This is a genomic window from Leyella stercorea (assembly GCF_021531355.1).
In the GTDB taxonomy this organism is placed as follows: Bacteria; Bacteroidota; Bacteroidia; order Bacteroidales; family Bacteroidaceae; genus Prevotella.
The window spans coordinates 1-57671 of sequence record NZ_JADYTS010000002.1 but is presented as its reverse complement, the minus strand read 5'-3'; the positions used below and the strand labels follow the sequence as shown (position 1 = coordinate 57671).

The following is a 57671-nucleotide window of genomic DNA, read 5'->3' as shown; positions in this document are numbered from 1 at the left end:
GACGCACATCCTGAAAAGGGAGAAATTGCTGCCAAGGACTTGGAGATGATAGAGACGATGAAGAAGATACCTGGCATACCTCAAGAGGCTATTGATGCGGCTATGATTGGAATACAATCAAAAGTGCCCAACGACCCGCATCCGGAGCGCACTCAGACATATCAGTATCTGCCTTATCGCTTTGACAGCAGTCTTGAGCTGGAGTATTTCACTAAGGCTCTGCTTGTGATGATGAAAGACCGCAACCTTGAATACTATTTCAATGGCGACGACACGCTGACAGAGTTCAAGATACGCACATACCGCAAGACGGCAAGTGGCCATTGGCAATACGACGGACTGTATGTGCCCGACTTCCTAATGGTGAGCCGTACGGCAGAAGGTGGAATCGACCGTATCTGTATCATTGAGACCAAGGGCGAAGGCTATGCGCCAAAGTTCAAGGATAGGTTGAAGTTCATGCAAGACACCTTTGTGCCTAAGAACAACGAACAGTATGGACGAAACCGTTTTCGTTTCCTCTATCTTAAGGACACTGATGGTCATGAGGAGCGAGTAAAGAAAACAATAGAAATGATAAACGAATTTTTCAAATAAGCAATACAATGGCAATAAGATATATACCATATTATCCTGACACTCTGCAAGGACAAGCTCGTCTTGACAACTTTGTACGCACCAACCGTATGCTCTTTTACAAGGACAACGACCAGGTTAAGACTCGCGTGCAGCGAGGTATGCCTCTATACGAGGTGAGCGCGAAAGAAACTGTAGGCACGAACGACAAAGGCAATATAGTGATGCACGGCGAGTGTCTCTCTACCTGTGCCTACTTGAAAGACAAAGGCATAGAGGTGGACCTTGTTTATATTGACCCTCCTTTTGCTTCGGGTGCCGATTATGCCAAGAAAATCTACATACGCCGCAATCCTTTGGTGCAAAAGGCTATAGCTGAGGCTGAACTGCAACTCGACAATAGCGATATGCTCGCATTTGAGGAGAAAATGTATGGCGACATCTGGGATAAGGAACGTTACCTCAACTGGATGTATGAGAATCTTATGGCGATAAAGGCGGTAATGAGCGATACGGCAAGCATTTATGTGCATCTGGACTATCATATAGGACATTACGTCAAGATTCTTATGGATGAGATTTTCGGAGAGGAGAATTTTAGAAATGAGATAATTTGGAAAAGAAGTACAGCGCATAGTGATTCAGAATATTATGGTAATAACTTTGATATGATTTTCTTCTATACCAAATCATCTTCTTCAGTTTTTAATACTGTATATCAGGACTATGAAGATGAATATTTGGCACGCTTTAGCCAAAGCGATTCTGACGGAAGGAAATGGGACAGTGGAAACCTAACAGCAAAAGGATTGCAAGGTGGTGGATATGACTATGAGTACAAAGGTTGTCGTTCGCTTTGGCGTATGCCATTAGAAACAATGAAAAGACTTGATGCTGAAGGACGCTTACACTTTACAAAAAATGGTGGTATTCGTTCTAAAGTTTATATGGATGAATTACCTGGTATGCCTGCTCAAGCTTTATGGACTAATATCAACCCCGTCAACTCTCAAGCCGATGAGCGTGTCGACTATTCCACTCAAAAGCCCGAATCCCTCCTTGAGCGTATCATAAAAGCCTCAAGCAACGAAGAAATGCTCGTGGCCGATTTCTTTGGAGGAAGTGGTGTGACCGCTGCTGTGGCTCATAAACTTGGTCGTAGGTTTATTCACAACGACGTCAACATTAATAGCATTCAGACAACGCGCGACCGTTTGGTAGGTGTTGGAGCTGAATTCACAATGATGGAGATTAGGGATGGCGTGAGTCTTTTCCGTAATCCCGTGCAGACAATGGACAAACTCGTAAAGCTTATTCCAGGGCTTAATACGGATGCTAATCTCGATAAGCGTTTTTGGGCTGGTAGTATATATAGTAGTCAAAACGGACAAATGCCTGTTTATCTGCCCAACTTGCTGGACAGCAGCTGTAGGGTGATGGACACTACTGAGATGAATCATATAATACGCGAGGCTTTGCCCGACCTCAGCAACGATGTAAAACATGTCATTGTATATTACATTGATGTGGAAGACATGGAGGCTCTTAATCAGTTTATACACGACGAGAACACTCGGACTGATATAGAGATAGAACTGCGCGACCTGAAACAGATACTTGATGAAGTTGTTATGGAGGATGAGGCTACATGGACGCTCTCAGAAGTACAGGTGGAGCTGTTCACTAAATGGCAAGTGAAGATGCTCACATTCCATAGCGATTACGTAATGAAGAAGATAGAGGCTTTCAATCTGAAGGCCAACCAACAGCACACCAAGAAAGTGGCTGACGGCAAGAAATCTACATTCAAGCCTATCGAGATAAGCGACGAGGGACTGGAATGTATAGAGTGGCTTTCTGTAGACTGCACCTCGGCACAAAAAGATGCGCCTTGGCATAGCGACGCAGAGGTGAAGATAGAGAAGAATGGTACTGTGACTATAAACGGTAACAAGACCCGCGACCTTTGGGATGCCACTATTATTTCGGAAGATAAGCCTTTGCGCCTAAAGGTGCGCAATATTTGCGGTGACGAGACAGTCTTTATCTTATAGACAGTATCTTATGAAGAAAACAGCTTATTCGTTGGTTTGATAGCGCAGATACGTCATATACAAATGTGTCGCGTGAGGTAAATGGCAACAAAACTATCAATCTGAAAATGCAGTAAAATAAAAAAGAGGACGTGTCAAAATAGGAGTTAGAGGAAGTTAAGAAGAAGTTAATCCATCTACGATGGATGGAAGTTAACAGACAAATGCTTTATTTTCAGCATTTTATACATATGTCCGCTAACTTCTGTTAACTTCGGGCGAAGCCCAAACTTCTTTTAACTTCTATTTTGACACACCCTCTTTTTTCCTTAATGTATCTACAACATCACAACACGTCAACTGAGACGTAGCTGTTCAACCCGAACTACTATTCCAGCGGCTCTGTCTTCAGCTCCACCACTCCACCCGTAGCTGGGTCGAGGATGATGTGCGATGTAAACTTCTTGCCGAACAAGGCACCATTGAGGCGCTCTACTGTGCCGAACTGTGCAGCATCGGTCTCGTAATAACCTAAGGGCTTGCCTTCGGCTGTAGCAAGAGTGAGACGGATGTGTCCAGGACGGGCTACGCTGAGATTGAATTCATCCTTAATCTTTGCTACTTCAGCAGGAGTTTCTGGCAACTCTTTAGACACGCCGGTGTCCTCAACATTAGCGTAAATAGGTTCGCCCGAGTAGTCGTCGGCAGCACAAAGTCCGAAGCTCTTAGAGAAGCGGAACACAACGGGACGCAAATTGTCCTTGGTGGGGACGAAGCTGATGACTGTAGCAGTAGTGTCGACAACGGTAGTGCCCTGGAAGAGCTGCATCAGTGCAGCCTCTTGAGTGGCAAGCTGGCTGTACATGAGGCGCAGCTGCTCGCCATCCTTCGGCATGAAGTCAGCCTCGCCACGCGACAGCAGCGAGCGCGAATCGCGTATGTCGTAAATCTCCTGAGCTACGAGCTGAGCCATCTTTGGCATATTGCCGGCTGAGAGAATGTCCTGACTCATATAGTCGCGCGGATTGAGCGGAGCCTTGCGTGGAGCTGCAACGAAAGCAGCGGGACCCTTGGCACGAGGTGCCTTGGTATTGATGGCAAGCAACGAACCGTCAGGAGCACAATCTACCGAGAACACGCTGCGCTTCTTGTCGATAGCCACCGTATACTGACGGTCGGCATCAGCACGACCCTCCGAACTGAACGACACGCCTACAATACGATAGGATGTTTGACGAGTGTTGACGCCTGCCTTACCGAAATACAACTGCGAGAAACCAGCAAGCTGTCCCGGCTCGGTGACTGTCTTCTCGACGAGCACCTGCATACGCACTGCTGTCTTGGGCAGCGAATACGACAAACCGTCAACAGGCTTGTCGCCACCAGCCATAGCCGACGTTGCGGCTAAGGCCGAGAGTAATAGTGTTGATAATATCTTCATATCTACTTGTATCTTGTTAACTTGTATCTTGTATACTCGTATCTTGTCAATACAATGCCTTGAAAGCATCGGGCAGCGCAACGATGATGTCGCTTGCCACGAGCGACTCCTTGCCTACACGCTGCGCGGCTATGTCGCCAGCCAGTCCGTGCAGATACATACCCACGACGCAGGCATTCTTGCGCGAATAGCCACGTGCCAGAAGTCCGGTGATGATGCCCGTAAGCACATCGCCGCTACCAGCTGTAGCCATGCCCGAATTGCCAGTGGTATTAAACATTACGCTTCCATCGGGCATGCACAATGCTGTATAATGGCCCTTGAGCATAATGTATGCTCGCAGATTCTCAGCCATGTCGCGTGCAACCGCCAGACGCTCACCCTCACTGTGGCTTGCTGTACCAGCCAAGCGGTCGAGCTCGCGCGGATGCGGAGTCATAATCATATTGTCGGGCAACTGGCTTATCCACATGCCGTGCGAGCCGAGCATGTTGAGGGCATCGGCATCAAGCACTACAGGACACTGCGTCTGCTGCAACTGCGACATCAACGCAAGTGCCGAACCTTCGTCGCGACCCAGTCCCGGACCTATTCCTACGGCGTTGTATTCCTCAGTTGATATAGCCTCAGAATAATAGTTCTCGCTGTCGGGATGAACTATCGCCTCTGGCACCGACATCTGCATTATGGCGTAGTTGCAACGCGGTGTAAGCGTAGTCACCTTGCCCACCCCACTGCGTATACATGCACGTGTGGCAAGTACAGCGGCACCAGCCATGCCTTCGCTTCCAGCTATGAGCAGCGCACTGCCCATCATGCCTTTATGGGCGAAGTCGTCACGATGAAGCATCATCTGGCGCACAAGGTCAGCCTCAACAGTAGAGTAGGCTGAGGGGATGCTCTTGATATATTCTTTCGACAGACGTATGTCAAGCACACGCACCACACCAAGATACTGCTGGCAGTCGGCAAAGAACATGACAAGCTTCTTCATTTGCAGGGTCAGCGTCACGTCGGCACGTACCACTGCCTTGTGCGATACGCCGATGTTATCCTCAGTCATAAGACCCGACGGAACGTCTATGCTCACAACACGTGCCGGCGACTGATTGATGTATTTCACAAGCGAAGCAAAGCCTCCCTCCAATGGTTTGTTAAGTCCAGAACCGAAGAGTCCGTCGATGATAAGTGTCTGTTCGGTGAGCTTGGGCGGATCGAAATTGGTTGACACCTCGGTGAAATGGTGTATCAAGCCATCGTTGATAAGACGGTCGCGATTCTTGGCACACTCGTCCGATAGATGTCCATGCACGTTAAACAGATAAACGTCAACAGTATAGCCTTTCTCGACAAGCATGCGCGACACAGCCAATGCGTCGCCGCCGTTGTTGCCGGGACCGGCAAACACCACAACGGGAGTGCCCTGAGGCCACTGCTGCTGGATGGCTGCAGTGATGGCACGCGCAGCACGCTCCATAAGGTCGATTGACGCTATGGGTTCATGCTCGATTGTGTACTTGTCGAGCTCGCGTATCTGCGCTCCAGTAAGTATCTTCATATCTATACAGTATTATTTTTACATTTTGTGATTGTGCAAAAATACAAAAATAAAAGGAAATAGTAGCCATAACAACAGGAAAATGGCCATAAAATGACGTATTATGAAACGTAAGGGCACAAAAAAAGGGGCTCCGCTGAGTCCCAACCTTTGTTAACCTTAAATCTAATACCATGAAAAACATTGCAAAGATACACTCATTTTACAATACCGCAAAATTTTCAATACATTTTTTTGTTAACGAGCACATTTTGAATGTATTTTATTGATTTGTATCAACGTATTTACAATATTTGTAGTATATTTGCAAAAAGAAAAAGCAAAACAATAAAATGACAAAAACAAACAGTTATATAAACAAACTGCTTAAGATTACACTAATTGGATGCCTTGCGATTATTGCCATTGCCATACAATCCTGTACATCAAAGCAAAGAAACGAAGGCACAGCATACGACAACAGCATGCGATGGCTCGATGACTCGATTGCGGCACTGGCTCCGTCGGCTCCGCAAGCTATCGAACATGGTATGCGCGAGGCTAACGACAGCATTACTTATTATGAATATAAACTGCGAATGGCTATGTACTACAGTCTGACCGACCACCCCGAACGCGCCGACACACTGATTAAAAATGTCAAAGCATTCGCGGCACGTCAGGATGATGGCTTTTACGCAGTAAACGGAACCTGTGCATCACCTCGACTCAACTCGCTTATGGCAGGTGCCAAGGCTTGTGAAGCAGCACGCGACATGAGCATACACCGCGACCCACGACATATTGTAGAACTATACAACAAGACATACAAGCTGTTGCTCAACAGCGACAGCAAGCACAACCTGCCAAAGACATGCGCCAACATGGCTGACGCTTACATGCTCTGCAACGATCTGCCCAACGCCGCAAAATGGTATCGACGTGCGCTTTTTCTCGTTGACTCGCTCGAATTGCCACAAAAGGAGAACATAACGCTGTACATGGGACTGGCGCAGATTTACGTTACGCTGCACAACTACGGCAAAGCCAAGTTCTACAACGACCAGACCGAACCTCACGTCAAGGAAATGTCGCCCTCGATGCAGGCTTATTATGTCAATAATCTGGGCAACTACTACTACTTCCAAGGCGACTACAAGAATGCGCTGCTTACCTTCATGCGCATGAAGAAGATGCTGGAAGAACACGGTATGGTGCGCACGTTCGACATGTATCTGTGCAAGCTCAATCAAGCTGACGTATACCTGAACCTTAACCTGCTGAACGAGGCTACCAAGATGCTTGACGAGGTAGAACCCTACTTCCACTCAAAAGGTGACAAAACATCCATCTATTACTGTTATACCATACGGTTCGGCATTGCCGTAAGGGCAGGCAAAATGGATGAAGCAAGACGAATAATGGTGAACAAGGCAGACGAGTCGCTGATACCATACTCACTGGTGAACATCCGCAACAAATACAAGCGCCAATACTACGAACTCACAGGCAACTACAGCAAGGCATATACATTGCTGCAAGAGTCAATAGAATATAACGACTCAATAGAGCATAACCTCTCGAACATGCGCTCGGCTGAAATCATGTCGCGATTCACCACCGACACATTACAGCTCCATCATGAACTGATACTGGAGCACAAGAACGCCGAAATACAACGCGTGAAGTTTACAAGCACCCTGGCTATTTCGGCAACTCTAACATTGGCGTTCATGCTAATAATGTGGTATCTGTATCTGCGCAAGCGACGATTTAAGGTACAACTGCGCATAATGAACCTCAAGCTCGACAACGTACGCAACCGCATCTCGCCCCACTTCATGTTCAATGTGCTAAACAACAGAATCATAAAATCGGACACCAAGGAGACCAACGAGCTTACCGAACTGGCACAACTGATTCGTGCCAACCTCGACATGTCGAGCACTTTGGGTGTAGAACTGCAAAAGGAACTGGAATTCGTGCAACAATACATTCGTGTAGAAAGCTATCTAATGGGCGACGACTTCCACTTCAACATAGACATTGCGCCCGATGTGGATGCCAGCAGCGTCAGGATTCCGTCAATGTTCATACAGATATTGACTGAAAACGCAATAAAACACGGCCTAAGAAATAAGGAGGGCGACAAGCGACTGTGTATCAACGTGACACGCGACAGCAACTGCACTGTTATAAAGGTGAGCGACAACGGCCCCGGATTCAACCCCAATGTGTTGCGACGTAAAACGGGAATGAACATCATTTCACAAACAATTGCCGTAATAAATGTAAGAAACAAAGACAAAATAAGATTCTCTATAAGGAATATCTATAGTGACGACAGCAAACAACCCAACGGATGCGAAGCCACACTCAGAGTGCCCGACGGAGTGAAAATAGAATGAGAAAACAATATACCAACATTAAAAAACAGACTGACATTATGAACATTATTATTGTTGACGACGACCGACAGGCTGCTGAGGTCTTGAAAAAGAAACTGACAGAATACCACGAGATGAACGTCGTGGGTATGGCACACGATGGAAAAGAAGGATTGCAACTGTTCAAAGAAGCGATGCCCGACCTGCTGTTTCTCGACATCGACATGCCCGATATTTCAGGCATTGACTTTCTGGAACGCGTCGAATCGCGTCCCGGCAACCGCTGCCGCGTAATAATGTATACTGCACACAGCCGATATATGCTATCGGCGTTTCGCAACAAGGCTTTCGACTATCTGATGAAACCTATCAACGACGCAGAGCTACGCACCATCATCCGCCGTGTGTGCTTGGACAACAACGAACAACAGCACATACAGTCTGCCGCAAGCACTCCTATCGCTCCGACAATAATCGGCGACGGTATATCACGACGCAATGACGGCAAATACATTGTATATACAAATGCTGTAGACTTCCGCCTGGTAGACATAAACGACGTAGGATTATTTGCCTACAACAGCGACTTGCGCGTGTGGGAATTGACACTGGCAGGCGAGAAAGAAACAATAAAACTGAAACGTAGTGTCAATAGCGATACGCTTCTGACTCTCAACGACACACTTGTGCGTGTGAGTCAGAAGCATATCATCAATATAAGTTATCTGATGGAAGTAACCGACAATACGTGCCACTTCTATCCGCCTTTCAACAAACTTCAAAACGTGAAGGTGGGACGATTCTTCCGCAAGAAACTTATTGACCGTTTCAGCAGTTTATAATCCTTCACTTAAGTATTGGGGTCACTCTGAAGCGGCGACTCGGTTATTATACAAGAGCTATACCGTTGTCGGTGATATTTATCAGTCGGCGGCGGTATAGGTCGCCTACGGCACGCTTGTACACCTTCTTGCTCACCTGAAAGCGACGCTTTATGTCCTCAGCATCGCTGCGGTCGCCGAGGTCGCACACACCGCCATTGTCCTTAAGATATTGCAGCAGGGTCTCTGAGAAGTCGAGTGTCTGCTGACGACCTGTGGGCTGAAGCGTTACGTCTATCTTGCCGTCGGGACGCACCGTGTTGATATATCCCTTTACACGGTCGCCGGTGTGCAGATAGCTGAACACCTGGTCTTCGTAAACGAGTCCAGGATAGCAGTTGTCGATTATCACTTTGAATCCCATTTCGGTCTTCTGCCACACCAGCAGGTCCACCTCCTGACCGTGGTTGTAGAAGGGATGGCGCTCGGCAAAATAACGCTCCACCTTGGCAGAAGCCACAATGCGGTAGCTCTCCTCGTCGATATGCACATGCACGATGTAGCTCTCGCCCTTCTGCATGCGCTTCTTCTGCTCGCGGAACGGACAGAAGAGGTCTTTCATCAGTCCCCAGTTGAGGAATGCGCCATACTCATTGACCCACGAAACCTCCAAATAAGCGAAGTCGCCTACTTTGCATAGCGGATGCTCGGTAGTGGCAACAGGGCGCTCCTCCTGATCGAGATAGACAAACACTTCAAGTTCGTCGCCAGGTTTTGTACCCTCAGGCACATATCGCTTGGGCAATAATATCTCGCCCTCATTGCCGCCGTCGAGGTACAATCCAAAGTCCACCTCCTTCACAACGGTCATCTTATTGTAATCGCCAAGTTTTATCATAAAGTCCTTTTTTTGTTAATCATTAAACGGTTGCGCTGTCTTCAATGTCTTCAGCGCCCTTTATCACTCCGTCCTCAATGTGTATGGTACGGTCGGTGATGCTTGCCAGATGCTCGTCGTGTGTCACGATGACGAAGGTTTGACCGAAGCGGTCGCGCAGGTCGAAGAACAGCTGGTGGAGTTCGGCCTTGTTCTTTGAGTCAAGCGAGCCCGACGGTTCGTCAGCGAAGACTACAGCGGGATTGTTGACAAGAGCTCGTGCCACTGCCACACGCTGCTTCTCGCCACCCGACAGTTCGGCAGGCTTGTGCGAGGCGCGGTCGGCAAGTCCCATGAACTCAAGCAGTTCCATGGCGCGCTGCTTAGCCTCCGACTGACTCTTGCCACCAATGAAGGCAGGTATCATCACGTTCTCAAGAGCTGTGAACTCGGGCAAAAGCTGATGAAACTGAAACACAAATCCTATATGACGGTTGCGGAAATCGCTCAACTTCTTTGTAGACAGACTGCGCACATCTACCCCATCGACAACTATCTCGCCGCTGTCGGGGCTGTCGAGCGTACCCATTATCTGCAACAATGTCGTCTTGCCGGCACCACTCGGGCCGACGATGCTCACCACCTCTCCCTTGTTGATGTGGAGGTCGATGCCCTTAAGCACCTGAAGCGAGCCGAAACTCTTGGTTATTTCTTTAATGTCAATCATGTTGAATTTTGAATTTTGAGTTTTGAATGTTGAATTGTTCTCGGCTACGCCTGCGATTTTGAATTATTCAATTTTGAATTTTGAGTTTTGAATTATTCTATTTCCAATTACAACTTCTTCTTAATCCATTTGCCAATGGTCTCGTATGCACTCTGATCCTCGGTGTGCTGCGGCTGGGCAAACGTCATCTCGTCCATAGCATCGCCGTGCTGGTCGGGGAATATAATCATGATGTTGGTGCCCGAGAAGTGGCGTGTTATCTCGTCGGGCAGGAACTCCAGTGCGTTCTTGTACGACACGGTGCCCTTGCGCGCGGTGACTACCACAAACAGATTGTCGGGCGATATCGAAGCCGCCAGATTAGGCATCTCCGCCCAGTGCGCCATCTTCGTGTACGACACACGCATGTCGTGGTGACGGCTGAGCACATAGTTCTCTATCAGCGGCAGCACATCCTCACGACCGAAGAACTCGGTGTGGCACTCAAGATTAGAACCAAGTCGGCACAGACGCTCAAGCCAGCGGTAGAAGCCCGGCTCAAACTGTGCTCGCGAAGGCACTGCCACCTGTATGCGGCGTATCGTAGTGAGGGGCTGGGTGAGTCGCGCCATGATAATCTGACTGTTGAGTCCGTTGAACAGACTCTGATGGAACTCGCCCCAGAACTTCTGCGACACCTCAGGGTGCATGTGCATACCGATGAGAATCTCAGTGGCACGGAATTCCTTGTAGGCATGGCGTATGCCGTTGGCTATGTTGGCAGCCACACGCACCTGGGTCTGCATGTGTATGTCGGTGGCAGCCGAATACTGTGCCATGCGCTCCAGCAATCGCTGTCCTTGCTCCTGATTGCGCAGCATATCATCGTCGTCGTACACCACGTTGAGTCCTACAAACTGTGTATTGTTCTTAGGATTGCGCATCATCATGGCAAGATTTACCAGACGCTGGGCATATTCGGGATACTTCATTGGTATGAGCACCTTCTCCTCACTGTTGGACGCTGTGCTGTCTTCAGGCATCTCCTTGTCGCGCAGCGTTATCTGCTGGGCAGAACGCTCGGTGACTATGGTGGAGATGATGCACGTGAAGAGTATCATTATTACCACACCGTTGAGCATATCGTCGGTGACGAGCGGAACGCCTGGCGCCACCTCCATCTTCATTCCAACCATCAGCATGGCAATGGCGCCGGCTGCGTGGGCTGACGTGAGGCCGAACATCATATTGCCCGACGACAGGGGCAGACGAAACAGCCAACTGGCGAGATAGGCGGCTACAGCCTTGCCCACCGTTCCGAACACTACAATCATTATCACTACGCCCAATATACCGCCTCCGGCAAAGAGCAGCTGGAGATTGATGAGCATGCCCACTCCTATAAGGAAGTAAGGAATGAAGAGCGCATTGCCTATAAACTCAATGCGATTCATCAATGGCGACACGTGTGGTATGAAGCGGTTGAGAATGAGTCCGGCAACGAAGGCTCCGAAGATGCCCTCCAGTCCTACTGCCTCACTAAGGGCGGCACTCATAAAGAGCATAGACATGACGAAGATGAACTGCATCACGGCATCGCTATAACGACGCAGAAACCATCGCGCCAAGCGTGGGATGAGCAGCGCCATCAGAACGCAATAGCCGACAAACTTGCCCACAAACAACAACCAGAACATCACGCCGGTATTGCCGCCGTACGATGCCACGATAGCTGCCAGCGACACAAGAGCCATCAACAGCGATATCATCGACGAGCCTACCGACAGCGTGACACTGGGCTTGCGCTGCAATCCGTAGCGTCCCACGATGGGATAGGCTATCAACGTGTTGGAAGCCATGATACATCCCAACAACAGCGAGGCAAGCACTGAATAGTGCAGCACCGTGATGCACGCCACGTATGTCATGACCGACGGCACGGCAAAGGTGAGCAGTCCGAACACGCCGAAACGCCCCTTGTTGCGCCTTACACCCTCGATGTCCATCTCAAGCGACGCAAGGAACATGATATAGTAGAGTCCCACCTTGCCAAACAGCTCGAACGAGTCGTCGCGCACCAGTATGTTAAGACCATACTGCCCCACTGCCACTCCTGCCAACACCATTCCGATGATGTGCGGAATGCGAAGCTTGCCCATCACAATCGGGGCAAAAAGGATTATGAGCATCACCACAAAGAAGATGAGGGTGGGGTCGGTTATTGGGAAACAACTGGCTATATCGGTCATATCGGCTTGTGTTTGAGTTTATATCATGGGGTGCTTTTGTTTTTAATACTGTAATTATATCTCTTGCAAAGTTACGGAAAATCCATCTAAAACATTTATAAAGCACATTAAACTTGACGTATGGACATTAAAAAAGCGGACAAGTATAAAACTTGTCCGCTTTGTCGGTGTGGGCGTTGACGGATTCGAACCGCCGACCCTCTGCTTGTAAGGCAGATGCTCTAAACCAGCTGAGCTAAACGCCCGATTGCTTTATCCATTGCTCTTAGCAGTATTGCTTAGTTCTTTAAAGCGAGTGCAAAGGTATAGCATTTTTCTGAAACCTCCAAATGTTTTTCCAACTTTTTTCAAGAAAAATGAAAAAAAAATGAAGAATAGAGATTTTTTAAGGATAAAAGCGGGTGAAAACAGTGTAAAATTCCCCAAATTCCACAATAATTATATAAAAGGGGCGTTATACGAATGTGTTTAAACGCGTACATATATATATAATAGCCACAATGGCGCTTACGCTTGTCTCCCAACGGAGCCATGCGCAGTACGACGTGGCATTCAGTCATTACTTCGATATGGAACCGTCGTTCAATGCTGCCTCGGTTGGCAAGCAGTCGAAACTGAACGTATCGGCGGCTTACGCAATGGACTTTGCCGGATTCAAGCACAACCCTCGCACAATGTACGTCGGAGCGGATATGCCTCTGTATTTCCTCAAAACGTATCACGGCGTGGGACTGCAGTTCATGAACGACAAAATCGGACTGTTCACCCATCAGCGACTCGCCATGCAGTACGCCTTCCGCCTGAAGATGTTCGGCGGACAACTGGCGGCTGGCATCTCTGCCGGATTGCTGAGCGAAACGTTCGACGGAACCAAGGTGGACCTTGAGGACACAAGCGACCCAGCTTTCTCCTCGTCGAAACTCGACGGCAACTCGATTGACCTCGGTGCGGCGCTATACTATACTCACAAAAACTGGTATGCCGGACTGTCGGTGCAGCACCTAAACTCACCACTAATCAATTTGGGCGACAAGAATGAATTGCAGGTAGATGCCACATATTATCTCACGGGTGGATGCGACATACGATTGCGCAACCCGTTTGTAACAATCAAGCCCTCATTGCTCGTCCGCACCGACGGAACAGCATGGCGCGGCGACATCACAGGGCGTGTGGTTTACACCAACGACCGCAAGATGATGTACGGAGGCATAGGCTACTCGCCTACCAACTCGGTGACCTTCCTCGTAGGCGGACGTGTTCACGGCGTTGTTCTGGGCTACTCGTACGAGATGTATACATCGGGCGTAAATCCCGGCAACGGCAGCCACGAACTGTACGTGGGCTATCAGGTAGACCTCAACCTCAGTAAGAAAGGACGCAACCTGCATAAGAGCGTAAGGACGCTGTAGGAATGTTGAATGTTGAGTTTTGAATTTTGAATTGGTCGGCTTCGCCGATTAGGAATTGTTCAATTTTGAATTTGCAAAGTCCCAGTAACGCCCACCAAGGCTCAAAAAAAAGGCTCAGTAAGGCCCAGCAATGCCCAGTAAGGCTTAAAAAGGCTCAGTAAAAAAGATTAATAACACAATATAGATGAATACAAGAAAAAGCATATTGTTTACGGGCGTCATGGTGTTCACCATGATACTCAGCGGTTGCTTCGGCGGCAAGATGGCTGCGTCGGGCGGTCGCGGAGGCGAAGTTGTAGGCATAAGTGGCCGCAGCTTTGCCGAACCTACACCGTACGGCATGGTGAAGGTGCCACGCGGATATCTGCACATGGGCATCGACGCCCAGGACTCGCTGTGGGGCAAACAGACACCGGTGAAGGACATTTCGGTAGACGGATTTTGGATGGACGAGACCGAAGTGACCAACTCTAAGTATAAGCAGTTTATCACTTGGGTACGCGACAGCATCATACGCACACGACTTGCCGACCCGCAGTATGGCGGCGACGAGACATACATGATTACTGAAGACCGCTACGGCGAACCCGTCACTCCACACCTCAACTGGAAGAAGCCCCTGCCACGCAAACCCAACGAGGATGAGCTGCGCGCCATTGAGAGCGTGTACACCCATAACCCTATCACGGGTGAGAAGATGCTCGACTATCGTCAGCTTAACTATCGCTACGAAGTGTACGACTATACTGCGGCTGCTCTGCGTCGCAACCGTCTGCGCCCTGAAGAGCGTGTGCTCAACACCGACATTCAGGTTGACCCGAACGAGGTGGTGATGATTTCGAAGGACACGGCTTACATCGACGACGAGGGCAGAGTGGTGCGCGAGACTATCAACCGAGAACTCAGCGGACCGTGGGACTTCCTCAATACATATATCGTAAACGTATATCCCGACACCACCTGTTGGGTCAACGACTTCCAGAACGCCGACAACGAGACCTATCTGCGCAACTACTTCTCTAATCCTGCCTATAACGACTATCCCGTTGTTGGCGTGACATGGGAGCAGGCCAACGCATTCTGCGCATGGCGCACAGAATATCTGCTGAAGGGTCTGGGTCCAGAGGCTCGCTACGTGCAGCGCTATCGTCTGCCTACCGAGGCTGAATGGGAGTATGCTGCTCGCGGAAAGTCGGGCTCTGAATTCCCGTGGGAAGACAAGAGCGTGAAGAGCGGCGACGGATGCTTCTTTGCCAACTTCAAGCCCGACCGCGGCAACTATACCAAGGACGGCAACCTCATCACTTCGAAAGTGGGCATATATCAGGCCAACAGCAACGGACTATTCGATATGGCAGGCAACGTGGCTGAATGGACAAGCACCATATACACCGAGGCTGGCGTAGAGGCAATGAACGACCTCAACCCTACCCTCGTATACAACGCTGCCAAGGAAGACCCCTACAGACTGAAGAAGAAGAGCGTGCGCGGCGGTTCGTGGAAAGACCCGGAGTCGTTCATACGCTCGGCATGGCGCACTTGGGAATATCAGAACCAACCGCGCAGCTATATCGGATTCAGATGTGTGCGCAGCCTTGCCACAACGTCAAGCGCCAAGGAGAAGGTGAAGGGTAAAAAAGTAAAAAGGTAAAAGAGTAAAAGGGATAGTTTAATAATAACTTAAGGCTATGACAGTTTACAGCAAATACAATATCGTGTATCATCTGCAGAAGTGGATGGACAGCGTTCCCGGACAGACATTCCTCAACTATGCCTATAGCTGGGGCGCATCAATCGTTATTCTCGGTACCCTATTCAAACTGACTCACCTGCCGGGTGCCAACATAATGATGTTCTTGGGTATGGGCACTGAGGTTATCGTGTTCTTTCTTTCGGCATTCGACCGCCCGTTTGACAAGACTCAAGACGGACGCGAACTGCCTACCCACTACGACATGGAGGCGGAAGAGTATGGCGGAGAACATACCGCACAGCAAGCCCCGGCTGCTGACGGACATATTATAATAGGTGGAACACAAGGCGCTACTCCGGCAGCAGCTACTACAACTGCAGCTACAGCAAACGGAACAGCTGTGGCTGGTGGCACAGTAATAATAGGCGCTGCTCCAGCATCTGATATGGGCACTACTCCCGAGATGGCATCGCAGTTGGCAGATGCCCAGACTGGTTATCTCGAAGAGCTGAAGCGCCTCACCGAAACTCTGCAGAAGGTATCCGAGCAGAGCGTACGTCTCACTCGCGACAGCGAAGAGATGGAGAACCTCAACCGCACTCTCACCGGCATTTGCAAGGTTTACGAAATGCAGCTCAAGGGCGCAAGCAAGCAGATTGGCACTATCGACGAGATAAACGAGCAGAGCCGACGCATGGCACAAAACATCGAACAGCTCAACAGCATCTATGCACGCATGATTGAAGCTATGACAGTGAACATGCAGTTGAAGGTAAAAGAGTAAAAAGGTAAACCCCCAAATTGCCACTGGCTGCAATTCAAAATTGAATAATTCAAAATCGCAGGCGTAGCCGAGAACAATTCAAAACTCAAAACTCAAAATTCAAAACTCAAATTAATGGCAATCAAGAAACGACCTATATCTCCTCGCCAAAAGATGATCAACCTGATGTATCTGGTGCTTATGGCGATGCTCGCATTGAACATTTCGACCGAAGTGCTCAACGGGTTCTCTATTGTCGAGGAGAGTCTGAACCGTACAACAGCCAACTCATCGAAGGAAAACGAGATGCTGTATGCCGACTTTGCCGACCAGATGAAGGCAAATCCGCAGAAGGTGAAGGAGTGGTTTGACAAGGCTACAGCAGTCAAGCGCATGAGCGACTCGCTATACAACTACGCACAGCAGCTCAAGATTGAAATCGTGCGCGAGGCTGACGGCAAGGAGGCCAACGTAGCCGACATCAAGAACAAGGACGACCTTGAGGCTGCAAGCCACGTGATGCTGGCACCCGGTACTGGTCATGGCGGACGACTGTTTCGCGCTATCAATTCGTTCCGCGAGCGCATACTCACTATGGTCACCGACCCTCATCAGCGCTCAATCATCGAGAGCAACCTCACCACCAAACTCCCAGCCAAAGCCCACACCATGGGCAAGAACTGGCAGGAGTATATGTTTGAGGACATGCCTGTAGCCGGTGCCGTGACGCTTCTGTCAAAGTTGCAGAGCGATGTGCGCTACGCCGAAGGCGAAGTGCTGCACTCACTCGTGTCGAATATCGACATGAAGGACATACGCGTAAACCGCCTCAGTGCCTTCGTCATTCCCGAATCGCGCACCGTAATCAGCGGCGACCAGTTTGCAGCACAGATAGTAATGGCAGCTGTCGACACCACCCAGCAACCCGAAATATACGTTGGCGGACGACGCATCAGCAACGGACTCTACCGATTCACAGCCAGTGGCGTGGGCGAGCATTCGTTTGGCGGATATATCACCATGCGCGACGGAGCCGGAAATACAATACGCCGCGACTTCACACAGAAGTATACCGTTGTGGCACCGAGCGCCACAGTCTCTGCCGACCTTATGAACGTGCTCTACGCAGGCTACGACAATCCTATCAGCGTGAGCATCCCAGGCGTACCGCTCAGCGCCGTGCAGGCTTCGATGTCGGGCGGCGCACTGCGCAGCATAGGCATGGGACGCTACATAGCACGCCCCACAACCGTAGGCAGCGACGTCACCATCAATGTGGCAAGCAACAACGACGGACGCTCACGACAGATGGGCAAGTTCACATTCCATGTGCGCAAGTTGCCCGATCCAGCAGCTTATATACAGATAGGTACCGACCGTTTCCGTGGCGGCTCTATGGCTAAGGCTTCGCTCATGGGCGCCAACGGCATCAAAGCTGCCATCGACGACGGAATACTCGACATTCAGTTCCGCGTGACGGGATTCGAAACCGTATTCTTCGACAATATGGGCAATGCCGTGCCAATGGCTTCCAACGGTGCCAACTTCACCGACCGACAGCGCGAGACATTCCGCAAGCTGTCGCGTGGCAAGCGCTTCTACATCTCGCGCATTACGGCTGTAGGTCCCGACGGCATCACACGCAAGCTCAACGGTGCGATGGAAGTTATCGTGAAATAGAAGAATGAATTATCGTAGATAAAGAAATAACAGTAAACAAAGCACAATGAAAAGACTACTCTCTATAATGTTCATTGCTCTGCTCTGCACCGATATGGTGTCGGCGCAGCCCGCTGCACGCCTGCGCGAACAGGCTCAGAAGAAACAGCAGCAGACACAGGGACTGAGTCTGCGCGCTCAGATTTCGTTCCCCACGCAGAAGGCGACAGACGAAGACGTAGCTTGGCGACGCGACATATATCGCGAGATCGACCTCACCAACGAGGCCAACGCCGGACTGTACTATCCCGTTGAGCCGATAGGCCAGCAGATGAACCTCTTCACCTACATCTTCAAGCTCGTGTTGCGACGCGCTGTACCAGCCTACGAGTATCGTCTCGACGGCAACGAAGTGTTTGACGAGGCTTCGAAGATAAACCTGAAGTCGTTTCTTGACAACTACCACATCTACTACGAGCGCACCGACCGTGGCACGCATATCGACGACAGCGACATTCCGTCGCGCGAGGTAACGGCTTATTACATCAAGGAGTCGACCTACTACGACGACCATAACGCCATGTTCCATACCAAGGTATTGGCTCTGTGTCCTATACTCAAGCGCGAAGACGACTTCGGCGATGCCGCCACAAGCTATCCGCTCTTCTGGGTGCGCTACGACGACCTGGCACCGTATCTTACCAAGCAGACCATCATGACGAGCAATCTCAACAATGCCGCTACGATGTCGATTGACGACTTCTTCACCAAGAACATGTATCGTGGCAAGATATACAAGACCACCAATATGCTCGGCAAGACCATTGCACAGTACTGCCCTACCGACTCGGCTGTTGCCAAGGAGCAACGCAAGATTGAGAAGCAACTGAAGGATGTGGAGCAGAGCGTATGGGGAAAGCCCGAACCTAAGGACTCGCTCGACAGCATTGCCCAACTGGACAAGAAGGCAGCCAAGAGCATAGCCAAGCGCAACCGTCGCGCCTCAGGAGGCAAGACCACCAAGGTGAAGACGTCGCGCCCGTCAAGAACCACATCGGTATCATCCGGTTCGGCAGCACGCGTCACCGTGCGACGCCAACGCCACTAATACACCTTATATATAATATACTACAACAACAATAATATATTATATAACAACAACAATAATAAAAAACTATTAGAGTATGAAAAGAATCTTTACATCGGCAGCCATTGCTATCGTAATGCTGCTCGCAGCCACAAGTGCTCAGGCACAGATCAAGTTCGGATTGAAGGGTGGTCTTAACGTCACAGACATGAGCCTCAGCAGAAAAGTATTTGATGCCGACAATCAGGCTGGCTTCTTCATTGGTCCTACCGTGAAGTTCACATTGCCTGTTATGGGTCTGGGCATCGATGCAGCAGCACTCTACGACCAGCGTCAGGCAAAGGTAAAGGGCGAAGTAGGCTACGAACAGATTTATATCGAAGAGCGTTCGCTTGACTCGAAATACATCAACATACCCATCAACCTACGCTATGGCATCGGACTGGGTTCGCTTGCCAGCCTCAACTTTTTTGCTGGTCCGCAGTTCGGATTCAATGTGGGCAGAAAGCACCAGGAACTTGCCGACCAGAAGACATGGAATCTTAAGTCATCTGCATTCAGTGTTAATGTAGGTGCAGGCTTTACTATAGCCAGCCACTTCGAGCTGTCTGCCAACTACAACATTGCTTGCGGACGCACTGGAGACGTAACCTTCTCAGAAGCCGTCGACAAGGTATTCAGCAAGGAACGCGGTCGTGCCAACGCATGGCAGATTGGACTGGCTTACTATTTCTAAATCTCAATATCGAAACTATTATCCATATGACAATAAAGAAACTTGCGGCTGCCGGCATCTGCATGATGCAGGCAGCCCTTGTCTTTTCACAGACAACATTCAATCCAGACGAACACCGTACAGTAACAACAAATCGCACTGACGGAAGGTTTATGAGCACTTATGGCGTAGCGCAATACATGCTCAAGCACACCAAGCCTACATGCGCATTCAATCCGACATTCAGCAAGAAGCAGTTTGCAGCATGGCAGAAGCGTGTGCGCGATGCCATAAACGACATAATGTGCCACCCCACACCATCCGTCAAACAGCCTCAACCCAAACGCCTTAGTTCAGAGCAGAAAGACGGCTACCGTCTGGAGAAGTGGGAATTCTATCCGCTTGAAGGCTGTGTAGCCACATTTGCAGTACTCATCCCCGACGGCATTAAGCAACCGTCGCCAGCTGTGCTGTGCATACCAGGTTCGGGAATGACAATGGACCACCTCACCGGCGAACGCCCTATAGCCAACAAGCGCAATGCCATGGCGCTCAATATGGCACGCCAAGGCTACATAGCCGTGGCTGTTGACAACGCCTGTGCCGGCGACGCTGCCGACCTTGAGCATATAGCAGGTACGGGCTACGACTACGATACGTCGTCACGCCTGCTGCTCGAAATGGGCTGGAGCTGGCTGGGCTACACATCCTATCTCGACAAGCAGGTGCTTGAATGGATGAAACAGCAGAAGATGATACGTCGCGACCGCATTGTGCTGAGCGGATTCTCATTGGGTACCGAGCCACTGATGGTGCTGGGCGTGATGGACCCGTCGATATACGCCTTTGTATACAACGACTTCCTGTGTCAGACACAGGAGCGTGCCATTGTGATGACAGCCCCCGACAAGCGAGGACGCCGCCCCTTCCCCAACTCCATTCGTCATCTCATACCGCGTTTCTGGCACTACTTCAACTTCCCAGACATAGTGGCATCGCTGGCTCCACGTCCTGTGATACTCACAGAGGGCGGACTCGACCGCGACTTCCAGCTCATACACCGGGCATACGAAATAAGCGGACATCCCGAGAATGTAGAGACTCACCACTATCCAAAGTTTGCCTCGCCAGACAAACGCAATCCCAACACAACACTGCCTGAGGGACTGACACGCGACGAATACTTCAATCTTGTCAACGTCGACCCGCCAAACCATTACTTCAAAACCGATCTTGTAATGCCGTGGCTTGAGCGTATACTGAAAGAATAAGATTGAGCGTATACTGAAAGAATAAGGAAAAAGCTACAAAAAAAGCGCCCTGAAAAGTCAAAAGCTATAGATGCTTCAGCCTTTTCAGGGCGCTTTAGTATTTATGAAATAAAGATTACTTCATCATTTCGTTGAACTCCTCAAGAGTAACCTCCTTGTTGTTCAATGAAACAGTTGACTTGAGAGCTGCAGCGAGCTTAACGTCGATAGCGCGCTCTACGAAGTTGTCAACAGCCTCACGCTTCTTCAGAAGCTCGTTAGCGTAGTTGTCAACGTACTCCTCAGGAACGTTTGACATACCGTACTGAGCGAACTGCATGCGAGCCATTTCCTTGGCAGCGTTCTTGATGTCAGCGTCCTCTACCTTGATGTCGTTAGCCTTAACAAGCTGCTCCTTGATGAGGTGCCACTCGAGCTGCTTGATGCTCTCAGCGTAGTTCTTCTCAACGAAGTCCTCACCCTTGTCCTTGTTGTTGGCAAGCATAATGCGCTTGAGCAGTGCGTCCGGCCAAGTGATTTCACCAACCTTCTGCTCGCAGTATGTGCGAACGTCGATCATGAACTTGTAGTCAGAGTTAGCTTCAAGCTGCGGTTGGAGGCTCTCAGCGATCTTAGCGCGGAATTCCTCTTCAGTCTTAACAGTACCCTTCTCGAATACCTGGTCGAAGAGCTCCTCGTTGAGGTCAGCCTTCTTGAAGCGCTGAATCTCTGTAATCTGGAAGCTGAAGTCAGACTCAAGGTTCTCTACAGCGTCCTTCTCAATCTTGAGGAGTGAAGAAACCTCGGCTGTGCCTTCCGGATAAGCCTTGCGCGGGTTGAATGTGATGATATCGCCGAGCTTAGCATCGTTGAAGAGGTTCTTCTGCTCCTCAACCTTGATGTATGAAGGCATGAGCACAGCAGCCTCTACAGTGATGCCACCCTCCTTGGTATTGCCCTCAGCGTCAAGCTCGCGGATGTCGCCCTTCAGCAGGTCGTTCTGAGCCGGGTCGTAAACCTCAGCCTTCTCGTACTTGCCAGCGCGGCCCTGGTACATCTCGATCTGCTCGTTGATGAGCTTGTCGTCAGCCTTGATTGTGTAGTAGTCAATCTTGTTGCGGCCGTCGAGAGTGATGTTGAGCTCAGGAGCAACAGCGATGTCGAACACGAATGTGTAAGGAGCCGGCTGCTCGATGTCAGCGGGAGTCTCCTGCTTGTCAGAAGGCATAGGCTCGCCGAGCATCTGGATATTGTTTTCCTGGATATATTTGTAGAGCTGCTCGCCTACAAACTTGTTAACTGCGTCGTAGCGCACTGAAGCACCAAACTGACGCTTGATAAGACCCATAGGAGCCTGACCCGGACGGAAACCGGGGATGTTGGCCTTCTTACGATAGTCCTTGAGAGTCTTCTCGACAGAGTCCTGGAAGTCTGCCTCTTCGACTGTGATAGTCAACAGACCATTCACTTTGTCGGGATTTTCAAATGAAATGTTCATTTTGTTCAGTCTAAAAATTATATTTGTTATTATTGTAGTTCACCCACGGAAGTGCAAAATTACTCATTATTAATGTAAAATCCGAATATATATGGTGAAAATTTGTTTTTTTACCATTTCTTACGCACAAAGTGACTTGTAAACAATAGGTTAAAAGAATACGTAACGTTGGCTAAACGGGTATTTTTCATTAACTTTGTGCGACATACTAAAGCAAATAAAAACAGATATGATAACCCGATGCTATCTTGAAATAACCAATGTCTGCAATCTCAATTGTGTGTTCTGCCCCAAGACATCACGAGCGAAACATACGCTGACGCTTGACGAATTCGACACACTCACCTCCCGACTCATGGGCGAGGTGAAATTTCTGTATTTCCATCTTATGGGCGAACCATTCCTCCATCCTCTGCTGCCGCAGTTCATTCTAATGGCACGTCAGAAGGGCTTCATCCCCATACTCACCACCAACGGCACCCTGCTGGCACAACGCACCGACCTGCTCGATGCCCTGCCCCACAAGATACAGATTTCGCTTCACTCGCACGAGGGCAACGCCAAGGAGAATCTGGAGCAATACATTGACGAGGTGATGGCGTTTGCCATGGAGTCAGCCCACCGCGGATGTATCATCGTGCTGCGCCTGTGGAACGAGGGCGGACACAACCGTATGAACCAAACCATCCTGAATCTGATAGCCGCTCATCAGCCACAGCCTTGGGTGGAACGCAACGACGGATGGCGTATAGCCGAGAATCTGTACGTCGAGAACGACAACATGTTCGAATGGCCCGACCTGCAACACGACCCCACAGCTGAAGACGAAGTTTTCTGCTACGCCCTGCGCAATCAGATTGGCGTGCTCGTAGACGGCACGGTAGTACCCTGCTGTCTCGACCACAACGGCGACATGCCTCTGGGCAACCTCTACGAGCACAGCCTCAACCAAATCCTCACGTCACCCCGCGCCAACGCCATCTACCAAGGTTTTACCAACCACACCGCCGTAGAACCGCTGTGCCAACGCTGCGGATACTCAGCCGTGTCGAAAAGATTCAGAAAGTAATTCAATAATGTTATTGAACCATAGCAAGTTCTGTAATGTTACCGATGTCTTCATTTTCCACCTCTCGCTTCAAGTCTCTTCTCCCTTCCAAGAGTTTCCGGGAAAGTATATTTTCCCCAGCCTTTCTCTCTCCAGTTCTTGTTGATGCGTTCGTCAAACCACCAGTCGTAGTGTTCACGCGAAATCATACGGATATCCCATGCGGCATGTACTTGTGCAGCTATCGAGACACCATACGCTTCTTTGAGGTCAATCATTTCTTCGAGAACGAGACTGTCACGATGCAAGGCTCCCATTTCTTCTATGAATGTCTGTTTGGGGAAGAGGAAGAAATTGGCGAACTTGTTGCACATCTTTTCCACGTTGCAGCCTTCAGAAAAACGCAGCAGCAGATGGGCCAGTTCGTGACATGCAGTGAAACGCAATCGTTCTACTGTAGTCTTTAGCGGATGCATGTCGAGGACTATCAAAGGATGACATCCGTCAATAAGAGTACTGAGTCCCCATATACCGACAGGCAGTGGCATGGAGACAATCTTTATGCCCTTTCGTTCTATGAGTCGAAGCACAGCCGGCAGAGGTCCAAAGCCACAGTTCCACACCTCACGCAAACGGTTGGCTGCCATGATAGCATCGTCGAGAGTAGAAACAGTAATGTGAGACATCGGATTGTAGAATTCAGGCATAACGTCTGCCTTCTCCTCCGTAAGCATATAGCGTTCTGCCAGGAAACACACCTTGGTTTCCAGCTCATACAACTCTTCCTCCGTCAGCAAGCCATCGCTACCCGAACGAAGCATAGGTACATCAACCGTTGTTGACGTACCATAGAAGTAGAACTCACTTACACCGAATGTGTCTGCAAAGATCTTCACCGTGGCTGGTTTAGGTTGCATCACACCTCGTTCGTAATTGAAAATGCTTTGTCGAGTGACTTGCAGTTTGGCTTTGTCCACCAATTGTCCAAGACTCAAACCTGACACCTTACGTGCCGCTCTTAATCGTATAGGAATAAACAATTTGTCCATTAGGCTTTTTATTTACAAAGGTAATAAATTATTGACACACGTAAATTAGAATGAATGTGATTAATATATATTTAACAAAAACAAGGCGTACAACCTGAATCTATAAGATTTCAGTTGTACGCCTTATTCGTATCTACGATTATTCGTCCTTGCCAACCTTCTTTGGTCCGCGCACACGTTCGTTCATGCGCAGTCCGCTCTTTATTTCGATGTTGAGTCCGTCGGACAGACCGGTCACTACCTTACGGCGCTCGTAGGTTTTGTCCTTGTCGGTGCCTTTGACAATGTAGACGAAGGTGTTGTCGCCTTCAAACTCGATGGCACTCTCGGGCACTGACATTACGTGGCGTGCCTCAGCAAGCACAATCTCGGCATTGGCACTATAGCCGCTGCGAATCTGCTCACCGCTGGTGGGGAGATTCACAGCGGCTTTTATTTCAAACTGGTTGGCACCGTTCTGGTCGGTTGCCTTCGGCGATATATACTCCAGTCGGGCGTCGAACTTAAGGTTCTGCAGCGCACCGATGGTTATCTTCATCGACATTCCTGTGTTGAGTCGTCCCACCTCTGTCTCGTCGATGTTGCCACGGAAGATGAGGTCGTTCATGTTGGCTACGGTTGCAATAGTGGTACCGTCGTTGAAGGTGTTTGAGAGAATCACCGAGTTGCCCACCTTAACTGGAACGTCAAGTATCAGTCCTGTCACCGTAGAGCGTATCAGCGTTGACGACTCCGAAGCATTGGAGCGTGACACACCGTCGCGCACCACCTCAAGATTGTCTTGTGCAGCAGCAACTTCCTCACGAGCCTGTCGCCAAACCTGGGCAATCTTGTCGTATTCGTCGGCAGAGACGAGTCCCTTGTCATACAAGGTCTTCTCGCGTTCGTAATCGGTGCGTGCCTGACGCTCGTTGATATTAGCCAATCGTACACGCGACTGAGCCGAACTGAGCTGTCCCATTTCCGGAATCACCTTCACCTTGGCTATCACCTCACCTACCGTTACGGTCTGTCCTGCCTCCTTCAGTATCTCGCTTATGATGCCCGAAATCTGCGGTTTGATATTCACCTCATTACGCGGTTCTATCTTTCCCGTGATAACGGTGGTCTTGCGTATGTCCATCTGCTTAGGCACAAACTCGTCGTACACCACCGGTTGCGGACGCGACTTGATATAAAGGAACACAAACGTTCCGACAAAGACAATGGCCACAAGAGCCAATAAGACAATCTTGAAATATCTTTTCATTACAATTATATTTAATTCAAAATTCAACATTCCTCATTCCACACTCAACACTCCACATTCAACATTCAACATTCCGGCTCCGCCGGCTACTCATCTCGCATAGCATCTACAGGTTTAATGTGCATAGCACGCAGCGCAGGAGCCAAACCAGCAAGCATACCGAGCACCGACAGCAGCACCACAGCCCCTATTGCTGTCCAGAAGTCTATTTGGAAATGAGCCGACGTTATGCCGTCTGTAGTATTTGCCATCTCAAGCCCTTGCAGCACGAGCACCACAAAGAGGATGCCGCTCATACCAGCCACCGAAGTAAGCAGAATACTCTCCTGCATGATTTGCGACAGAATATCGCGTGGCGTGGCTCCTATGGCACGACGTATGCCTATCTCCACCGTTCGTTCGCGCACAGTCACCATCATGATGTTCGACACACCGATAGCACCAGCCAGTAGCGTACCGATGCCCACAAGCCATATCAGCATGTTGATGCCCCGGAACATATTGTCCACCATCGAGAACATCATCTCCGTATTGAACACCATCACGCCCTTCTCGTCCTTCGGACTGACATCGTGAGCCTTAGCCACAACCATACGCATACGGTCGGTTATGTCGCTCATAGTCACTCCCGGCTTACCCGTCACACACAGCATATCGATGCTTTCGCCACGATTGTATATCTGTTGCACAAGCGAGAGGGGCATGAACACCGCCTGCTGATCGTTACCGTTGATGTTCATATTGCCGTCGGCATAGTTTACGCCAACAATACTGAAGTATACCGAGTCGATGCGTATCACGTCGCCACACGGATTGCCACCCTTCGGAAATAGGTTCTTGTACACCTCCTTGCCAAGCACGCACACCTTGCGACACTGCTGGATATCCATTTGGTTGATGTATCTGCCATAGCGCATCTTAGGTTCTGCTACACGCTGCATATCCGGCAACACACCCTTAACTACTCCACTTGACGAGTATTCGTCGTGCGTAACAGTTGTGCCCCATCGTGTAATGGTAGGCGTAACCACATCGAGTTCGGGTATGTGAGCACGCAGTCGCTGCACGTCTGCCTGCGTCATATACCACTGACGTCCCTTGCGGAATCCGTGATAAGGCTTGGTGGTAGGCTGCGCCCATACAATGGCTGAGTTGGTGGCAAAACCCGCAAGGTTGTTGTTGAGCAACTCCTTCAGTCCGTCGCCCCCGCCTATCAGTCCCACGAGCATGAACACGCCCCAGAACACACCGAATCCCGTAAGAAACGTGCGCGACTTGTTGCGCGACAGTACGTCGAGTATTTCGGTAAGAGTGTCAGTATCCAAAAGCCTCACCCCCTTACCCCTCCCCCGTAGGGAGGGGAGTGGTATGTGACGATGAACTATATGTATAGCCTTTAAAACTAACCTTTTCATTTTATAATTATTTTATTTATATCTTTACCGATACAAAGCACATCACTCCCCTCCCTACGGGGGAGGGGTTGGGGGTGGGGCCTTTACTCCGCCCTCAACGCTTCAATCGGTCTAATCTTTGCAGCCTTGCGTGCCGGTATGAGTCCTGCTATTGTTCCCGCTACAATCATCAGCACCGTGGCTTGCACACACGTGGCTATGCTTACGGTCGGGTCTACGAAAATCTGGGCAGAGAACAATCCGTTGTCCACTTTGGTCTGTCCTATAGTGGCGTTCATATATTGTGTCGCTGCTATGCCGAGCACCATACCTATATATCCGAAGAAGGTTGTGATGACGATGCTCTCCACGATGATGAGCCTCAGTATCGACCAAGGCGAGGCACCGATGGCTTTGCGTATGCCAAACTCACGTGTTCGCTCACGTACGGTGATAAGCATGATGTTCGACACGCCTACTATGCCCGACAGCAGCGTGAATAGTCCCACTATCCACAGCGCAGTGCTAATCAGTCCTGTAGCAGTGTTGAGCTGCAAGTCCTGCGTGAATCGGTTCCATATCCATATGGTGCGCTCGTCGTCGGTAGCGGCACGGTGCTGGCGGTTGATACGTGCACGATAAGCTTTCTCAAACGCCTCGTTTTCAGCCTCAGTCTTTAGTCCGTGAAACGAGAATACGATGTTGCCCGTCTTGTCACCACTATTATATATAGAGCGGAATGTGGTGAACGGTATGAATGCGTCGTTGCTCACACGACTTTGGTCGCTGTCATATATGCCCACAACCTTAAACGCCATGTCCGATGCCTTTATCATGCGTCCGTTTAGATTGAGCGGAGCCTCGGGCATGAGTTCCTTGGCAATGTTGAGCGACAGCACTATCGACTTGCGTCGCTCGTTGAGGTCGATGGGGTTGATGAATCGTCCTACAAGCAAGTCGCGCTTGTTTATGTCGATATCGTTGGGATACACTCCACTCACATTGATGTCTGTAGTATAATTGTCAGCATATACCAGTGTCTGTCCTCCCTTGTCGAGTTCGGCTCCAACATCGTCGACATTGGCAGCAAATCCATCGCGCGTCAAGTCCAGATCCTTGTCGTTCAATTCAATGCTTCGTCCCTTGCCGAGTCCGTCGTGAGGCTTCGACGTTTCGCCTCCAAAGATAGTCATCGAATTGGTGAGCACCTTCATGCGATTGCCCATTATGCCGTGAATGAGTCCGTTGCCGGCTCCGAGTAGCACAATAAGTATGAAGATGCCCCACGCCACAGAGAATCCGGTTAGCGCCGTGCGCAACCGGTTGTGGGTTATAGTGGTCCATATCTCTTTGAAAATGTCGTGCATTATCGAATTAGGAATTTTGAGTTTTGAATTTTGAATTGGTTGCCTACGGCAATTTTGAATTTTTGAATTTTGAATTAGACAGCTTTGTATTTTCAAATTCTGAAATTCCAAATCGCAGGCGAAGCCGAGAACAATTCAAAATTCAAAACTCCTAATTCAACATTCATGAAATAGTGGCGCGCCACTATTTCATTATTCCATTGATGCCAAACGGACTGGCTTTGTGGTCGAGGTTCTCCTCAATGCTTCCGATGAGTCCGTCCTTTATATGTACTATCTTGTTGGTCTCGTTAGCCACACCGCTCTCGTGTGTCACGACAATGGTGGTGACTCCCTCCTCAGCGTTGAGCTGCTTGAGTAGAGCCATCACCTCAACGCTCGTCTTTGAGTCCAAGGCTCCCGTTGGTTCGTCAGCCAGGATTATTTGTGGTTTGGTGATTAGTGCACGTGCTATGGCTACACGCTGCTTCTGTCCGCCCGACATCTCGTTGGGATAGTGGTCAGCCCATTGCGTCAGCCCCAGACGTTCGAGATATTCCATGGCGAGACGGTGGCGTGTGCGACGGTTGACACCTTGATAATATAGTGGCAGTTCGACGTTCTCCACAGCAGTCTTGAACCCTATAAGATTGAACGATTGGAAAATGAAGCCAATCATACGGTTGCGATATTCAGCGGCACGTGTCTCCGAGAGGTCCTTGATGAGCGTGCCTGCCAGACGGTATTCTCCCGAATCATAATTGTCGAGAATACCAAGAATGTTTAGCAATGTCGACTTGCCCGAGCCCGACGCACCCATTATGGATACGAACTCGCCATCGGCAATGTCGAGATTTATTCCTTTCAGCACGTGCAACGGCTGTGCACCCTGATAGGTCTTGTTGATGTCTTGTAAGTGAATCATATTGCTTGTTTGACTGCAAATGTAATAAAAAAGTTGCAAGCAATATCTTTTTTTAGTTGAAAGTTGAGAGTTGAGAGTTATGATTACCTTTAAAGCTTGATATTTAAACCAAAACATTTACCATAAAGCATTAGCTGCAAAACATATCATAACTCTCAACTTTCAACTCTCAACTCTCAATTCTCAACTCTCAACTCTCAATTCTCAACTCTCAACTAACTTCTACGACTTCCATCGCCATGTCTTTGTCAGTTTGCGCCCGAGTTTTCCGAGCACCATTGTCACCTTGTGTGGCGACAGATCCTTGCCGCAGATGATAAGCAATACGGCAGTAAGGATGAGGATGATGCCCAGTGCGAGGCGCGACGTGAAGTACTCGCCAAAGCACAGAACACCAATGGCTACTGCCGTCATCGGCTCCAGCGCACCCATGATGGCAGTCGGGGTAGAACCGATGTCGTGCACAGCCACCACCATCAATACAAGCGAGAGCACCGTTGGCAGCAGCGCAAGCTGTGTGGCGTAAAACCACTGGCGCGGAGTGTCAATCAGCTGTACCGTCTCGCCCATGGCAAAGGTGTAGCACAATATAGTACACAGGCCGAACACCAGAGTGTAGAACGTCAGCTTGACCGACGACATACGCAGCGACGACTTGTTGACAACGACTATATACACAGCATATGTCAGCGACGAAATCATCACGAGCGTCACACCCAGCGTGCTGAGCGAGGCTCCTCCCTCAGTATGATTGAGCAGTGCAATGCCTCCGAGCGACAGCACTATGGCGAGGACAGTGGCTGCCGTCACCTTCTCCTTGAACAGGGCAGCCATGATTATAGCCACCATTACGGGATAGACAAACAGCAGTGTCGACGCGATGCCCACATCCATGTGGTTGAAACTGATGTATAGCGACGACGACGACGAACCCATAAGTATGCCCAACGCTACGAGCGTGATAAGTTCACGGCGTGTCAGGGCAAACGACTTGCGCTGCACCAGCATCATCACAGCCAGCATGAGCGCCGCTATTCCAAAACGATAGAACAGTGTGGAGTTGGCTGTGATGCCGTCGGCATATAGATTCATGGCACCAAGTGGATTGGTGCCATAGAATACCGCAGCGGCAACTCCGCATATAGTACCTCTTAATTTAGGATTCATATCTATTGCTTAGATCGCCTCCGTCTTTAAGCGTAGCCACTCGCGCTCATCTTCGTTGAGCAGCGGCGACAGGCGTTCGTACACCATCTGATGATAAGCATTCAGTACCGAACGTTCTTCGGCACTGAGCATGTCTACAACAATCGGGGTGGTGTCGATAGGACAGAGTGTGAGAGGCTCGAAACGCACGAAGCGGCCGAATTCTGTAGTGATGTAAGGCACTACGAGCAGCACGTTCTCAATGCGCACGCCGAAACGGTCGGCAAGATACAGACCGGGCTCGTCCGTTACGGTCATACCCTCCACCATCGGTGTGCCACGATACTCCTGACGTATCTGGTGAGGGCCTTCGTGTACACTGAGGTATGAGCCAACGCCGTGACCTGTGCCATGCATATAGTTCATTCCTTCGCGCCACATAGCCGAACGTGCTATGGCGTCGAGCTGAGTGCCAGCCGCTCCACGTGGGAAGCAGAGGTTCTCCAGCGACAAGTGTCCCTTCAGCACGAGCGTATACACACGACGATGCAGGTCGCTCACGGGTCCGAGCTGTATGGTACGTGTTATGTCTGTTGTGCCGTCGGTATACTGTGCGCCGCTGTCGAGCAGCAGGAATCCTTCGGGCTTCAACGGTATGTCGCTCTCTGGAGTCGGCTCGTAGTGTACAATGGCACCATGCTTCTCATATCCTGCAATAGTGTCAAACGAGTTGTCGCGATACAACGGTTGCTCAGCACGCAGCTGGCGCAGCTTCTCGCTTACCGACAGCTCGGTCTCGTTGCCCCGCGGCACAGCCTGCTCCAGCCATTTCAGGAAGCGTACCATTGCCACACCGTCGCGCAGCATGGCTCGGCGATAGCCCTCACACTCTGCTTCGCTCTTCACAGCCTTCATGGCTGGAACGGGCGACGGAGCGCTCACCACGCGGTAATTGCCACGCACCTGCGAGAGAGTATAGTTGACTGTAGCAGGGTCGATGAGCAGCGTGTATCCGCCGTAAGCCTTCAGTCCCTCTATTATGTCATCGTATTCGGCAACGTCCACGTTCTGCTCCTTGAGATAAGCCACCACCTCAGGCGTCAGCTTTTCACCTTTTATATATAAGGTGGCTGAATCCTCGGCAATGATGAGCCACGACACGAACACCGGTGTGCAGTGTACGTCGGTGCAACGCAGGTTGAGTGTCCATGCAATGTCGTCGAGCTGTGTCAGCAACATGCCCGATGCACCCTGGCGCAGCAGTTTGTGGCGTATGCGGTCGAGCTTGTCCGAGCAAGCCTCGCCGGCATATTCCAAAGGCTGAATGTTCACCTTGTCCGACGGCACCGACGGACGGTCGGTCCACACACGCTCCAGAATGTCGAGATTGGTGCGCATTGTCAGTCCGCCCAGCAGCTTCAGTTCGGCCTTCATGTCCTCCACTTCCGAAAGAGCCATACACATACCGTCTACACCCACCTCAGTAGAGTCGCCGTCCTTAGACTGCTGCGCTATCCACTCGGGAATAGTAGGAGTGTCGTCCAGACGCTCGCGCATCAGCTGAAACTCCGTGCCGGCGAGTTGCTGCTCGGCAGCGATGAAATAGCGTGAGTCGGTCCACAGCGCAGCCGAATGCAGTGTCACAACAGCCGTACCAGCCGAACCGTCAAACCCTGATATCCACTTACGTCCCTCCCAGCGCGATGGAACATACTCGCTCATGTGCGGGTCGGAACTCGGGAAGATAAATGCCGAGAGATGCTCACGGCGCATCTCCTCGCGTAGCGCTTCCAGGCGCGACGCAATAATCTTTGTGTCTGTCATATTTGATTTGTTTTTAATCATTAATTGCAACATTATTTGAAATAGGTCAATACATACGCCCTTGTCAACTCGTCAACACATCAACTCGTCAACATTTTCGTGTAAAGTTAGGCAGTTTTAGGCAAACAAACAAATTTCGAGAGGCAAAAACCTATAAAAAAGAACAGACAAGCCACATCGCAAAATTTTAAGAATAAACAACACTTAAAAGAGGGCATAATAGTTTGTTTGTTTCAAAAAAATTGTATCTTTGCACTTACAAAAAAAGGAGAAATACATATTTATATAACACAATAATAAAAACGTAATTTATTATGGCATTTTTAAGTAACGAAAAACTCTTGATCGTCGGTGCCGGCGGTATGATTGGTTCTAACATGGTACAGAGCGCTCTTATGCTCGGTCTCACTCCTAACATCTGTCTTTATGATATCTATGAGCCGGGTGTACACGGTGTATTCGACGAGATGCAGCAGTGCGCATTCCCTGGTGCTAACCTCTCTTACACAGTTGATCCTAAGGAGGCTTTCACAGGCGCTAAGTATATCATCTCTTCAGGCGGTGCTCCTCGTAAGGACGGCATGACTCGTGAGGATCTTCTCAAGGGCAACTGCAAGATCGCTGCTGAGTTCGGTGACAACATCAAGAAGTACTGCCCGGACGTAGAGCACGTAGTTGTTATCTTCAACCCGGCTGACGTTACAGCCCTCACAGCTCTTATCCACTCAGGTTTGAAGCCAAACCAGCTCACATCACTCGCTGCTCTTGACTCTACACGTCTGCAGCAGGCTCTCGCCCTCGAGTTCGGCGTACAGCAGGACAAGGTAACTGGCGCTCACACATACGGTGGCCACGGCGAGCAGATGGCTGTATTCGCTTCACAGGTTAAGGTTGACGGCAAGCCTCTCTCTGAGATGGGTCTCAGCGACGAGCGTTGGGAGGAGATCAAGCACCACACCGTACAGGGTGGCTCTAACATTATCAAGCTCCGTGGCCGCTCTTCATTCCAGAGCCCGGCTTACAACGCTGTTAAGATGATCGAGGCTGCTATGGGTGGCGAGAAGTTCACATTGCCAGCAGGTTGCTACGTTAACTGCGACAAGTGCGGCTTCAAGAACGTTATGATGGCTATGCCTTCTACAATCGACAAGACTGGCGTTCACTTCACAGAGCCTGCAGGCACTGAGGAGGAGATGGCAAGCCTCGCTAAGTCTTACGAGCACCTCTGCAAGATGCGCGACGAAATCGTAGAGCTTGGCATCGTACCGGCTGTTGAGAAGTGGAACGAGCTCAACCCGAACCTCTAATCAAACAAGGCAGAGACAACATTATCTCTAAATAATTATAGGAGCCGAACCTCAGCCGGGGTTCGGCTCCTTTTTTATGTATAATAACTTTACTACTTAAACAAATGAAAATCCTGACTACCCTTATCGCATTGGCGCTCAGCGTGGCGTCGTTTGCATCCACACCCCACAAATATCGCCTCGTATGGCAAGACCACTTCAACGGCAAGACATTCGACAGCCGCTCGTGGACCAAGATTCCTCGCAGTGCCGGTGCCGACTGGAAACGATACATGTCGCCTGCCGACTCGCTCTATGCTGTGCGCGACGGCAAACTCATACTGCGTGGCGCAGTCAACACCAATCACGAAGCCGATACAGCACAATTTGTCACTGGCGGACTCTACACCAAACACAAGCGCACCGTCAAGTACGGCAAGGTAGAGGTGAGAGCCAAGCTCGGCAGCGCACAGGGAGCATGGCCTGCTATATGGATGATGCCCGACGAGGACATTCAGTGGCCTCACGGAGGCGAAATAGACATCATGGAGCATCTCAATCACGACAACATTGCCTATCAGACCATACACACCAACTACACCTACAACCTCAAACTACAGGACACACCGCCTCACGGCAAGACCCACTCTATCGACCGCGACGGATACAACACATACGGCGTAGAACTGTTGCCCGACTCAATAGTGTTCTCAGTCAACGGCGACCGCTACTTCGCCTACCCTCGCATACAGACCGACAAGGAAGGACAGTTTCCATTCAATCGTCCGTTCTACCTGCTCATAGATATGCAGATAGAAGGCTCATGGGTTGGCAAAGCCGACCACAAGCAATTGCCCGTTGAAATGGAAATTGACTGGGTGAAGTTCTATGAACTGAAAGAATAAAGGAATAATTGAATAAATAAAAACAATAAAAATCGGCAAGCCGCGACCTATACAAGGTCTGGCTTGCCGATTTTCATTCATTACTTACTATATATTTACTAAACTAACGCTTCAAGTTCGGGTTGCGCTCTACCTCTGTTGGAGGATAGATGTGGTAAACCGAGTTTTCACCCTTCCAAGCACCAGTCACCTGCATGTTCTCCGGAAGAACGAGGTCTTCCTTCAGAGTATATTCAAACGGCTCACCCTTGGCAGTCTGGCTGTGTGTAACAGTACCAGCAGGAACGAGAACATCGCTCTGAGGACCAACACGATAGTTGAATACATCCTGCAGACGCTCCATACGGAACTCGTCTTCACGGCATGTAACCATACCAAGAACGTTGCCTGCAACCTCATATCTGTGCTCGTTGTAAGCAGCCTCAGCAAGCTGGTCGTTTGACATACCGTCGATAGCAGATACAGCAGCAGGGTCGCTGTATGCACGTGAACGAATCTGCTTCAAGGCTTCCTTAGCCTCATTGATATACTTGCCAGAGCGAGCAGCCGACTCAGCAAACCAGCAGAGCACCTCTGCGTAGCGGATGAGCTGGTGGCGCTTGCCAAGAGTCATACCAGCATAGAGAGGCTTTGTGCAGTCGAAATCAATCTTGAGCGGCGAACCCTTTTCGTCACAGTTTACAGAGAAGCCTGTGAACATCGGACGGTAGTCAGAGAATACGGCATTGGTCTTGTCCTTTCCGTCTTCGCCCTTAACCTTGTAATAAGGCTTACCATCCATAGTAGCCCACCAGTCTACGTTGTTGCCTTCACCAGTGAGGAATGTCTTAGCATAAACGGCATCCTTACGAGGTCCTTCCGGATACTTCGACCAGAAATAGCGCTCGGCGAGGAAGTCACCCCAACCGCCCCATGGCAATGAACTGGGAACATGGCAGCAAGTCAGCTGTGAGTCGTCCCAACCCCAGCTACCGGTGTTGGCATTGTAGTAGATGCCGAGGATACACTCGTTGTGGTTGTCGTTGCCATAGCTATATACGCTGTTCCAGTTAGGAAGCAGAGTCTGTACGTTGCGTACCTTTACAGCATCAACAACTTCCTTAGCCTTGTCAGCAGCAAGTGCGTAGTATTCGCTCTTCTTGAGAGGATAGCCTGCCATTGACATGTATACCGAAGCGAGCATTGACTTGACAGCCTGTGCCGAAACGTATACGTTAGCATCGCCAAGATGCTTAGGCGCACTCGAATATGTCTCTGGCAAGTTGCAAGCCTCAGCAGCCTGCAAGCTCTTTACGATATAGTTGTAAAGTTCCTCTACTGATGCGCAAGGAATCTCGTCTGTATTGTTCTTAAGGTCAACTGAGATAACCTCCTCTGGCGATATAGGTACAGGACCCCATGTGCGTACAAGTCCGTAGTAAGCGTATGCACGCCAGAAGTAAGCCTGTCCAAGCTGCTCGCCCAGTTCAGACATATCAGCCTTCATAAACTTGGCGCAGTCGAGAACGTAGTTCGAAGCCTTGATGATATTGTAGTACCAGCTCCAAAGATCGTTAACACCCTTCAAATCAGTCGGAGCCTCAAAAGCGTCAGCCGAGAGATAAGCAGCTTTGTTTGTACCAGTTGTCGATGTCACGTCGTCACCCATACACTGAACAATCATAGTGTTAGAGTTGCACTGGAAGCCCTGAACGTTTGAATACAATGAGTTTACAGCAAGGTCGAGGTCGGCCTTTGTCTTGAACAGTGTCTCATTGGTCAACTGTCCTTTTGGGTCCTCTGTAAGGAAGTCGCTACATGATGTTGTCAGCAACATTGAAGCTGCGAGGAGGCAGCCCGGTAATATATTAATTTTCATGACTAATGTTTCCTTTAATTGTTTAGAAGTTGAATCTTGCACCGAAAGTGAATGTTCTCGGAGTCGGGTAAGTACCGCAGTCAATACCGCCAGTAGCATCACCGTCACCGTTGTAACCAGCAGGGTTAGAACCCTTGTAGTTAGTGATTGTGAAGAGGTTCTGAACGCTGAAGCTCAAACGGATATCAGCAAACTTAGTCATGCTCTTCGGCATATCATAAGCCAATGTGATGTTCTCGCAACGGAAGTAGTTAGCGTTCTCAACCCACTTAGACGAAGCACCGATGTAGTTGTTGTTGGCAACGTTCGGGTTTGGCATTGTCTTGCCAATCTCCTTGAGGAAGTCAGCATCGGTGAACATACGAGAGTTACCAATCTTTGAGTTCATGGCAAAGCGGAGAGCGTTAAGACGCTGTACGCCAAATGCTGAGTTGAAGAATGCATTGAGGCTCCAGTTCTTGTAGCTTACGGTGTTGTTCCATCCGAGTGTGAAGTCAGGTGTCGACTTACCAAGAATCTTACGGTCAGTTTCCTTCGGATTTCTTACAGCTACACGCTCACCGGCATCGTTAGTAGACCAATATGTATCATAGCCTTCGTCGTCGATACCAGCCCACTCCTGTCCAAAGAACGAACCGAGTGCCTCACCTTCCTTGATGATACAAGGATCAACTACTACCGACTGGAAGCTACCAGTGTGGATAACCGGCTGCTGGTCTGTAAGTTTCTTAACCTCATTCTTCAAGTATGTACCGTTGATAGAGGTCTGCCACTGGAAGTCCTTAGTCTCGATGACGCGGGCATTTACAGTGATGTCCATACCCTGGTTGGCTACCTTACCGAGGTTAGCCATATAGGTGAAGCCACCCAATGCGTTAGATGTTGTAGTAGAAAGGAGAGCGTCGCTTGTCTGCTTGTTGAAGTAGTCGAGGCTTACCTCCAAACGGTTGTTGAAGAAACCGAGGTCAACACCAAGGTCAAACTGCTTTGTCTTCTCCCACTTGATGTCTGGAGTAGCAATTCTGTCGAGCTTATATCCTACAGAAGGATTGGCAACACCATAGTATGTATTGGTAGTTGAAAGCAATGCAAGTGTAGAGTACGGAGTGATGTCCTGGTTACCAATGATACCATAGCTTGCGCGAATCTTCAAGTTGCTCAGTACGTCGCGTGAGCTTTCCATAAACTTCTCGTTAGTAACGGTCCATGCACCGGCAATTGATGGGAAGTAACCCCACTTGTTGTTGGTGAAGCGGCTTGAACCGTCGGCACGGAACGTACCGGTAAGCATATACTTGTCAGCGAAGTTGTACATTACACGACCTACGCCTGAGAGAAGTGTCCATTCAGAGAAACCGTTAGAAGCCTTCTGAGTACGTGCGTTCTCGGCATTCCACCAACCTACGTTCTCAGTAACAAGGTTCAAACCTGTGATACCCATGTTGGTAGTGGTGCTCTTTGTTGCCTCCCATACGCCGGTAGCAGTAAGGTGGTGGTCACCCCATGAGTTGGTATATGTAAGGTTGTTGGTAGACTGGAGCAATGTGCGCTGTGAGTTACTGTTGCCCATGTCAGCCTGGCCTGTACGTGAAACCTTACCTGAAGTAAGACTGTATCCAGTGTGGTTCAAATAGTCGACACCATTGCTCGATGTGAAGATCAAGCCCGGGAGAATATTGAACTGCAAGTCGATATGACCATTGAATACGTCGTTGCGGCGCTCGCTCTGGTTGCCTACGAGCATACCGTATGCGTTAGGCTCGATTGTGCCATACATATCCTGTGCATACTTGCCGTTCTGGTCGTACATATTCATTGCAGGAGATGAGTTGAAGGCAATCCACAATGGGTTGTTTGTTGTGCCAGGAAGGCTTGCCACACCCTTACCTATACCGCGAGAAGCGTTAAGGTCGACAGTAACGTCGAGCCACTTTGTAAGGTTTGTCTTGATGTTAGCCTTAGCAGCAAAACGCTCATACTGGCTACCCTCAAGTGTACCTTCGTTCTTCATATAGTTGGCAGATACATACGACTGCATACCGTCTGTACCCTTTGTGAAGACGAGCTTGTAGTTCTGAGTCTGACCGGTGCGGAACATTGTATCAACCCAGTCAACACCAGGGTTAGTACCGTTCAAGAAATCCTTAACTTCATTCTCTGTCTTGCCGGCATAGTCTACCAAAGCCTGAGCATAATCCTTTGTGCTCATCATCTTAGGCAGATTGGTAGCCTTTGAAGTACCGTATGAAGCATCGAATATAATGTGACTTTCGCCCTTCTTACCGGTCTTTGTTGTAACGATAACAACACCGTTGGCACCACGCGAACCGTAGATAGCAGTTGAAGAAGCATCCTTCAACACCTGCATGCTCTGGATATCCTCAGGGTTGATGCCGTCGAGACCCGACTCACGTACCATACCGTCAACTACGTACAAAGGATCGTTGCTCTTTGTAATAGAGTTGGCACCGCGAACACGAATCTTAACCGAACCGCCAGGAATACCGTCTGAAGCTACATTCACACCTGCCATACGACCGTTGAGAGCGTCAGAAGCCTGAGTGATAGGCTGATCCTTGAAAGCCTTGTTGTCCATCACGGCAACAGAGCCTGCCAAGTCGGCCTTCTTTACAACACCGTAACCGATTACAACAACGTCGCTGAGCAACTCTGCATCCTCTGCAAGAGTAACCTCAACTGTCTTGCGACCGTTTACAGCAACTTCCTGAGTCTTGTAGCCTACGTAAGAAATTACGAGTGTAGATTTTGAAGAAACGCGAACCGAGAATTTTCCGTCAATGTCTGTTACGGAACCGTTGCTCTTGTTTCCTTTTTCAACAACGCTAACGCCAATAAGAGGCTCTCCGTTAGCGTCAACAACGCGACCAGTCACCTGCTCGTTTTGCTGAGTCATGGTAGTAGAATAAACTGAACGTGCTAATTCATCGGCTGCCGATGCGTTAGTTGCACAAAGCAACATACCCATAGCAAGCGATGCCACCGCGCACTTCCCTACCGGGAATCGTGATGGACAATTTTTTGCAATTTCCATAATTTTTAAATTGTAGGTTTATAGGTAATTTTAATCTATTAAATGCTTTAGTAGTGGTTTTACGGGGGTAAAAGTATGTTTTTTAAATTTAATATACAAATTTAATCAACGAAACATGTATTTTTTAACATAAAAACACAATGTTAATAAGTCAACTAATAAAAAATGAACAACTAAAAAGGGGGCTAAATATGCGATTTAGCCCCCTAACCATATAAACCATCTATAAACGAGTTCTCCAAAAATGGAGGAAATAAAAACAGAAGCATTTGATACGCCCACCAAAGGTTCTCGCCTGCTTCCGTTTCTGATAGTCAAGCCAGCGCTTGCTTGCGATATGCTATTTCAAGACAAGCGGATGACTTGCAAACTTTCACATATTTATATTCCTATTTTACTATTGTTTTGGCTTCACTGTATAGCCGGGGTTCTGCTGGTCTGCCAATTCCGCGTCTGAACCCAACAAGCCCTTGTCGAGAGGCCAGAGGAGCAGGTGCTCATCCTGTGTTGTTCCGTTCAGCACAGGAACATTTGTCTCAACAATGTTGCCGTTGATGTCAGTCATCCATGGGTTGTTAGCAGTGTCAAGACCAAAGCCAAGACATCCCTCAGGCTGGAATACGAAGTGATCCTTCTGTGTGCCACCCTTAACGGTTGTCAGTCGACGGAGGTTCCACCAGCGCTGACCCTCAGCTACGAACTCCTTATCCCACTCACGCATCAGAGCGGTCTCGTTAGCCTTGAAGTCGCCTGCCTTGTAGCCATAAACGTTCTCATCCCAGTTGCTGCCATAAGCACGCTCACGTATCTTATTGATATACTTCACTACAGCTGCGTTGTCGCCAGCATAGTTGGCACACTCAGCGGCATAGAGATAAGCCATAGCCAGACGATAGATAGGCATGTCAACCACCATCTGATAGGTTGTGCTACCACTTGGTATTGACGGACGGAACTTGCAAACGAATGTACCAGCCAACTTATGCTTGCCATCCTTCGGGTCGAAGTTATCAAGATAGTTAATGCCGTTGTCGCGCTCCTCCTGAGTGAGGTTCCACTGCGGATAGAACATGTTGATACGTGAGTCGTTCTCGTCAAACTGATAGTAGAGAGAGTTCTTGTAAGTGTAGCGGCAAGGACCGAAGTTACACTTGTCCCAAATCTCGATATTAGCCGACTTGCCTGTCTCCTTATTGTACCACTGACCGAAACGGTTGGCTACACCCTTAACATGTCCCCAGCCTTCCTGGTCCATATTGGTCCAATAGTTGAGGTATGAGGTACCTGTGGTTCTCGCCCAGAGCAACTGGAAAGGAGGTACGTTATAGTAAGCACCGTCGTTCTCGCTGCTATAGCATACGCTGAATATCGACTCCTTGTTGTGAGGTGTTGTCCACACGCTGTAGTAGTCGCTCTGCAGATCAAAGCCATAGTTGTTTATCACATTGTTGAAGTAAGTAGCAGCTGTAGCCACATCAGCAGCATTAGCCTGATGGTCGCCAGTCTCTACCTTACCCGACCAAAGATAAACCTCACCGGCAAGCATCTCTGTAGCAGCCTTTGTCCAGTAGTAGTCCTTGCTTGAGCTCCTGTACACATAGTCGGTCTGAGCGAAGTAGTCCAACGAAGTCTTGATGTCTTCCTTAATCTGATTCAAGGTCTCTTCGGCAGTACTTCTGCCCTTATAGAGCAGGGTTGCCTCATAGTTGCCAAGGATTACATCAGGCTCAGTGCGCAATACTACGCCACCATACATACGATACATCTGGAAATATGAGAATGCACGATAGCCGTAAGCCATACCGAGCAGTCCGTTCTTCACCTTGTCACTGAGCACGCTGGTATTGTTGCAGCGATAGATAAGCTCATTGATATTAGCAATGAAGCCGTAGTAGCCACCGAAAGTGCTGAACTGCGGATGGTCGGCATCATAGATGTTCTGCAAAGGCTCACTGTTAAGAATTCCAGAGCCGTCGATTGTAGCCATCTCAAACACTCCCGAACGCAACTCGCCTGCATAGAACAGCACGTTTGAAGCGTTGGCTGAGCGGAACTGATTTGAAATGGCAGTGATGAATCCTTCAAACTCAGTCTGGCTTCCCCAGAACGAGCTGGCACTGAAGTTGTCGATAGGCTTATAGTCGAGATTACAAGATGTGGTCAACACGCTTGCTCCCGTCATAAGGCCAATTGCCAAAGTCTTTATATATTTGTTCATATCTTAATCAATATTTAAATATAGTGTATAACCATTGTTTAGAATTTGACATTAAGTCCGAAGAGCAGTGTACGCGGCACGTTGTATGTACCACCCCAACCTGCTGTGTTACCGCTTGTATAAGTGGTGTTGTCAGGCAATGGAATTGTACATGACTTGATGTAGCCAAGGTTCTGACCAGTTACCGACACTGTTATGCCCTGACAAGCTAACTTCTGGCAGATGCTCTTTGGCAGAGCGTAAGAGAGCTGCAACTCGCGGCAAGCTAAGTAGCTACCGCTCTGTGTGAAGAACGAGTTGGTACGGATGTAGTTGTCGGTACCATACTGCGAAGCCCATACCACGCGCGGATACTTGGCACCGGGGTTGTCTGGTGTCCATGTGTCGCGTACAGCGTCGTTGAATGACATTGCACCCTGAGCCTCACCAAGCCAGAAGGCTATGTTCGAGTCATACACCTGGAAGTCGAAGCCCATGTCGAAGCGTGCATAGAGCGACAGACCCTTCCATGTCAATGTGGTGTTGAAACCACCTGTCCACTTCGGAGTAAGGTTACCGAGCACCTTGCGGTCCTTTGACTCTACCCAGTTGTCACCATTGCGGTCCTCATAGATAAAGTCACCAGGCATAATCTGTACAAGGTTGGTGTAGCCCATTGCCAACAGACGCTGACGACCTTCCTCATTGGCGTATACAGCAGCACCATTAGATGTACCTGTGTCAATATAATTACCAAGAGCATCGATATCAGCCTGCGAACGTGCCATCTTAACCACGCCGTAACCTACGAAGCTGCCCGGAGTCTGACCTTCCTGATAGCCGCCTACATAGTGAGTCTCGTCGCCATTGCCTGTGTAAACCTCATAACCTCCCTGACGGTTGTTTGCCAAACCGTTCTCTGGCAACTTCACGATGGTGTTCTTATTGTAGGTGATGTTGGCATTCAATGTCCACTGGAAATCGCGTGTGCGCAGCAGAGTGCCCTGCAAGTCAAGCTCGATACCAGCATTGCGATACTGTCCGTTGTTGTATGTAACGGTAGAGAAGCCTGTTGTTCTTGGCAACGACAGAGCAGAATACTTGTCCATTGTCAGACGGTTGTAGTAAGTCAAGCCGAGGTTGAAACGGTTGTTGAGGAAACCGAGGTCAAGACCGACTTCAGCTGTACGTGTCTTCTCCCACTTCAAGTTCGGGTTAGGCAGTGTGCTGATTCGGTAGCCGTATACGCCGTCATACTTGTAGGCGCTGTATTCTCCCTGCAGGGTATAGTAGCCAAGATATGAGCTGTTGATTGTGGCGTTCAAACCGTAAGAGGCACGCAACTTAGCATAGTTGATGATGTTCTCCAAGCCAAGCTTGTTCCAGAAGTTCTCCTTGCTGAATACCCAACCGGCTGATACACCGGGGAATGTACCCCACTTGTTGTTGACCAGTCGTGAGTAACCGTCGGCACGGAATGTAGCAGCGAAGAGATACTTGTCCATATAGTCGTACTCAGCACGGCCGAAATATGACATAATAGCCTCCTCGTAATGGAACGAACTCATAGTGCGCGACTGAACGTCGGCATCGTTTTGGGTAAGACCGAGACCGGGGAAGTAACCTGTAGGAGCACCATATCCACCAGCACTGAACCCACGATAGCGACGCTTGTAGAACTCGGTACCTGCCATTACGTTTACAGTGTGCTTGTCGTCAAACGTACGGTTGAAGTTAGCAACAACGTTGTAGGTCTGGTCGAAAATACGTGAGAACGAAGCACTTGTATTATAGCTACGGTTTACACCATTGTTGCCGTCTGGATTTACAGCACCAGCCTGACTATTGATATACTGATGGTTGAATGACTCATCGTACTCTTCGTTGTAGAACCAGCTCATGGTGCCTTTCAATGTAAGTCCGGGCAAAAGCGTAGCGGTAAGCGACTGTGTCATAGCAAACTTATCGCTCTGATAGTCGCGGTCGAAGTTGCCCTTGTTTACGTTTATGTTGGTTGTCGGACCACCGGTACCATACAAATCATTGCCGTCTTCGTCGCGATAGCGTACGAACTTGAAAGCCATACCACGGTTCATGAAGTAGCTGGTATTAAGCATCGGGTCATCATTCAGCCAGTTGGCACGGGTGTAGTTGAACACTGAGTTCGCCTCCAACCACTTTGTAACCTTATAGCTGCCAGTCAACGCAAAGTTGTAGCGCTTATAGAATGTGCCCTTGACGAAACCGTCGGCATCATACAGACCAAGGCTGGCGTAGTAGCGGCCACGGTCGTTGCCACCCGAAATGCTGGCATTATAGTCCTGAGTAACGTATGGAGTACGTCCGTTCATTTCCAGCGGGTCGATGTTGCGATAGAGAATATAGTTGTCGCTTACGGGGTCGCGCATCTCGCTCCATCCCTTCTGCAGGAGGTAAGCGTTGTCGTCGGTCTTGCGCAGAATGTTATACGACTGTCCCTGCGACAACTCTGTACGGCCAATACCACCGGGATTGTTTGTACCATAGAGGTTTGAGTTATATGCTGATGCATACTTTCCGCCAGGCAATGTCCACTCACAGTTCTGGAGCGCAAGGCGATAATAATAGAGGTAATCCTCGTCTGAACACATATTGTAGCCAAGGTTGTAGTAGTTCAAGCCCACCTTGGCATTGAATGTAACGTCAGCCTTGCCACTCTTACCCTGCTTTGTAGTAATGATGATAACACCATTACCGGCACGGGCACCATAAAGAGCTGTAGCACCGGCATCCTTCATCACGTCCATCGACTCGATGTCGTTGGGGTTGATGTCAGACAATGAACTGCGGATTACGCCGTCAACAATAACAAGAGGTTCGTTCGAACCGCCGTCGTAGTTAGATCCACCGCGGATGGTGATAGAAGGAGTAGCCGCTGGGCTACCCGAGGTGATGTCAACCTTAACACCAGATACCGCACCGGCAAGAGCCTGGGCAGGGTTGGCGTTGGCACCTACTGTGAGGGTCTTCTCACTAACCTTGGCGATAGAGTTGGTTACCTTGGCGCGCTTCTGGGCAACACCATAACCCATAACCACTACTTCGTCGAGTGCCTTGGCATCTTCCTTAAGAGTAATAGTCAACGGAGTGCCGTTGAACTTCACCTGCTGTGGAGTATATCCTATATAAGAAATTTCGATTGTAGCACCCTTGGGAACATTAGCAAGGGTAAATTTACCGTCAATGTCGGTGACGGTGCCCATCTTTGTGCCAAGCACTTTAACGCTGGCACCAATAACTGACTCGCCTGTATTATCGAGCACTACACCAGTGCAGGTAACACCTGCTGGGGGGGGTAATAAATTCACAACTGCTGGATTTCCGGCAGTAGTAGCAAATGTGCCGAGTGGAGATGCTGTAACAGCTATCGCCACAAGTCCGAGTTTAAAGTTAATATTTTTCATATTGCTCTGTTTACACATGTTTAGGTTTTAATCACACCATTATTTTGCCTTGGTGGTAAATTCCTTCCAGTAGAGTTGCGCACTGCTGAAACCACTTTTTGCGCTTGGAATGGCCTGGGTAGAAATGACATACTGTGTGTTGGGTGTCAGACCGCTGAAAGTACACTTGCAAGTACGATAGTCGAGCTTCTTCTCCTCTACCTTCTCACCAACGTTGGCACGTGTACCCTTGTAGAGCGTTACTACGTAGCCTTCGCAATTGTCATTAGGAACCAAAGTCCAGATAGGTGTCACCTCCGTGGCGGTGTACTGACATGAGTTGATAGCAACAGGGCCCATCACGCTCTCGTCGTCGTCACTGCACGAAACCAACATCATCGACGATACTGAAATACATAACAGCATCATCAAAAGGTGCTTGATTTTGATTTTCATAGATAGTAAAATTATAATTAATAATAGAGTTTAGTACTCAGTAAATAAATATTTCGGGTTAGTTTATAAATATTTTTTATAACTGATTGCAAAGATACATATTATTCATCAAACCACACAAGTTTTTCTTGTTAATTTTTTAACTTAATTCATTATTTCTTCGCTTTCATTCGTCATAATATAATAAAAGGAGCCAAAGAACAGCGTTCCTTAGCTCCTTTTATATATGTTACTATTATGTTTCGCCTACTTTCGTCCCTTGACTTTCGGCGTAATGTTAATCTTGTACTGCAAGTGCAGCAAACAGTAGCGTGGCAGCGTGTTGGTATATGATATGGTACGTGCCTGTGCGGTAATGCCATAAGTCACGTTGCTGAGTTGATGCAGCAGGTCGTAGCCGTCAAGCATTGCCACCCAACGTCCCTTGCCAAAGGCGTAGCTCAACCGGGCATTCCACACAAAGTCGTTGGTGTTAAGGCGGCTGTCAGCATAGCCATTACGCGAGTAGAGCGTAAAGTCGGTACTCAAGCCGATATTGCCTGGCAACTTAAACTGGCCTGTCAAACCACAATTGACATTAGTGGCGTGGAACGAAGCAAAGTCGTCGTGCTCAGAACTGGTATTGCGCCAGATGAATGAACCATTGAGACCTATCTGCTGCTTGCCTATCTGCCATGCAAGCTTGAGTCCTTCGGAAACAAGCCAGTTTCTTATGGCAAACTGTGCAGCAGGTTTCTCGTTGGTACCTATCACATCGGCAGCCTGACTGTTCTCTACGCGCGTGTCGCTTGACAATGTGAACTGTCGGTTCTTGCCAAACACCAGCGAGAACGTATTGGTGGCATAGCGCATCCAGTTGCCGTCAGTGTTGTACGAACGCCATGTGCGCACACCTGTACGCTCGTCATAGTCATAGCCTCGTGTCAAGGCGTTGGAAGTAAAATCATAGACAAGACGCAGCGTATTGTTGATGTTGGCACGCTTAGGACGATACTCCCAATTCAAGCTCAGACGATGATTCATCTCTACCTTAAGGTCGCTCACGCCAACATATATGTTCAGCGGATCGGCATCGTCTGTCACAGGCACCATGTCCATCAGTTCCGGAGCATGCGATTCCAGATTATACTTAAGGCTTAAAGAATGTCTTACGCCCGGTCCGAATGCACCTTCATATCTACCGATACTCCATTTCAAATATGTCCAATCTTCATAACATCCAGGCAACAAGAAGTTCTTCTTCACATTAAATGTTTTTCCGTCACGCTTATAACGCAGCGACTCGATGTTATAATCCAATGTAGGGCGAAGTTCCATACTTACATTCTTGATAAACGAAGGTGGAGAAATCACCAATACAAGATTATTATTATTTGTATCATAATGAGCAGTGTAACTATTCAACGGGTCTAACGCCGAAACATAGTTTTGAGGCACTGTTCCAAATACACCTTGCTCAGCAAGACGGTCAAGACGGTAGCGATAGCTATCGGTATTCTTGCCACTGTGTGTGTAATTATATTCCATCTGAACATATCCCGACTTAATGAGAGAATAGGTATAGCTAAACCCAACCTTAACATTATAACTGTTAATGGGACGATTGTAATAATCGTTGAGTCGCAAACCTGTTTTTTCTACTTGTCCATAGTCTATCTGATATTGATTAAAACGCTCATTTTTTGCTTCTGTGTAGTTACCTCCAATAGTAACCAATAAATCGTCAGACGACTTCTTGAACTTGAAAAAATTGTGCATATTAAAATCTGCCAACAAGTTATGTCCTTTAACAATATCCTCATTTAGCGTGCGGTTTATAAGCGACTTGCTCCATTCGGCAGATCCTGTCGTATACAAATCTTCTATTATTCTACGGTTCATTTCAGTCTGTTCCTTGTCGAAAGCAGCAGCCACACTTCCCAGCGTATTATTGTTTTTACGATAATTGACACGCTCAAGCACCATTCCTAACCAATATTTCTTTTTCAAATTCAGCGTATGAGCCTGTCCGAGAAACAGCGCATCGGTGTGAGAATTGGAGTAAGAGTACTCATGTGTTGTATTTGATGGCATGAGGTTGGTGCGCATTGTGTTGCGCGCTACATCCGTGAATATACGCGAGAAAAGCACATCGCCACTATTTTTTATCCCAGCCCTACTGCCGTCGACACTATATGTCATGCCAGCATGCTGAACCCTTTGCTCACCTTCACCCTTATTGGCTTGCTGCCAAAGAGTATTTTGTCCTGGACGCCCCTGATCGCTAAGATTGTTGAAATTAGCAAACATACCTATTGATGAATGGCTGGTATTGCGCGCCAGGAACAAACGTCCCATATAGCGGTCGTGCGTACCACCACCTGCCTCAGCATTAAGCATCCATGTTTCAAGATACTCTTTCTTCAGGCGCACGTCCATAGTAAACATCTTGTCGCCGGGAAGTTCTCTGCCCACAAATTGGCTACGGTCGCCCAGTTTGTCATATACAGCAATGTCCTTCACTGTATACGCACCAAGATTCTCAAGCAGCAACTGATGGTTACCACCAAAGAAGTCTCTGCCGTTAAGCGTCAGATTCTCTACAAATTTACCATTTACATATATTCGTCCGCCGTCCTTCAGTTCCACTCCCGGCAACTGATCGACAAGCGCATCAAGCATTGAACCCTCAGCAAGCTGGAAAGCATCGGCATTATATACCAATGTGTCGCCCTTGTTGTAGAACTTCACCTTGGTGGCAGTAACAACCACATCCTTTAGCTTGACTGCACTCTTCGTCATAAACACATCCTCGACAGGATAATTAAATTGTCGTCTACCTAAATCAGACAAATCAACCTGTAAATAATGTGATTCATATTTGGGATATGTTATCTCCACTGAATACTTGGCAGCTTTATGCTCTACTAAAAACTTCCAGTCAGGCTGCTTAACAAAATCACGCTTTTGTTGCGACCATAATGAAGTCTTTCCTATCTCACAAGAGTCAATAATACAACCACTATCATCATGCAAATACACCATACCACCTAAAAGCGGAGTACGAAAATTTTTGTCATATACCATTCCCGTAATCGTAACCTTAGCTTTTTGGGCAAAAGAGATGGTACATAACCCAAGCATAAACGCCAATATCAAACAATAACGACAATATAACGCTTTATTTAATTGTGGGGTATAATGCAAAATTCCAGGTTTTGTCATTACAACTTTTTTAGTTAGTTTCATAAATATAGGTTTAAAAGTTTGTTTTGCAAATTTAAAGAAAATAATCATACACGCCAAATAGTTTTTAAGTTTTTTTTTAAATCTGTGATTTTACAAGTCTATAAAATCCTCATGATTTGCCTGCTAAGATATAAAAAATAGACTCATTTACAAAAAATGCCATAGTAAAATAATAAAATAATGTTTTTTTTATATATATTTGCAAAAGAATGCAGACAACATTTCTTAAACATTAAACTATTTGCCTCGGCAGTTTTTAAAATATTACTGAAATAAATACCATAATAGCTTATGAGAAAACCTACACTTTTATATTTGCTTTGCATTTCATGTACATTACCCGTAATGGGTAAATCAAACATTCATAATTGTACAGGAAATATATATACTATTGAATCCAACTGTCGGTACATTAACAGTGACAGTATTGCCACCACATACCATGGTGTGGTCGTTGACAGCAATAACAATCCCATCGACTTTGTGAATATAGCCTTGCTAAATCCGAAGGATTCATCGTTCGTGGCAGGTGCGATGACCGACCTTAATGGGGTATTTGCCATTCCATGCAACATGAAAAATGCAATCATAAAAGCAAGCCGACTTGGCTACAATACTGTATACAAAACATACGCAGCAGGAAACGTAGGCTCAATAATGCTAAAAGAATCTGTCACCTCATTGCAGGGAGTAACAGTGAAAGGACAACGCAAGATATTCTCAATGAACGACGGCGGACTCATTGCACAAGTGAAGGGCACAGCTTTGGGTGAGGCAGGAACTGCCAACGACGTAATTACAAAAATACCGAGCGTATACGCCGACAACGGAAAATACAACGTATATGGCAAAGGCGAAGCACTGATATTCATCAACGGCAAAAGACTTATTGACTACGAAGAACTCAGCAGACTCAGCTCCAAGGATATTTCGTCAATTGTTCTCGACAATAACCCTGGAGCAGGATATGATGCAACTGTGAAAGCGGTAATACACATAAAAACTGTAAAGAAAGTAGGCGACGGTCTTAGTGGCAACCTATCGGCAATGTACCAACAAGGACATTATGCATCAACTACCGACGGTGTGAATATAAACTGGCGCAAAGGCGGACTCGACATATTCGGCTCGCTCTTCTACTCTTTCACGCAAACCTATCAGAAACAGTCGGACACTAAAGAGACATGGAAGAACGGTGACACATGGAACATGCAAAATGAAATAAAGATACTTGGCAAAAACACCGCTTCAATAAGCCCAAAACTTGGAATAAACTACTCATTCAACGACAAGCATACGGTCGGCATATCATATAGCCTGACGCATTCACCTAACAACAAGATCAACATCATACAGTCGCAAGATGTAAAACAGAACGGTCAACCTCTGCAAACGATACTCTACGACGACGATACACGACGGAAGAACAAGCCCACTCACCTTAATAATATATATTATAGAGGTAAAATAGGCAGATGGGACATCGCGTTCGACAACGACATTATTGCAAGTCATACCAAAAGTATACAGAACATAAAGCAGGAAAGCGAAAAGTCGGGCAAGCAGAATGTGAACAGCACAAACAACGAAGACAACACTATGGTAGCTTCAAAGTTGGTGGTTTCACATCCTATAGGCAGGGGAAAAATGGATGTAGGCGGTGAGTTTATCTACACCGACAGACAACAGAAATACGTCAACGAGCAAAACATTATTGCATCGACCGACGACCATATAGAAGAAAGCAAATATGCCGGCTTCATCTCTTACTCTACACCATTGGGAAAGGCACAAATCAGAGCAGGAATGAGATATGAGCATACCGTGTCCGACTATTATGAGAAAGATGTGTGGGTGGCAGGTCAAAGCCGCAGCTACGACAAGCTGTTTCCTAACGCATCTATATCATTCCCTATAGGCAAGAGCAACATCAACGTCGGCTATACGATGAAGACACGTCGTCCTTCGTACCGCGAACTCAGCAGCAACATGCAATACGACGATGCTTTTACTTACGAAAGCGGCAACCCGCTGTTGCGTCCGGAAATGATTCACGACATCACCATGTCAGCATCCTATCGATGGATATACATGAATGTCAGCTTCCAGCATGTCACCGATGCTATAACAAATACCGTCGAGATGCTCGACGAGGCTGATACTCCGATAAACGTAATGTCGACAACAAACCGTTCAAGTCTCAACAAATACTCGGCTACGCTCTCGCTTACGCCACGTATCGGCATCTGGTCGCCACGACTTGCCATGTCTCTGATGGGACAGAATCTGAAGATTCCATATCAGGGTGGCACTAAGAAACTGAACAATCCATTGCTATTTGCCAGCTTGCACAACACGGTGTCGCTGCCAGACAATTATCTGTTGTCTGCAGATGTTATAACCCACACATACGGCAATAACAATATTGTAATGATGAAGCCCAGCTGGCAGATAAACATAGGCTTGGTAAAAAACATCAAGTTATGGACCATTCAGCTACAAGGCATGGACATATTCCGCACTGCCCGCAACTCATTCATAATTTACGGCACAAGCCTTCGTTACTACAAATGGAACTACAGCGATTCGCAAGCTGTGAAACTGACCATCAGCTACAGATTCAATCCTACTAACAGCAAATACAAGGGTACTGGTGCTGGTAATGACGAAAAGAGTCGTCTGAGCTTATAAACAACTAATACGGGCTGAATGCCAAAGCACGACATCCCGAAGGGGCAGAAGCACTTATTATCAATACTTCTGCCCCTTACTGTTTGCATCTCCTTTTTTATTTCACGACAAGGGACTCGATATTTTTGTATTTAACGACAATAGTGACAATGGTCGACAATATTATTAATAATATTCATGGGAGCATTGAATAATGTTGCTTATCCTATTGTCGAACATTGTAGAACATTGTCGTTTTAACAACAAGGGAGCTTGATAATTTTGTATTTAACGACAAGGGGATTGATTTTTTTATTTAACGACAATAGTGACAATGGTCGACAATTATTTTATGATATTCGATTGACAATGATTTTATGATAATCATGTGGGGAATGGATAATATTGCTTGTCCTATTGTCGAACATTGTAGAACATTGTCGTTTTAACAACAAGGGAGCTTGATAATTTTGTATTTAATAACAAGGAGCTTGATATTTTTGTATTTAACGACAATAGTGACAATGATTGACAATATTATTAATGATAATCATGGGAGCATTGAATAATGTTGTTTGTACTATTGTCGAACATTGTCGAACATTGTCGTTTTAACAACAAGGGGCTTGATAATTTTGTATTTAACGACGATAGGGACAATGGTCGACAATATTATTAATGATAATCATGGGAGCATTGGACAATGTTGCTTATCCTATTGTCGAGCATTGTCAACATTGTCGTTTTAACAACAAGAAGCTTAATAATTTTGTATTTAACGACAATAGGGACAATGGTCGACCATATTTTTAAAGAATCTGTCACTTCATTGCAGTGAATAACTGTGAAAGGCCAACGCAAGATATTTTCAATGAACGACGGCGGACTCATTGCACAAGTGAAGGGAACGGCTTTGGGTGAGGCAGGAACTGCCAACGACGTAATAACCAAAATACCGAGCGTATACGCTGATAACGGGAAATACAACGTATATGGCAAAGGTGAAGCACTGATATTCATCAACGGCAAAAGACTTATTGACTACGAAGAACTCGGCAGACTCAGCTCCAAGGATATTTCGTCAATTGTTCTCGACAACAATCCTGGAGCAGGATATGATGCAACAGTGAAAGCGGTAATACACATACCACTCGAAATGTCGGATGAACCCTTTTCTATTTATGCTTTTTCTGACACCTTCCAATAAAGGTTATTCCGGTTGTACTGATATTCCACGTATGGAAATGTTTTTTGCAGAAATGTTTGGCTTGTCAATGACGATATAAGCACCAATTCCACCATACGCCTGACACAGAGTTGGTGTATAATACAACTCCACCAAATACTTGCCTTTCTTCTCACGCACCTTGCAATCCTTGTAGGTCACAATACATCTACTGAAATGCTTTGCCAATAAAAGCGTCTGCTTGCTCCAGTCAACATCCGGCAGTTCCTTTTTAAGTTCTGGTACACCAGTAGTCCATTGGTCGGCAGTACGATAGTCGAGGTCTGCTTCCAACTCCTCCATACTATAGAAGCAAGCTATCATTGTCGTGTCGTGTGAGGCTGAGCAATGCATCTCTAACGGATTCACGATTCTGACCTCATCCCCCATAAGCAACTCCTTACTGTCACCATCGTTCCAGAAGTCATCATCATCAGAAGAACAAGAAGTGCAAACACCAACAAGCATTAGCGACAACACCGCAAATGCGGCAACTAAAATCTTTGATTTTCTCATATTACTCTAATTTTTCAAGTTTTCATTCACAATATTATTGTCGAATGAGAAACTTCTCGTTAAACAAATTTTACTATAAACACCTAAATTTAAATTAATATAATATTATTCAACAACAAATGTTTGCCAGTCACCGGAATATTTATTTTTGGTTTGTATCGTAACCACATGCTGTTTATTATGATCCCAATAAGTCGTTTCTACAGAAAAATACATAGAAGGATGTTCTGAATAATTAGCATCTCCAGCATAAGGAAATTCTATTACATTTTCTCCAGAAACTGTCACATTAGCGTCAGGGTCGGCACAATTGATTTTATAGTCCAATCTGCCATCCTCTGCAAACACGTACATTTTTTCTATTCCATAAATTATAGGGTCTCTCCTCATTGTGAATTCGGTGAATAAACTTACTGGATAACCTTTATAGTTAAAACTTGCAGACAAAGACACTTGCTTACTACTACTATCAAAAGTTGGATCCACAAATACTGAATATGTAGACGGATTTAGACGCAATGAAAGACCTTCACTGCATTTCCAACTAATACCAGTATTAGGATAAGTTCTGACATAATAATCAGAATTTCCATAAGCAATACTATAAAAACCCCTTCTATTTAAAATTTCGAAATATGTACCTCTTAATATCTGCATTGCCTTGTAAGCATCTATGCATCCATACCCATAGTCTTTATTCCATGAATCATTCTTTGTTGACGCAATTATCAAATCGCACACCTGTTTTTGAGTTAATGAAGAATCTTCTGACAATATCAGAGCAGCCAATCCTGCCACATAAGGTGCAGCATATGACGTTCCTTCATCAGAGAAGTAATCACCATTGCTATCAGTTGACTTTATGCCAACACCGGGTGCGACAACGTCCAACTGTTTTCCTCTTCCTGAATTATCAGCGAGTTTACCATCTGAGGATATTGAGCCAACAACCAAAAAGTCACTATTAGCCGATGCTGGATATTCTATGATATGATTGTTACCTGCCGCGACAACGACAATACACCCTTTGCCATTTCTACCTTTTGTCAAAGCATTATTTAAAGAGTTTTCAAGTAATGCACTATGCAAATTTTCATAACCTGCACCACCTTGAGTTCCCAAAGATAAATTCAAGACATCAGCCCCATGCTGCCAAGCATTATTTATGCCATTTGAGAGTTCTTCACTGATTGTCGGAGTTGCAGACATTGAACAACTTATATCCATGAGTTTTGTATTTGGAGCAACTCCTGCTATGCCTATTGAATTATGTTGCGCAGCTATTATTCCTGCAATAAGCGTTCCATGTCTTGAGACAGATGTGTTACTTCCTCCTGTAGAGCAATTATATGCATATGGATGCATTGCCCCAACAAGATCGGGATGATTTTTATAGATTCCTCCATCCACAATTGCAGTTGTTATAAATGGTTTGCCTTTATTCGTCTCCCATACTTTTTCAAAGTCTGCAGCGTTGCTTTTAACACCCCATTGCTCACTGTATAAAGCATCTGTTGGAGTACTGCTATATTGATAATTGAAAATAAAGCCAGGATCCACATCATCAAAGAGCCCCGTTTCATATAAATAATTAGAGGCATCAAGAGACGATTCAAATATAGATTCCTTATTGTTAGACAGTCTTATCCATCGAGAATCAGTTTCCACAGCATGCTCCACAATACAACCTATTTTTTTCGCTTCACTTTCAAGCAAAGGCAAATCGCTTTGACTCTTTAACTTTACATAAAACAGGTTCGACAAAGCCACTGGTATACTATCACCAACGACATATTCCACAGAAACAACATCCTCATTTTTCTTCATATTGTCTATGTTATTTTTCTCAGAATACATGTCTACATTTATACCTTTCGATACATTAACAAAATAAGAAGTGGAATAATTTGCAACGTTTGACTGTGGATCTTCTGATTTTGTCACCACGTACCTCATGTTGGGATTTATCTGTAGAGGCACTTTTTTACCTTTATAATAATAGTAAAAGTTGTCAGACACAATTGCCCGAGTTATTGTACCACATGCATAGCCCTCCTGTTCTGGTAAAATATCAGAACAACCATAAACTAACAACACGAATAAAAATAAGAACAAAGTTCTCAAAACATCAAAGTGTTTCATAAGCTAATATTTGAGTTATTAAATAGGTCATGTAGGTGCTTACGCTGCAAATATACATTAAATATTTGAATTGAATACTAATTCTCTCAAAAAACTTATAAATAATTTTATTGTTGGGAAAATGTGTCACAAGTGTCATTTTTTTAGCTAAGAAGCTCACTGTGAGCATGTTAGACCATGAGTCTTCTTATCAAAGAGGCGGAGAAGACTCATGGGAAGACTTATGCACATGACAAATCGAGTAGGAGAAAAACGAAGTAGTTTTTCTCCAACTTTCGTTTTCCGACCTCTCACACCACCGTACGTGCGGTTCCGCATACGGCGGTTCCTACTTTGGGCACCATTCGATGTATGAACCCATCAATGTAGCATAGCCTGCCCTGCTCAACTTTTCGTTGGTAATCGCACGGCATAGTATATAACTGCCAGCTATGCGCCAATAACCCAAACGACTATTGCCCCACATGTAAGCTTGGTATTTGTCTATACCACACTTTACCAAGTTGGCAATCCTCGTTCTCACCCTCTTCCACGACTTCAATATACACATACGTAGCCGTCGCCTTAGCCACTCATCTGTTTCCATAAGGAAGCGTTTCATGTTGGCGAGGTATGACTTTCGTAAAGGCAACTAATCGCCATGTCCGTGAGACCTCCTCGGATAAGGGCTTATTCTTTCCATCTTATACCCACTTCATTTACACCAACCATTCCGAATAGCTATAGGACTTTGATTTGTGTTGCAATCTCATCCATGGTCAAATGCCTTATATGAAGTTTCTGTACGTTAGGTCAGATGTTTGCCGCCGGCTTCTTTCAGATTCCACCTCACGGTGAACACCCTTGCCCTTGGCTATGTAATTCCCGCTATTAGGGCTTACTCTCCGAAAATATACGACAAGAAGCTGTTGGAATTCGTCAGAGTCCAACAGCTTCATTATAGGTTCCATTCAATATCAAATCCCATGTCTTGAACAAGTTGCTTGACAACATTGACTTTGACGGTTGAAGCATCCTCTTTATCATAGAGAAGAAGGAAAACAACCTGACCATTTTCGACATTGGTAAGAACATTGAACGTGATGACTCTTGCTCCACCAGATTTACCTTTGCCTTTTGATTTGATAGCTATACGGATTTTGCGTATGTTTTTTGTAATCTCATCGCCTTGCAGAGGGTTCTCTTTGATACTATCAAGAAATTCCTTGTAGTCTTGTTTAAAACTATGATATTTCTTTGCGAGTCGTTTTGCTTCTTTTGCAAAATCGTCAGAAACCGATACTGTAATATTACAACTCATCGAGCAAACTATCAGCAGATTGAAGTTTACGTTTTCCGGCAATGGCTTCCTTTACCTCCGTCAAAGCGTTTCTGAGTTCTTTCATCAAGTCGCGCGGTGCGTCAATGGTATCACCTCCGTCATCGGGGAAGATGCGGAAACTGCCAGCACGCGATTTTAGGACTACGTGCTCTCCTGCTTTTGCCAAATTCAGATACTTAGTCTGATTAGTGCGAAAGTCCCTTGTGCTAACTACAACCATAATTCAATACATTTGTTTACGATGCAAAGATACTCTTTTTTATTGAAACAACAATCGAAATAGTAGCCAATTAACATTATTTGGTAACCAATCACATATACACCTAAGTCAAATACAAAAAAAAGGTCTCCAAAGTCGTTAGACCTTGAAGACCTCAAGTAAAGAAGGCAGCCACCTACTCTCCCGCATTGCATTGCAGTACCATCGGCGCAAGCGGGCTTAACTTCTCTGTTCGGAATGGGAAGAGGTGGGACACCGCCGCAATAACCGCCTAAAGTTTTTTGCGGAGCAAAAAACTCAATGTTGAAGGTTGAGTGTGGAATGTGGAATTCCGATTTGCTCACGTATAAGATAGACAAATTGATTAGCAAAAACTGTCGTTAAACTTGTCAACAACTGAAAGCACGACTACTTTGAAGAAAGTCTCGGGCAATTAGTACTGCTCGGCTTTGACATCGCTGTCTTTACACCTGCAGCCTATCTACGTC

General features: G+C 47.5%; 39 protein-coding genes, 1 tRNA gene, 1 rRNA gene and 1 pseudogene (1 of these 42 running past the window's edge). 16 read left to right on the top strand and 26 right to left on the bottom strand.

Annotation, left to right across the window (positions count from 1 at the left end; translation table 11 throughout):
- Nucleotides 1-597: the end of a DEAD/DEAH box helicase family protein gene (locus I6E38_RS00995; RefSeq protein ID WP_235392230.1), read on the top strand. The gene continues 2256 nt to the left of window position 1, outside the view; 597 of the gene's 2853 nt are visible here — the last part of the coding sequence; its start codon lies beyond the left edge, outside the window; the stop codon is at nucleotides 595-597.
- An 8-nt stretch (nucleotides 598-605) separates the two neighbouring features.
- Nucleotides 606-2630, top strand: coding sequence for a site-specific DNA-methyltransferase (locus I6E38_RS00990; protein ID WP_235392229.1), 2025 nt, complete (start codon nucleotides 606-608; stop codon nucleotides 2628-2630).
- Nucleotides 2631-2997: 367 nt separating this feature from the next.
- Here the strand turns inward: I6E38_RS00990 and I6E38_RS00985 are convergent, their stop codons facing one another.
- Both I6E38_RS00985 and I6E38_RS00980 read right to left on the bottom strand, forming a co-directional pair.
- On the bottom strand, nucleotides 2998-4050 hold the full coding sequence (locus tag I6E38_RS00985; RefSeq protein ID WP_235392228.1) for a DUF4831 family protein: 1053 nt from the start codon (nucleotides 4048-4050) through the stop codon (nucleotides 2998-3000).
- Nucleotides 4051-4096: 46 nt separating this feature from the next.
- On the bottom strand, nucleotides 4097-5608 hold the full coding sequence (locus tag I6E38_RS00980; RefSeq protein ID WP_235392227.1) for an NAD(P)H-hydrate dehydratase: 1512 nt from the start codon (nucleotides 5606-5608) through the stop codon (nucleotides 4097-4099).
- Between the two features lie 332 nt (nucleotides 5609-5940).
- Here I6E38_RS00980 and I6E38_RS00975 point away from each other — a divergent pair, with 332 nt between their 5' ends.
- A complete protein-coding gene (locus tag I6E38_RS00975) occupies nucleotides 5941-7995 on the top strand; it encodes a histidine kinase (RefSeq protein WP_235392226.1) in 2055 nt (684 codons plus the stop codon).
- Nucleotides 7996-8033: 38 nt separating this feature from the next.
- Nucleotides 8034-8816, top strand: coding sequence for a LytR/AlgR family response regulator transcription factor (locus I6E38_RS00970; protein ID WP_235392225.1), 783 nt, complete (start codon nucleotides 8034-8036; stop codon nucleotides 8814-8816).
- Between the two features lie 46 nt (nucleotides 8817-8862).
- Here the strand turns inward: I6E38_RS00970 and I6E38_RS00965 are convergent, their stop codons facing one another.
- The 4 genes from I6E38_RS00965 to I6E38_RS00950 form a co-directional block, all read right to left on the bottom strand.
- Nucleotides 8863-9693 carry a CvfB family protein gene (locus tag I6E38_RS00965; RefSeq protein WP_235392224.1) on the bottom strand — a complete coding sequence of 277 codons (831 nt, stop codon included), beginning with the start codon at nucleotides 9691-9693 and terminating at the stop codon, nucleotides 8863-8865.
- 22 nt (nucleotides 9694-9715) lie between these two features.
- Nucleotides 9716-10399 (bottom strand): ABC transporter ATP-binding protein, encoded by a 684-nt coding sequence (locus tag I6E38_RS00960; protein WP_235392223.1) that lies wholly within the window; start codon nucleotides 10397-10399, stop codon nucleotides 9716-9718.
- Between the two features lie 107 nt (nucleotides 10400-10506).
- The gene (locus tag I6E38_RS00955; protein WP_235392222.1) at nucleotides 10507-12627 is read right to left on the bottom strand and encodes a cation:proton antiporter; all 2121 of its coding nucleotides are present in this window, start codon (nucleotides 12625-12627) and stop codon (nucleotides 10507-10509) included.
- Between the two features lie 170 nt (nucleotides 12628-12797).
- Nucleotides 12798-12872, bottom strand: a tRNA-Val gene (locus I6E38_RS00950).
- Nucleotides 12873-13091: 219 nt separating this feature from the next.
- Here I6E38_RS00950 and I6E38_RS00945 point away from each other — a divergent pair.
- The 7 genes from I6E38_RS00945 (at nucleotide 13092) to I6E38_RS00915 (ending at nucleotide 21227) form a co-directional block, all read left to right on the top strand.
- Nucleotides 13092-14039, top strand: coding sequence for a PorP/SprF family type IX secretion system membrane protein (locus I6E38_RS00945; RefSeq protein ID WP_293585768.1), 948 nt, complete (start codon nucleotides 13092-13094; stop codon nucleotides 14037-14039).
- A 184-nt stretch (nucleotides 14040-14223) separates the two neighbouring features.
- Nucleotides 14224-15690 (top strand): T9SS ring complex lipoprotein PorK/GldK, encoded by a 1467-nt coding sequence (gene porK, locus I6E38_RS00940; protein ID WP_235392221.1) that lies wholly within the window; start codon nucleotides 14224-14226, stop codon nucleotides 15688-15690.
- A 37-nt stretch (nucleotides 15691-15727) separates the two neighbouring features.
- On the top strand, nucleotides 15728-16516 hold the full coding sequence (gene porL, locus I6E38_RS00935; protein WP_235392220.1) for a type IX secretion system motor protein PorL/GldL: 789 nt from the start codon (nucleotides 15728-15730) through the stop codon (nucleotides 16514-16516).
- 114 nt (nucleotides 16517-16630) lie between these two features.
- Nucleotides 16631-18175: a type IX secretion system motor protein PorM/GldM gene (porM, locus tag I6E38_RS00930; protein WP_235392219.1), complete on the top strand. Its 1545-nt coding sequence runs from the start codon at nucleotides 16631-16633 to the stop codon at nucleotides 18173-18175.
- Between the two features lie 46 nt (nucleotides 18176-18221).
- A complete protein-coding gene (gene porN / locus I6E38_RS00925; protein WP_235392218.1) occupies nucleotides 18222-19262 on the top strand; it encodes a type IX secretion system ring subunit PorN/GldN in 1041 nt (346 codons plus the stop codon).
- Between the two features lie 76 nt (nucleotides 19263-19338).
- Nucleotides 19339-19977: a porin family protein gene (locus I6E38_RS00920; protein WP_235392217.1), complete on the top strand. Its 639-nt coding sequence runs from the start codon at nucleotides 19339-19341 to the stop codon at nucleotides 19975-19977.
- A 26-nt stretch (nucleotides 19978-20003) separates the two neighbouring features.
- Nucleotides 20004-21227 (top strand): alpha/beta hydrolase family protein, encoded by a 1224-nt coding sequence (locus I6E38_RS00915; protein WP_407936631.1) that lies wholly within the window; start codon nucleotides 20004-20006, stop codon nucleotides 21225-21227.
- Nucleotides 21228-21342: 115 nt separating this feature from the next.
- Here I6E38_RS00915 and tig read toward each other — a convergent pair whose 3' ends face one another.
- A complete protein-coding gene (tig, locus tag I6E38_RS00910; protein WP_235392216.1) occupies nucleotides 21343-22704 on the bottom strand; it encodes a trigger factor in 1362 nt (453 codons plus the stop codon).
- Nucleotides 22705-22933: 229 nt separating this feature from the next.
- Between tig and I6E38_RS00905 the strand changes: the two genes are divergently transcribed.
- Nucleotides 22934-23773, top strand: a complete 840-nt coding sequence (locus tag I6E38_RS00905; RefSeq protein WP_235392215.1) for a radical SAM/SPASM domain-containing protein — start codon at nucleotides 22934-22936, stop codon at nucleotides 23771-23773.
- A gap of 50 nt (nucleotides 23774-23823) precedes the next feature.
- Here I6E38_RS00905 and I6E38_RS00900 read toward each other — a convergent pair whose 3' ends face one another.
- From I6E38_RS00900 to I6E38_RS00870, 7 genes are all read right to left on the bottom strand, one after another.
- A complete protein-coding gene (locus I6E38_RS00900) occupies nucleotides 23824-24801 on the bottom strand; it encodes an ImmA/IrrE family metallo-endopeptidase (RefSeq protein ID WP_235392214.1) in 978 nt (325 codons plus the stop codon).
- A 139-nt stretch (nucleotides 24802-24940) separates the two neighbouring features.
- Nucleotides 24941-26050 carry an efflux RND transporter periplasmic adaptor subunit gene (locus I6E38_RS00895; protein ID WP_235392213.1) on the bottom strand — a complete coding sequence of 370 codons (1110 nt, stop codon included), beginning with the start codon at nucleotides 26048-26050 and terminating at the stop codon, nucleotides 24941-24943.
- A gap of 86 nt (nucleotides 26051-26136) precedes the next feature.
- Nucleotides 26137-27375, bottom strand: a complete 1239-nt coding sequence (locus I6E38_RS00890; RefSeq protein ID WP_262912297.1) for an ABC transporter permease — start codon at nucleotides 27373-27375, stop codon at nucleotides 26137-26139.
- Nucleotides 27376-27548: 173 nt separating this feature from the next.
- On the bottom strand, nucleotides 27549-28811 hold the full coding sequence (locus I6E38_RS00885) for an ABC transporter permease (protein WP_235392211.1): 1263 nt from the start codon (nucleotides 28809-28811) through the stop codon (nucleotides 27549-27551).
- Nucleotides 28812-28995: 184 nt separating this feature from the next.
- Nucleotides 28996-29715, bottom strand: coding sequence for an ABC transporter ATP-binding protein (locus I6E38_RS00880; RefSeq protein ID WP_235392210.1), 720 nt, complete (start codon nucleotides 29713-29715; stop codon nucleotides 28996-28998).
- Nucleotides 29716-29937: 222 nt separating this feature from the next.
- Nucleotides 29938-30882, bottom strand: a complete 945-nt coding sequence (locus tag I6E38_RS00875; protein WP_235392209.1) for a DMT family transporter — start codon at nucleotides 30880-30882, stop codon at nucleotides 29938-29940.
- A 9-nt stretch (nucleotides 30883-30891) separates the two neighbouring features.
- Entirely contained in the window at nucleotides 30892-32685 is a 1794-nt protein-coding gene (locus tag I6E38_RS00870) for an aminopeptidase P family protein (RefSeq protein WP_235392208.1), read from the bottom strand.
- 314 nt (nucleotides 32686-32999) lie between these two features.
- On the opposite strand from I6E38_RS00870, the gene I6E38_RS00865 reads away from it, so the two are divergent.
- A complete protein-coding gene (locus I6E38_RS00865; protein ID WP_106811407.1) occupies nucleotides 33000-33992 on the top strand; it encodes a malate dehydrogenase in 993 nt (330 codons plus the stop codon).
- Between the two features lie 104 nt (nucleotides 33993-34096).
- Entirely contained in the window at nucleotides 34097-34876 is a 780-nt protein-coding gene (locus I6E38_RS00860; protein ID WP_235392207.1) for a glycoside hydrolase family 16 protein, read from the top strand.
- 103 nt (nucleotides 34877-34979) lie between these two features.
- Here the strand turns inward: I6E38_RS00860 and I6E38_RS00855 are convergent, their stop codons facing one another.
- The 6 genes from I6E38_RS00855 to I6E38_RS00830 form a co-directional block, all read right to left on the bottom strand.
- Nucleotides 34980-36734: a RagB/SusD family nutrient uptake outer membrane protein gene (locus tag I6E38_RS00855; protein ID WP_235392206.1), complete on the bottom strand. Its 1755-nt coding sequence runs from the start codon at nucleotides 36732-36734 to the stop codon at nucleotides 34980-34982.
- A gap of 22 nt (nucleotides 36735-36756) precedes the next feature.
- Complete coding sequence (locus I6E38_RS00850; RefSeq protein WP_262912296.1) at nucleotides 36757-39786, bottom strand: SusC/RagA family TonB-linked outer membrane protein; 3030 nt, start codon at nucleotides 39784-39786, stop codon at nucleotides 36757-36759.
- 397 nt (nucleotides 39787-40183) lie between these two features.
- Complete coding sequence (locus tag I6E38_RS00845; protein WP_235392205.1) at nucleotides 40184-42004, bottom strand: RagB/SusD family nutrient uptake outer membrane protein; 1821 nt, start codon at nucleotides 42002-42004, stop codon at nucleotides 40184-40186.
- A 38-nt stretch (nucleotides 42005-42042) separates the two neighbouring features.
- On the bottom strand, nucleotides 42043-45426 hold the full coding sequence (locus I6E38_RS00840) for a SusC/RagA family TonB-linked outer membrane protein (protein ID WP_235392204.1): 3384 nt from the start codon (nucleotides 45424-45426) through the stop codon (nucleotides 42043-42045).
- 39 nt (nucleotides 45427-45465) lie between these two features.
- Nucleotides 45466-45861 (bottom strand): fibronectin type III domain-containing protein, encoded by a 396-nt coding sequence (locus I6E38_RS00835; protein ID WP_235392203.1) that lies wholly within the window; start codon nucleotides 45859-45861, stop codon nucleotides 45466-45468.
- Between the two features lie 246 nt (nucleotides 45862-46107).
- Entirely contained in the window at nucleotides 46108-48642 is a 2535-nt protein-coding gene (locus I6E38_RS00830; RefSeq protein WP_235392202.1) for a porin family protein, read from the bottom strand.
- A 792-nt stretch (nucleotides 48643-49434) separates the two neighbouring features.
- Here I6E38_RS00830 and I6E38_RS00825 point away from each other — a divergent pair.
- Together I6E38_RS00825 and I6E38_RS00820 are read left to right on the top strand one after the other, a co-directional pair.
- Nucleotides 49435-51780: a TonB-dependent receptor family protein gene (locus I6E38_RS00825; protein ID WP_235392201.1), complete on the top strand. Its 2346-nt coding sequence runs from the start codon at nucleotides 49435-49437 to the stop codon at nucleotides 51778-51780.
- Between the two features lie 823 nt (nucleotides 51781-52603).
- Nucleotides 52604-52966, top strand: coding sequence for a hypothetical protein (locus tag I6E38_RS00820; protein ID WP_235392200.1), 363 nt, complete (start codon nucleotides 52604-52606; stop codon nucleotides 52964-52966).
- A 3-nt stretch (nucleotides 52967-52969) separates the two neighbouring features.
- Here the strand turns inward: I6E38_RS00820 and I6E38_RS00815 are convergent, their stop codons facing one another.
- The 6 genes and pseudogenes from I6E38_RS00815 to rrf all read right to left on the bottom strand — a co-directional run bounded on the left by I6E38_RS00815 (nucleotide 52970) and on the right by rrf (nucleotide 57458).
- Nucleotides 52970-53500: a hypothetical protein gene (locus tag I6E38_RS00815; RefSeq protein WP_235392199.1), complete on the bottom strand. Its 531-nt coding sequence runs from the start codon at nucleotides 53498-53500 to the stop codon at nucleotides 52970-52972.
- Between the two features lie 105 nt (nucleotides 53501-53605).
- Nucleotides 53606-55642: a S8 family peptidase gene (locus I6E38_RS00810; protein ID WP_235392198.1), complete on the bottom strand. Its 2037-nt coding sequence runs from the start codon at nucleotides 55640-55642 to the stop codon at nucleotides 53606-53608.
- A gap of 328 nt (nucleotides 55643-55970) precedes the next feature.
- Nucleotides 55971-56255 (bottom strand): annotated as a pseudogene (locus tag I6E38_RS00805) (group II intron maturase-specific domain-containing protein); the annotation flags it as partial.
- Nucleotides 56256-56579: 324 nt separating this feature from the next.
- Entirely contained in the window at nucleotides 56580-56942 is a 363-nt protein-coding gene (locus tag I6E38_RS00800; RefSeq protein ID WP_235392197.1) for an addiction module toxin RelE, read from the bottom strand.
- Nucleotides 56932-57183, bottom strand: coding sequence for a prevent-host-death family protein (locus I6E38_RS00795; protein ID WP_235392196.1), 252 nt, complete (start codon nucleotides 57181-57183; stop codon nucleotides 56932-56934). The genes I6E38_RS00800 and I6E38_RS00795 overlap by 11 nt, the downstream gene beginning before the upstream one ends.
- 162 nt (nucleotides 57184-57345) lie before the next feature.
- A 5S ribosomal RNA gene (gene rrf / locus I6E38_RS00790) occupies nucleotides 57346-57458 on the bottom strand.
- Nucleotides 57459-57671 lie beyond the last annotated feature (213 nt).

What these genes read in the sequence shown, in the direction of transcription:
- I6E38_RS00990 (WP_235392229.1), top strand. Translation starts at nt 606, where the DNA reads ATGGCAATAAGATATATACCATATTATCCTGACACTCTGCAAGGACAA.
- I6E38_RS00985 (WP_235392228.1), bottom strand. Translation starts at nt 4,050, where the DNA reads ATGAAGATATTATCAACACTATTACTCTCGGCCTTAGCCGCAACGTCG.
- I6E38_RS00980 (WP_235392227.1), bottom strand. Translation starts at nt 5,608, where the DNA reads ATGAAGATACTTACTGGAGCGCAGATACGCGAGCTCGACAAGTACACA.
- I6E38_RS00975 (WP_235392226.1), top strand. Translation starts at nt 5,941, where the DNA reads ATGACAAAAACAAACAGTTATATAAACAAACTGCTTAAGATTACACTA.
- I6E38_RS00970 (WP_235392225.1), top strand. Translation starts at nt 8,034, where the DNA reads ATGAACATTATTATTGTTGACGACGACCGACAGGCTGCTGAGGTCTTG.
- I6E38_RS00965 (WP_235392224.1), bottom strand. Translation starts at nt 9,693, where the DNA reads ATGATAAAACTTGGCGATTACAATAAGATGACCGTTGTGAAGGAGGTG.
- I6E38_RS00960 (WP_235392223.1), bottom strand. Translation starts at nt 10,399, where the DNA reads ATGATTGACATTAAAGAAATAACCAAGAGTTTCGGCTCGCTTCAGGTG.
- I6E38_RS00955 (WP_235392222.1), bottom strand. Translation starts at nt 12,627, where the DNA reads ATGACCGATATAGCCAGTTGTTTCCCAATAACCGACCCCACCCTCATC.
- porK (WP_235392221.1), top strand. Translation starts at nt 14,224, where the DNA reads ATGAATACAAGAAAAAGCATATTGTTTACGGGCGTCATGGTGTTCACC.
- porL (WP_235392220.1), top strand. Translation starts at nt 15,728, where the DNA reads ATGACAGTTTACAGCAAATACAATATCGTGTATCATCTGCAGAAGTGG.
- porM (WP_235392219.1), top strand. Translation starts at nt 16,631, where the DNA reads ATGGCAATCAAGAAACGACCTATATCTCCTCGCCAAAAGATGATCAAC.
- porN (WP_235392218.1), top strand. Translation starts at nt 18,222, where the DNA reads ATGAAAAGACTACTCTCTATAATGTTCATTGCTCTGCTCTGCACCGAT.
- I6E38_RS00920 (WP_235392217.1), top strand. Translation starts at nt 19,339, where the DNA reads ATGAAAAGAATCTTTACATCGGCAGCCATTGCTATCGTAATGCTGCTC.
- I6E38_RS00915 (WP_407936631.1), top strand. Translation starts at nt 20,004, where the DNA reads ATGACAATAAAGAAACTTGCGGCTGCCGGCATCTGCATGATGCAGGCA.
- tig (WP_235392216.1), bottom strand. Translation starts at nt 22,704, where the DNA reads ATGAACATTTCATTTGAAAATCCCGACAAAGTGAATGGTCTGTTGACT.
- I6E38_RS00905 (WP_235392215.1), top strand. Translation starts at nt 22,934, where the DNA reads ATGATAACCCGATGCTATCTTGAAATAACCAATGTCTGCAATCTCAAT.
- I6E38_RS00900 (WP_235392214.1), bottom strand. Translation starts at nt 24,801, where the DNA reads ATGGACAAATTGTTTATTCCTATACGATTAAGAGCGGCACGTAAGGTG.
- I6E38_RS00895 (WP_235392213.1), bottom strand. Translation starts at nt 26,050, where the DNA reads ATGAAAAGATATTTCAAGATTGTCTTATTGGCTCTTGTGGCCATTGTC.
- I6E38_RS00885 (WP_235392211.1), bottom strand. Translation starts at nt 28,811, where the DNA reads ATGCACGACATTTTCAAAGAGATATGGACCACTATAACCCACAACCGG.
- I6E38_RS00880 (WP_235392210.1), bottom strand. Translation starts at nt 29,715, where the DNA reads ATGATTCACTTACAAGACATCAACAAGACCTATCAGGGTGCACAGCCG.
- I6E38_RS00875 (WP_235392209.1), bottom strand. Translation starts at nt 30,882, where the DNA reads ATGAATCCTAAATTAAGAGGTACTATATGCGGAGTTGCCGCTGCGGTA.
- I6E38_RS00870 (WP_235392208.1), bottom strand. Translation starts at nt 32,685, where the DNA reads ATGACAGACACAAAGATTATTGCGTCGCGCCTGGAAGCGCTACGCGAG.
- I6E38_RS00865 (WP_106811407.1), top strand. Translation starts at nt 33,000, where the DNA reads ATGGCATTTTTAAGTAACGAAAAACTCTTGATCGTCGGTGCCGGCGGT.
- I6E38_RS00860 (WP_235392207.1), top strand. Translation starts at nt 34,097, where the DNA reads ATGAAAATCCTGACTACCCTTATCGCATTGGCGCTCAGCGTGGCGTCG.
- I6E38_RS00855 (WP_235392206.1), bottom strand. Translation starts at nt 36,734, where the DNA reads ATGAAAATTAATATATTACCGGGCTGCCTCCTCGCAGCTTCAATGTTG.
- I6E38_RS00850 (WP_262912296.1), bottom strand. Translation starts at nt 39,786, where the DNA reads ATGGAAATTGCAAAAAATTGTCCATCACGATTCCCGGTAGGGAAGTGC.
- I6E38_RS00845 (WP_235392205.1), bottom strand. Translation starts at nt 42,004, where the DNA reads ATGAACAAATATATAAAGACTTTGGCAATTGGCCTTATGACGGGAGCA.
- I6E38_RS00840 (WP_235392204.1), bottom strand. Translation starts at nt 45,426, where the DNA reads ATGAAAAATATTAACTTTAAACTCGGACTTGTGGCGATAGCTGTTACA.
- I6E38_RS00835 (WP_235392203.1), bottom strand. Translation starts at nt 45,861, where the DNA reads ATGAAAATCAAAATCAAGCACCTTTTGATGATGCTGTTATGTATTTCA.
- I6E38_RS00830 (WP_235392202.1), bottom strand. Translation starts at nt 48,642, where the DNA reads ATGACGAAGAGTGCAGTCAAGCTAAAGGATGTGGTTGTTACTGCCACC.
- I6E38_RS00825 (WP_235392201.1), top strand. Translation starts at nt 49,435, where the DNA reads ATGGGTAAATCAAACATTCATAATTGTACAGGAAATATATATACTATT.
- I6E38_RS00815 (WP_235392199.1), bottom strand. Translation starts at nt 53,500, where the DNA reads ATGAGAAAATCAAAGATTTTAGTTGCCGCATTTGCGGTGTTGTCGCTA.
- I6E38_RS00810 (WP_235392198.1), bottom strand. Translation starts at nt 55,642, where the DNA reads ATGAAACACTTTGATGTTTTGAGAACTTTGTTCTTATTTTTATTCGTG.
- I6E38_RS00800 (WP_235392197.1), bottom strand. Translation starts at nt 56,942, where the DNA reads ATGAGTTGTAATATTACAGTATCGGTTTCTGACGATTTTGCAAAAGAA.
- I6E38_RS00795 (WP_235392196.1), bottom strand. Translation starts at nt 57,183, where the DNA reads ATGGTTGTAGTTAGCACAAGGGACTTTCGCACTAATCAGACTAAGTAT.